This is a genomic window from Nocardiopsis sp. NPDC101807, assembly GCF_044766605.1.
Taxonomy (GTDB): domain Bacteria; phylum Actinomycetota; class Actinomycetes; order Streptosporangiales; family Streptosporangiaceae; genus Nocardiopsis; species Nocardiopsis tropica.
This window is the reverse complement of sequence record NZ_JBIWMK010000007.1, coordinates 439036-490757: the sequence shown is the minus strand read 5'-3', so window position 1 is coordinate 490757 and position 51722 is coordinate 439036. Positions and strand designations below refer to the sequence as shown.

General features: G+C 72.3%; 43 protein-coding genes, 1 tRNA gene and 1 pseudogene (1 of these 45 running past the window's edge). 32 read left to right on the top strand and 13 right to left on the bottom strand.

The window, feature by feature from the left end:
* Nucleotides 1-362: pseudogene (locus ACIRPH_RS23495) on the bottom strand (hypothetical protein); the annotation flags it as partial.
* Nucleotides 363-561: 199 nt separating this feature from the next.
* Nucleotides 562-1941, bottom strand: coding sequence for an LVIVD repeat-containing protein (locus tag ACIRPH_RS23490; protein ID WP_402917749.1), 1380 nt, complete (start codon nucleotides 1939-1941; stop codon nucleotides 562-564).
* A gap of 333 nt (nucleotides 1942-2274) precedes the next feature.
* Between ACIRPH_RS23490 and ACIRPH_RS23485 the strand changes: the two genes are divergently transcribed.
* Nucleotides 2275-2985, top strand: coding sequence for a DUF305 domain-containing protein (locus ACIRPH_RS23485; RefSeq protein WP_402917752.1), 711 nt, complete (start codon nucleotides 2275-2277; stop codon nucleotides 2983-2985).
* A 124-nt stretch (nucleotides 2986-3109) separates the two neighbouring features.
* Here the strand turns inward: ACIRPH_RS23485 and ACIRPH_RS23480 are convergent, their stop codons facing one another.
* Nucleotides 3110-3820 (bottom strand): DUF305 domain-containing protein, encoded by a 711-nt coding sequence (locus ACIRPH_RS23480; RefSeq protein ID WP_402917752.1) that lies wholly within the window; start codon nucleotides 3818-3820, stop codon nucleotides 3110-3112.
* Nucleotides 3821-4153: 333 nt separating this feature from the next.
* On the opposite strand from ACIRPH_RS23480, the gene ACIRPH_RS23475 reads away from it, so the two are divergent.
* Complete coding sequence (locus ACIRPH_RS23475) at nucleotides 4154-5533, top strand: LVIVD repeat-containing protein (protein WP_402917749.1); 1380 nt, start codon at nucleotides 4154-4156, stop codon at nucleotides 5531-5533.
* Between the two features lie 199 nt (nucleotides 5534-5732).
* Nucleotides 5733-7139: an LVIVD repeat-containing protein gene (locus ACIRPH_RS23470; RefSeq protein ID WP_402917746.1), complete on the top strand. Its 1407-nt coding sequence runs from the start codon at nucleotides 5733-5735 to the stop codon at nucleotides 7137-7139.
* 102 nt (nucleotides 7140-7241) lie between these two features.
* On the opposite strand, the gene ACIRPH_RS23465 is transcribed toward ACIRPH_RS23470, so the two are convergent.
* The gene (locus ACIRPH_RS23465) at nucleotides 7242-8516 is read right to left on the bottom strand and encodes a hypothetical protein (protein ID WP_402917743.1); all 1275 of its coding nucleotides are present in this window, start codon (nucleotides 8514-8516) and stop codon (nucleotides 7242-7244) included.
* A gap of 111 nt (nucleotides 8517-8627) precedes the next feature.
* On the opposite strand from ACIRPH_RS23465, the gene ACIRPH_RS23460 reads away from it, so the two are divergent.
* The 10 genes from ACIRPH_RS23460 (at nucleotide 8628) to ACIRPH_RS23415 (ending at nucleotide 19913) form a co-directional block, all read left to right on the top strand.
* A complete protein-coding gene (locus ACIRPH_RS23460) occupies nucleotides 8628-9980 on the top strand; it encodes a bifunctional folylpolyglutamate synthase/dihydrofolate synthase (protein WP_402917740.1) in 1353 nt (450 codons plus the stop codon).
* Between the two features lie 34 nt (nucleotides 9981-10014).
* Nucleotides 10015-10422, top strand: coding sequence for a DUF4233 domain-containing protein (locus tag ACIRPH_RS23455; protein ID WP_402917737.1), 408 nt, complete (start codon nucleotides 10015-10017; stop codon nucleotides 10420-10422).
* Nucleotides 10423-10580: 158 nt separating this feature from the next.
* Nucleotides 10581-10985 (top strand): nucleoside-diphosphate kinase, encoded by a 405-nt coding sequence (ndk, locus tag ACIRPH_RS23450; RefSeq protein WP_402917734.1) that lies wholly within the window; start codon nucleotides 10581-10583, stop codon nucleotides 10983-10985.
* 216 nt (nucleotides 10986-11201) lie between these two features.
* A complete protein-coding gene (locus tag ACIRPH_RS23445) occupies nucleotides 11202-12236 on the top strand; it encodes a rod shape-determining protein (protein ID WP_402917731.1) in 1035 nt (344 codons plus the stop codon).
* Between the two features lies 1 nt (nucleotide 12237).
* Nucleotides 12238-13158: a rod shape-determining protein MreC gene (mreC, locus tag ACIRPH_RS23440; RefSeq protein ID WP_402917728.1), complete on the top strand. Its 921-nt coding sequence runs from the start codon at nucleotides 12238-12240 to the stop codon at nucleotides 13156-13158.
* Nucleotides 13158-13718 carry a rod shape-determining protein MreD gene (mreD, locus tag ACIRPH_RS23435; RefSeq protein ID WP_402917725.1) on the top strand — a complete coding sequence of 187 codons (561 nt, stop codon included), beginning with the start codon at nucleotides 13158-13160 and terminating at the stop codon, nucleotides 13716-13718. Before mreC ends, mreD begins: the two co-directional genes overlap by 1 nt.
* A 3-nt stretch (nucleotides 13719-13721) precedes the next feature.
* Complete coding sequence (gene mrdA / locus ACIRPH_RS23430; protein WP_402917722.1) at nucleotides 13722-15851, top strand: penicillin-binding protein 2; 2130 nt, start codon at nucleotides 13722-13724, stop codon at nucleotides 15849-15851.
* A gap of 3 nt (nucleotides 15852-15854) precedes the next feature.
* The gene (rodA, locus tag ACIRPH_RS23425) at nucleotides 15855-17036 is read left to right on the top strand and encodes a rod shape-determining protein RodA (RefSeq protein ID WP_402917719.1); all 1182 of its coding nucleotides are present in this window, start codon (nucleotides 15855-15857) and stop codon (nucleotides 17034-17036) included.
* A gap of 267 nt (nucleotides 17037-17303) precedes the next feature.
* Entirely contained in the window at nucleotides 17304-19241 is a 1938-nt protein-coding gene (locus ACIRPH_RS23420) for a TIGR03960 family B12-binding radical SAM protein (protein WP_402917717.1), read from the top strand.
* A 123-nt stretch (nucleotides 19242-19364) separates the two neighbouring features.
* Nucleotides 19365-19913 carry a TetR/AcrR family transcriptional regulator gene (locus tag ACIRPH_RS23415; protein WP_402917714.1) on the top strand — a complete coding sequence of 183 codons (549 nt, stop codon included), beginning with the start codon at nucleotides 19365-19367 and terminating at the stop codon, nucleotides 19911-19913.
* A 363-nt stretch (nucleotides 19914-20276) separates the two neighbouring features.
* Here ACIRPH_RS23415 and ACIRPH_RS23410 read toward each other — a convergent pair whose 3' ends face one another.
* The gene (locus ACIRPH_RS23410; protein WP_330160396.1) at nucleotides 20277-20399 is read right to left on the bottom strand and encodes a hypothetical protein; all 123 of its coding nucleotides are present in this window, start codon (nucleotides 20397-20399) and stop codon (nucleotides 20277-20279) included.
* A 103-nt stretch (nucleotides 20400-20502) separates the two neighbouring features.
* On the opposite strand from ACIRPH_RS23410, the gene ACIRPH_RS23405 reads away from it, so the two are divergent.
* The 7 genes from ACIRPH_RS23405 to ACIRPH_RS23375 all read left to right on the top strand — a co-directional run bounded on the left by ACIRPH_RS23405 (nucleotide 20503) and on the right by ACIRPH_RS23375 (nucleotide 29177).
* Nucleotides 20503-21378, top strand: coding sequence for a TIGR03936 family radical SAM-associated protein (locus ACIRPH_RS23405; protein ID WP_402917844.1), 876 nt, complete (start codon nucleotides 20503-20505; stop codon nucleotides 21376-21378).
* Between the two features lie 60 nt (nucleotides 21379-21438).
* Nucleotides 21439-24492, top strand: a complete 3054-nt coding sequence (locus tag ACIRPH_RS23400; RefSeq protein WP_402917710.1) for a ribonuclease E/G — start codon at nucleotides 21439-21441, stop codon at nucleotides 24490-24492.
* A 356-nt stretch (nucleotides 24493-24848) separates the two neighbouring features.
* On the top strand, nucleotides 24849-25160 hold the full coding sequence (gene rplU / locus ACIRPH_RS23395) for a 50S ribosomal protein L21 (protein WP_330161927.1): 312 nt from the start codon (nucleotides 24849-24851) through the stop codon (nucleotides 25158-25160).
* 13 nt (nucleotides 25161-25173) lie between these two features.
* Nucleotides 25174-25434 (top strand): 50S ribosomal protein L27, encoded by a 261-nt coding sequence (gene rpmA / locus ACIRPH_RS23390; RefSeq protein WP_150253013.1) that lies wholly within the window; start codon nucleotides 25174-25176, stop codon nucleotides 25432-25434.
* 129 nt (nucleotides 25435-25563) lie between these two features.
* The gene (obgE, locus tag ACIRPH_RS23385; RefSeq protein WP_402917706.1) at nucleotides 25564-26928 is read left to right on the top strand and encodes a GTPase ObgE; all 1365 of its coding nucleotides are present in this window, start codon (nucleotides 25564-25566) and stop codon (nucleotides 26926-26928) included.
* Between the two features lie 87 nt (nucleotides 26929-27015).
* Entirely contained in the window at nucleotides 27016-28173 is a 1158-nt protein-coding gene (gene proB / locus ACIRPH_RS23380; protein WP_402917703.1) for a glutamate 5-kinase, read from the top strand.
* A 113-nt stretch (nucleotides 28174-28286) separates the two neighbouring features.
* Entirely contained in the window at nucleotides 28287-29177 is an 891-nt protein-coding gene (locus tag ACIRPH_RS23375) for an alpha/beta hydrolase fold domain-containing protein (protein ID WP_402917700.1), read from the top strand.
* Between the two features lie 88 nt (nucleotides 29178-29265).
* On the opposite strand, the gene ACIRPH_RS23370 is transcribed toward ACIRPH_RS23375, so the two are convergent.
* On the bottom strand, nucleotides 29266-30015 hold the full coding sequence (locus ACIRPH_RS23370; RefSeq protein ID WP_402917697.1) for an SDR family oxidoreductase: 750 nt from the start codon (nucleotides 30013-30015) through the stop codon (nucleotides 29266-29268).
* 194 nt (nucleotides 30016-30209) lie between these two features.
* On the opposite strand from ACIRPH_RS23370, the gene ACIRPH_RS23365 reads away from it, so the two are divergent.
* A complete protein-coding gene (locus tag ACIRPH_RS23365; protein ID WP_402917694.1) occupies nucleotides 30210-30656 on the top strand; it encodes a type II toxin-antitoxin system PemK/MazF family toxin in 447 nt (148 codons plus the stop codon).
* 199 nt (nucleotides 30657-30855) lie between these two features.
* Here ACIRPH_RS23365 and ACIRPH_RS23360 read toward each other — a convergent pair whose 3' ends face one another.
* From ACIRPH_RS23360 to ACIRPH_RS23350, 3 genes are all read right to left on the bottom strand, one after another.
* The gene (locus ACIRPH_RS23360; protein ID WP_267948614.1) at nucleotides 30856-31773 is read right to left on the bottom strand and encodes a cyclase family protein; all 918 of its coding nucleotides are present in this window, start codon (nucleotides 31771-31773) and stop codon (nucleotides 30856-30858) included.
* 522 nt (nucleotides 31774-32295) lie between these two features.
* Nucleotides 32296-33519, bottom strand: coding sequence for an AMP-dependent synthetase (locus tag ACIRPH_RS23355; protein WP_402917690.1), 1224 nt, complete (start codon nucleotides 33517-33519; stop codon nucleotides 32296-32298).
* 866 nt (nucleotides 33520-34385) lie between these two features.
* Nucleotides 34386-36068 (bottom strand): FAD-dependent monooxygenase, encoded by a 1683-nt coding sequence (locus ACIRPH_RS23350; RefSeq protein ID WP_402917687.1) that lies wholly within the window; start codon nucleotides 36066-36068, stop codon nucleotides 34386-34388.
* Between the two features lie 223 nt (nucleotides 36069-36291).
* Between ACIRPH_RS23350 and ACIRPH_RS23345 the strand changes: the two genes are divergently transcribed.
* The 4 genes from ACIRPH_RS23345 (at nucleotide 36292) to ACIRPH_RS23330 (ending at nucleotide 41019) form a co-directional block, all read left to right on the top strand.
* The gene (locus tag ACIRPH_RS23345; RefSeq protein ID WP_402917684.1) at nucleotides 36292-37764 is read left to right on the top strand and encodes an MFS transporter; all 1473 of its coding nucleotides are present in this window, start codon (nucleotides 36292-36294) and stop codon (nucleotides 37762-37764) included.
* A 157-nt stretch (nucleotides 37765-37921) separates the two neighbouring features.
* On the top strand, nucleotides 37922-39019 hold the full coding sequence (locus ACIRPH_RS23340; protein WP_402917681.1) for a ScbA/BarX family gamma-butyrolactone biosynthesis protein: 1098 nt from the start codon (nucleotides 37922-37924) through the stop codon (nucleotides 39017-39019).
* A gap of 37 nt (nucleotides 39020-39056) precedes the next feature.
* Nucleotides 39057-39773, top strand: a complete 717-nt coding sequence (locus ACIRPH_RS23335) for an HAD family hydrolase (protein WP_402917678.1) — start codon at nucleotides 39057-39059, stop codon at nucleotides 39771-39773.
* 190 nt (nucleotides 39774-39963) lie between these two features.
* Nucleotides 39964-41019, top strand: coding sequence for a 3-oxoacyl-ACP synthase III family protein (locus tag ACIRPH_RS23330; protein ID WP_402917675.1), 1056 nt, complete (start codon nucleotides 39964-39966; stop codon nucleotides 41017-41019).
* Nucleotides 41020-41372: 353 nt separating this feature from the next.
* Here the strand turns inward: ACIRPH_RS23330 and ACIRPH_RS23325 are convergent, their stop codons facing one another.
* The 3 genes from ACIRPH_RS23325 to ACIRPH_RS23315 form a co-directional block, all read right to left on the bottom strand.
* Entirely contained in the window at nucleotides 41373-41837 is a 465-nt protein-coding gene (locus tag ACIRPH_RS23325; RefSeq protein ID WP_267948621.1) for a MarR family winged helix-turn-helix transcriptional regulator, read from the bottom strand.
* Between the two features lie 111 nt (nucleotides 41838-41948).
* Entirely contained in the window at nucleotides 41949-42911 is a 963-nt protein-coding gene (locus tag ACIRPH_RS23320; RefSeq protein WP_402917672.1) for an aldo/keto reductase, read from the bottom strand.
* 107 nt (nucleotides 42912-43018) lie between these two features.
* Nucleotides 43019-44311, bottom strand: coding sequence for an AMP-dependent synthetase (locus tag ACIRPH_RS23315; RefSeq protein ID WP_402917669.1), 1293 nt, complete (start codon nucleotides 44309-44311; stop codon nucleotides 43019-43021).
* A gap of 547 nt (nucleotides 44312-44858) precedes the next feature.
* Here ACIRPH_RS23315 and ACIRPH_RS23310 point away from each other — a divergent pair.
* The 3 genes from ACIRPH_RS23310 (at nucleotide 44859) to ACIRPH_RS23300 (ending at nucleotide 48487) form a co-directional block, all read left to right on the top strand.
* Nucleotides 44859-46133: a glutamate-5-semialdehyde dehydrogenase gene (locus ACIRPH_RS23310; protein ID WP_402917666.1), complete on the top strand. Its 1275-nt coding sequence runs from the start codon at nucleotides 44859-44861 to the stop codon at nucleotides 46131-46133.
* Between the two features lie 265 nt (nucleotides 46134-46398).
* Nucleotides 46399-47370: a hypothetical protein gene (locus tag ACIRPH_RS23305; RefSeq protein ID WP_402917663.1), complete on the top strand. Its 972-nt coding sequence runs from the start codon at nucleotides 46399-46401 to the stop codon at nucleotides 47368-47370.
* Nucleotides 47371-47749: 379 nt separating this feature from the next.
* A complete protein-coding gene (locus ACIRPH_RS23300) occupies nucleotides 47750-48487 on the top strand; it encodes an alpha/beta hydrolase family protein (protein WP_402917660.1) in 738 nt (245 codons plus the stop codon).
* Nucleotides 48488-48597: 110 nt separating this feature from the next.
* On the opposite strand, the gene ACIRPH_RS23295 is transcribed toward ACIRPH_RS23300, so the two are convergent.
* A complete protein-coding gene (locus tag ACIRPH_RS23295; RefSeq protein ID WP_402917657.1) occupies nucleotides 48598-49662 on the bottom strand; it encodes a M48 family metallopeptidase in 1065 nt (354 codons plus the stop codon).
* Nucleotides 49663-49894: 232 nt separating this feature from the next.
* Between ACIRPH_RS23295 and nadD the strand changes: the two genes are divergently transcribed.
* The 4 genes from nadD to ACIRPH_RS23275 form a co-directional block, all read left to right on the top strand.
* A complete protein-coding gene (gene nadD / locus ACIRPH_RS23290) occupies nucleotides 49895-50548 on the top strand; it encodes a nicotinate-nucleotide adenylyltransferase (RefSeq protein WP_402917654.1) in 654 nt (217 codons plus the stop codon).
* A 17-nt stretch (nucleotides 50549-50565) separates the two neighbouring features.
* The gene (gene rsfS, locus ACIRPH_RS23285) at nucleotides 50566-50964 is read left to right on the top strand and encodes a ribosome silencing factor (RefSeq protein ID WP_402917651.1); all 399 of its coding nucleotides are present in this window, start codon (nucleotides 50566-50568) and stop codon (nucleotides 50962-50964) included.
* Nucleotides 50965-51001: 37 nt separating this feature from the next.
* A complete protein-coding gene (locus tag ACIRPH_RS23280) occupies nucleotides 51002-51625 on the top strand; it encodes a histidine phosphatase family protein (RefSeq protein WP_402917648.1) in 624 nt (207 codons plus the stop codon).
* 76 nt (nucleotides 51626-51701) lie between these two features.
* Nucleotides 51702-51722, top strand: a tRNA-Ala gene (locus ACIRPH_RS23275); it runs 52 nt beyond the window's last position.

Sequence of the window (51722 nt, the reverse complement as noted above, 5' to 3'; positions counted from 1 at the left end):
TCCCCGCTCACCGACACATCGCCCTGCCCACCGGGGCAGAGCACCTCGGACACGACCTGCGGGTCCTCGGGGTCGGAGATGTCGTAGACGACGAACCCGTTGTAGTTGCCGCCGACGGCGTAGTCACCGGTGAACGCCAGGTCCGAGTTGAAGTCGCTCATCGCCTCCGTCTTCGGGACGTTGGTCACATGAGTCACGTTGGAGCTGGTGTCGGCGTCGCTGACGAACGCGTCGTCGGCGGAGGCGGAGGCGGGACCGAGGAGTCCGGCCACGAGGGCGGCCGCTCCGGCCAGGGTGAGGCCGGTCAGCCCTCTTCGGGCCGAGGCGCGTCTGGGGCGGGGGGTCGGGGGGGATGACGCCATACGAACTCCTGATTCTGATTGGAGCGAAACAGGAAGAACGTACACAGTTCAACATCAACATGTATAGGGGGATACAAAAGAAACATGGTTGTTAACACGGTGTCGGCCTGACCCGATCTGTCTGCACAACGCGACTAGCCGTCGACGGCCGTGGAGCGCACCAGGAGGATCCGACGCGCCCCACAGCCGTCCGCGCCTGTCACCGCGGAGACGGAAAAGACGGTTGTGACTGCGGGTTGAACTCGTCCATCCGCACGTTCTCCGCCTCGGACAAACGCGGGTCCGTCAGTTTGAGCACGTCGAGGCCCCGCTGAATATCGGACGAGTAGACGTGGCCCCTGTAGTAGTACGCCGACCAGGAACCGGCGGTGCTCAGCGTGTCCGTCTTCCAGGGGCCGCGGTCGAAGTGGCCGATCTCCACGGGCCGGTCGGGATCGGTCAGGTCGATGACCGAGACGCCGCCCTGGTACCAGGACTGCACGAAGAAGTCCTGCCCGGGCACCGGGATGAGCGAGCCGTTGTGCGCCACACAGTTCTCGGTTTCGGTCTGATGGCGCGGCAATTTGTAGTAGCTCCTGAACCCGAGTTCGGGGGACGCGCCACCGAGGTCCAGCGAGTAGACGGCGTCGGCTCCCCGCTCCGGGCCGATCTCCTCCGTGCAGGTGGCCGCGGCTCCGCCGCCGAGCTCGTCGGTGAAGACCACGTTCCTGGCGTCGTTGGTGAACGTCGCCGAGTGCCAGAACGCGAAGTTCGGGTCCTGGACGCGGTCCACCACCCGCGGGTCGGCCGGGTCCGACGTGTCGAGCAGCAGGCCGTCGCCCAGGCAGGCCGCCGCGGCGATGTCCCGTTCCGGGTAGACGGTGATGTCGTGGCAGCCCGTGGTCCTGCGGTGCCCGCCGTCCGGGAACAGTTCGGGCCGGTTGACCACCGCGGCAGCGGCGGGGTCGGCCAGCGGCACCTCGATGATCGAGATCTTGTCGTGCGGAGGCAGGCAGTTGGGGAAGCGCTCGGAGGGCGAGTACGAGGACACGTAGACGTACTCGTGCTCACCGTCCTTGCCCGGCACCAGCGTGTTGGTGTGCGAACCGCAGTCGGTCGCCACGGCCGCCACGTACTGCGGGTTCGCCTTGTCCGAGATGTCGAAGATCCGGATGCCCTCGAAGCCCTCCGGGTCGGTCGTGGGCACCGAGGCCGCACCGCACTCCGTACCGGCGCGCGGATAGTCGACCGAGAAGTACAGCAGGTCCCCGCTCACCGACACATCGCCCTGCCCACCGGGGCAGAGCACCTCGGACACGACCTGCGGGTCCTCGGGGTCGGAGATGTCGTAGACGACGAAGCCGTCGTAGTTGCCGCCGACGGCGTAGTCACCGGTGAACGCCAGGTCCGAGTTGTAGGCGGCGTCGCTGTGCAGGCCCTCGGGCTTGGGCAGGTTGGCCAGATGGACCACCCCGCCTCCCGTGCTCACGCCATCGGCGGCGCGCGCCCCGGGGACGGCCAGGAGGCCGACGGCCACCAGGACCCCCGCCCCGACCGCCCCCCAGCGGACCCGGCCACCGCGTCCTCGTCCACGCACCACAGCCCACACCCCCAGGAATTACACAAAGCTGTCAATTGACTACTTTGTGTTGTACTCCCTGAAGTCATCACACTCCAGACGAAACGCCGAGACCGGACATCTACTGACCGAACCACAGGACGCCGCCCGCCAGGCCCCGCCCTGCGCGAACCGGACGCGGTGCGCCCCGGGGCGGACGCGTACCGAAGGAAACCCTGCCCTGTCGACACACCCCCGGGGCTGGACAAAACACCTGCCGAGTGAGTAGAACACCCGCAGGACGTCGCCTCAGGGGCACCCGGCCCCACGACACCGCGGATCCGTCCGCGCCACACCCCCATCGGAGGACACCTCGTGCGTCGCCTGGCACTCGCGACCGGAGCAGCTCTCGCGCTGCTCGGAGCCACAGCCTGCACCGGTGACGAGGACGGCCGGGAGTCGGCCAACGTCATCGCCCCCGGAGCGCCCGGCGAGTCCTCGTCGCCCGCGACCGCCGACCAGATCGCCGCCCTGGCCGAGGAGCAGGGGCACAACGAGGCCGACGTCACCTACCTGGTGATGATGATCGAGCACCACTCCCAGGCCCTGGAGATGACCGACCTGGTCCCGGAGCGCCACGAACGCGACGGCGTCGAGCGCATCGCCGACCGCATCGCCGCCGCCCAGGGGCCGGAGATCACCGCCATGGAGAGCTGGTTGGAGGAGAACGTCTTCGGCCCCGCCCGGGAGAACCCCGCGCACCAGAACTTCTGCGGCCTGGAGGGGGACGGCACCCACCACGGCGAGGACGCCGACGTACCCGCGTGCGAGCTGGACGTCGACCACGCCGACATGCCGGGCATGGCCTCGCCGGAGGAGCTGGAGCGGTTGGCGGAGGCCGAGGGCGACGCGTTCGACCGGCTCTTCGTGGAACTGATGACCACCCACCACGAGGGCGCGGTCACCATGGCCGAGGACGCGATGGCCGAGGGACGGGACCAGACCGTGCTCAGGATGGCCAACGACGTGATCGCGGAGCAGAACGCGGAGATCGGCCGTATGGCGGAGGTGCTGGAGGACGCGTGACGCGCGCCCTCCGGCGCCGGTGTCCGGCGGTCCGTCGGCCGACGCGAGAGGGGCGCCCCCGGCCGGGGGCGCCCCTCTCGCGTCGGCCGACGGACCGCCGGACACCGGCGCCGGAGGGCGCGCGTCACGCGTCCTCCAGCACCTCCGCCATACGGCCGATCTCCGCGTTCTGCTCCGCGATCACGTCGTTGGCCATCCTGAGCACGGTCTGGTCCCGTCCCTCGGCCATCGCGTCCTCGGCCATGGTGACCGCGCCCTCGTGGTGGGTGGTCATCAGTTCCACGAAGAGCCGGTCGAACGCGTCGCCCTCGGCCTCCGCCAACCGCTCCAGCTCCTCCGGCGAGGCCATGCCCGGCATGTCGGCGTGGTCGACGTCCAGCTCGCACGCGGGTACGTCGGCGTCCTCGCCGTGGTGGGTGCCGTCCCCCTCCAGGCCGCAGAAGTTCTGGTGCGCGGGGTTCTCCCGGGCGGGGCCGAAGACGTTCTCCTCCAACCAGCTCTCCATGGCGGTGATCTCCGGCCCCTGGGCGGCGGCGATGCGGTCGGCGATGCGCTCGACGCCGTCGCGTTCGTGGCGCTCCGGGACCAGGTCGGTCATCTCCAGGGCCTGGGAGTGGTGCTCGATCATCATCACCAGGTAGGTGACGTCGGCCTCGTTGTGCCCCTGCTCCTCGGCCAGGGCGGCGATCTGGTCGGCGGTCGCGGGCGACGAGGACTCGCCGGGCGCTCCGGGGGCGATGACGTTGGCCGACTCCCGGCCGTCCTCGTCACCGGTGCAGGCTGTGGCTCCGAGCAGCGCGAGAGCTGCTCCGGTCGCGAGTGCCAGGCGACGCACGAGGTGTCCTCCGATGGGGGTGTGGCGCGGACGGATCCGCGGTGTCGTGGGGCCGGGTGCCCCTGAGGCGACGTCCTGCGGGTGTTCTACTCACTCGGCAGGTGTTTTGTCCAGCCCCGGGGGTGTGTCGACAGGGCAGGGTTTCCTTCGGTACGCGTCCGCCCCGGGGCGCACCGCGTCCGGTTCGCGCAGGGCGGGGCCTGGCGGGCGGCGTCCTGTGGTTCGGTCAGTAGATGTCCGGTCTCGGCGTTTCGTCTGGAGTGTGATGACTTCAGGGAGTACAACACAAAGTAGTCAATTGACAGCTTTGTGTAATTCCTGGGGGTGTGGGCTGTGGTGCGTGGACGAGGACGCGGTGGCCGGGTCCGCTGGGGGGCGGTCGGGGCGGGGGTCCTGGTGGCCGTCGGCCTCCTGGCCGTCCCCGGGGCGCGCGCCGCCGATGGCGTGAGCACGGGAGGCGGGGTGGTCCATCTGGCCAACCTGCCCAAGCCCGAGGGCCTGCACAGCGACGCCGCCTACAACTCGGACCTGGCGTTCACCGGTGACTACGCCGTCGGCGGCAACTACGACGGCTTCGTCGTCTACGACATCTCCGACCCCGAGGACCCGCAGGTCGTGTCCGAGGTGCTCTGCCCCGGTGGGCAGGGCGATGTGTCGGTGAGCGGGGACCTGCTGTACTTCTCGGTCGACTATCCGCGCGCCGGTACGGAGTGCGGTGCGGCCTCGGTGCCCACGACCGACCCGGAGGGCTTCGAGGGCATCCGGATCTTCGACATCTCGGACAAGGCGAACCCGCAGTACGTGGCGGCCGTGGCGACCGACTGCGGTTCGCACACCAACACGCTGGTGCCGGGCAAGGACGGTGAGCACGAGTACGTCTACGTGTCCTCGTACTCGCCCTCCGAGCGCTTCCCCAACTGCCTGCCTCCGCACGACAAGATCTCGATCATCGAGGTGCCGCTGGCCGACCCCGCCGCTGCCGCGGTGGTCAACCGGCCCGAACTGTTCCCGGACGGCGGGCACCGCAGGACCACGGGCTGCCACGACATCACCGTCTACCCGGAACGGGACATCGCCGCGGCGGCCTGCCTGGGCGACGGCCTGCTGCTCGACACGTCGGACCCGGCCGACCCGCGGGTGGTGGACCGCGTCCAGGACCCGAACTTCGCGTTCTGGCACTCGGCGACGTTCACCAACGACGCCAGGAACGTGGTCTTCACCGACGAGCTCGGCGGCGGAGCCGCGGCCACCTGCACGGAGGAGATCGGCCCGGAGCGGGGAGCCGACGCCGTCTACTCGCTGGACCTCGGTGGCGCGTCCCCCGAACTCGGGTTCAGGAGCTACTACAAATTGCCGCGCCATCAGACCGAAACCGAGAACTGTGTGGCGCACAACGGCTCGCTCATCCCGGTGCCCGGGCAGGACTTCTTCGTGCAGTCCTGGTACCAGGGCGGCGTCTCGGTCATCGACCTGACCGATCCCGACCGGCCCGTGGAGATCGGCCACTTCGACCGCGGCCCCTGGAAGACGGACACGCTGAGCACCGCCGGTTCCTGGTCGGCGTACTACTACAGGGGCCACGTCTACTCGTCCGATATTCAGCGGGGCCTCGACGTGCTCAAACTGACGGACCCGCGTTTGTCCGAGGCGGAGAACGTGCGGATGGACGAGTTCAACCCGCAGTCACAACCGTCTTTTCCGTCTCCGCGGTGACAGGCGCGGACGGCTGTGGGGCGCGTCGGATCCTCCTGGTGCGCTCCACGGCCGTCGACGGCTAGTCGCGTTGTGCAGACAGATCGGGTCAGGCCGACACCGTGTTAACAACCATGTTTCTTTTGTATCCCCCTATACATGTTGATGTTGAACTGTGTACGTTCTTCCTGTTTCGCTCCAATCAGAATCAGGAGTTCGTATGGCGTCATCCCCCCCGACCCCCCGCCCCAGACGCGCCTCGGCCCGAAGAGGGCTGACCGGCCTCACCCTGGCCGGAGCGGCCGCCCTCGTGGCCGGACTCCTCGGTCCCGCCTCCGCCTCCGCCGACGACGCGTTCGTCAGCGACGCCGACACCAGCTCCAACGTGACTCATGTGACCAACGTCCCGAAGACGGAGGCGATGAGCGACTTCAACTCGGACCTGGCGTTCACCGGTGACTACGCCGTCGGCGGCAACTACAACGGGTTCGTCGTCTACGACATCTCCGACCCCGAGGACCCGCAGGTCGTGTCCGAGGTGCTCTGCCCCGGTGGGCAGGGCGATGTGTCGGTGAGCGGGGACCTGCTGTACTTCTCGGTCGACTATCCGCGCGCCGGTACGGAGTGCGGTGCGGCCTCGGTGCCCACGACCGACCCGGAGGGCTTCGAGGGCATCCGGATCTTCGACATCTCGGACAAGGCGAACCCGCAGTACGTGGCGGCCGTGGCGACCGACTGCGGTTCGCACACCAACACGCTGGTGCCGGGCAAGGACGGTGAGCACGAGTACGTCTACGTGTCGTCGTACTCGCCCTCCGAGCGCTTCCCCAACTGCCTGCCTCCGCACGACAAGATCTCGATCATCGAGGTCCCGGTGGACGACCCCGCCTCGGCCGAGCTCGTCGACGCCCCCGTGCTCTTCCCCGAGGGCGGCAACACCAACACCTCCGGCTGCCACGACATCACGGTCTACCCGACCAAGGACATCGCCGCGGGCGCGTGCATGGGCGACGGCATCCTGATGGACATCTCCGACCCGGCGGCCCCGGTCGTGACCGAGGTCGTGCAGGACACCAACTTCGCGTTCTGGCACTCGGCGACGTTCACCAACGACGGCAGGAACGTGGTCTTCACCGACGAGCTCGGCGGAGGCGGGGCCCCCACCTGCACCGAGGAGATCGGTCCGGAGCGCGGCGCCGACGCCGTCTACTCCCTCGACGGTGACGGAGCCGAGGCAGACCTGTCGTTCCAGAGCTACTTCAAGATCGACCGCCATCAGGGCGGGGAGGTCTGCGTCGCCCACAACGGCTCGCTCATCCCGGTGCCCGGGCAGGACTTCTTCGTGCAGTCCTGGTACACGGGCGGCGTCTCGGTCATCGACTTCAACGACCCGGCCGCCCCCGAGGAGATCGGCTACTTCGACATCGACTCCCGTGTCGAGGACGGCGTCCAGGACAACGACAGCTGGTCGGCGTACTACTACAACGGCTACGTCTACTCCTCCGACATCGAGCGGGGCATCGACGTGCTGAAGCTGGACGACCCGCGCCTGCGGGCCGCCGAGCGCGTGCGCATGGACGAGTTCAACCCGCAGTCCCAGCCCGAGTACAGGCCCGGGCGGGGCTGACCGGCCCGGACGGGGAGGAGGCTCCCCGGGCGGGGGCGGTGCCCGGCACCGCCCCCGTTCCGCGTCCGGGGGACCCGGCCCGGCCCGGCCCCCCCGGACGCGTCAGCCGAACAGCCGGTCGGTGGGGGCGTCCACCGCCTCCAGGACACGGCCGGTGAAGTACACCGTGCCCAGGGCCAGGACCCGGCGGCCGAGCGCGGCCAGGGCCGCCGCGGTCAGGTCCCCGGCGTCCATGCGGCCCCAGTGCGGGGGCAGGGCGTGCTCGAAGCGCAGGTGGGCCTCGGGCAGGCGCACGGCCGTCACGGGCAGGCCGTCCAGGACCTCCACGGCGCCCGAGACGTCCTTGTGGTCCGGCAGGCACAGCAACACGTGGTCCACCCCGCCCCACAGGCCGCGCGCGTGGGCCAGGGCCGCCGCGACGCCGACGCGGTCGATGGCCGAGTCCACCACCACCTCCGCGTCCGCGCCCTCCCCGCCGGGCGCCCTCCCCGCCGGGAGCGGCACCGTGTGCCGGGACAGCCGCCCCGGGAGGCGGACGGTCGCCAGGACGCCGTGCAGGGTCCTCCGGTCCGGTCCCGGGACCCCGAGGTGCTCCAGCATCCGCGCGGCGGCGGCCGTGCCCAGGACCCCGGAGGCCGCCGACAGGCCCGGCGGGCGCAGCGCGGGCGGCGGCTCCGTTCCCTCCGCCCCGGGGTCGACGACCTCGGCCCCCACCCTCCCACCGGTCGCGTCGGCCAACGCCGCGTCGATCTCGGCGGCCACCTCGGGGATCTGCGGGAGGCGCACCAGGGCGCGGGTCCGCTCCCCGGCCACCAGGGTCTTCTCCCGGGCGATCTCGACCACGTCGGCGCCGAGGACGCCCACGTGCTCGGCGAAGACCTTCCCGAGCGCGACGACCTCGGGGCCCGCCAGGCGCAGCTCGTCGCGGCGCCCGCCCATCCCGGCCTCGAGGACGCAGACGTCGGCGCCCACCTCCCGCGCGTGCAGGAGCCCGGCGACCAGGAACAGGCCGCTCGGCGCCAGGTAGCCCCCCGACCCCTCCACCGTCGGCAGGCCCAGGCGCGCGGCGTCGATCCGCGCGCCCAGGGCGTCCAGGACCGCGTCGTCCACCGACGTCCCGTCCACCCGCACGCGTTCGCGGTAGGAGCGGAAGCTCGGCCCCGTCACCAGGACGGTGCGCAGGCCGGCCGCCGACAGCGCGGCCGCCGCCGTCGTCGCGGTACTGCCCTTGCCCTTGGAGCCGACGACCCCGAGCACGGGGGCGCGGTCGGCGTCCAGGCCGAGGGCGGCCAGGAGCGCCGAGGCGCGTCCCAGGCTGCGTGTCTGTCCGGGGCGGCGTTCCGCCCACTCGGTGAAGAAGGGGTCAAGGCTCGGCATCCTCCAAGTATGGTCTGTGCGACATCGGCCGCCGGACCCCTCACCCGGAGTCCGGGCCCAGGTGGGGGCGCGTACACTGGCGCGGGTGTACACCCCGACCACTGAGACACCGTGAGCGGCGTGAGCGCCGAGCAGCGCTACGCCGAGGTGACCGCCGAGATCCTCTCCCGCGCACCCGAGTCCGACATCGATCCCCGCCTGGACCGCGTCCGCACCCTGCTGGATCTGCTGGGTGACCCCCATCGCAACTTCCGGGTCATCCACGTCACGGGCACGAACGGCAAGACGTCCACCGCGCGCATGATCGACGCGCTCATGCGCGCCAGGGGCCTGCGCGTGGGCCGTTACACCAGCCCGCACCTGCGCACCGTGCGCGAGCGCATCGTCGTCGACGGGGAGCCCGTCTCCCAGGAGCGGTTCGTCGAGACCTACGACGACATCCGCCCCTACATCGACATGGCCGACGAGATGAACGACGCGCCCCTGTCGTTCTTCGAGATCCTCACCGTGATGGCCTACGCGGCCTTCGCGGACAGCCCCGTGGACGTCGCCGTGGTCGAGGTGGGCATGGGCGGCCGCTGGGACGCCACCAACGTCGTCGACGGCGACGTGGCCGTGGTGACCCCGATCGGCATCGACCACACCGACTACCTGCCCGACACCCTGCACGGCATCGCCGAGGAGAAGGCCGGCATCATCAAGCCCGGCTCCGTGGCGGTCCTGGCCCAGCAGCCGGTGTCCGCGGCGGAGGTCCTCCTCCGCAACGCCGCCGAGGTGGGGGCCCAGGTGGCCCGGGAGGGGCTGGAGTTCGGCGTCACCTCCCGCGAGGTGGCCGTCGGCGGCCAGCAGCTCGCCCTCAAGGGCCTCACCCGGGGCTACGAGGACCTGTTCCTCCCGCTGTTCGGCGCCCACCAGGCGGGGAACGCGGCCGTGGCCGTCGCCGCCGTGGAGGCGTTCGCGTCCGCGGGGGAGGACGCAGAGGGACTCGACCCGGCGATGGTCGCCGAGGCCCTGGCCGGAGTGGACTCCCCGGGGCGCATGGAGGTCGTGCGCACCAGCCCGACCGTCATCGCCGACGCCGCACACAACCCCGCCGGGATGACCGCCACCGCGGCCGCCGTGGGGGAGGCCTTCAGCTTCTCCCGCCTGGTGGGCGTGGTCGCGATCATGGCCGACAAGGACGTCGAGGGGATCCTCGACCCCCTCGAACCACTGCTTGACGAGATCGTCGTCACCCGTAACTCCTCACCGCGTTCCCTCGGGCCGGAGCAGTTGGGCGCCCTCGCCCGACAGGTCTTCGGGGACGACCGTGTGCACGTGGTTCCCCGACTCGACGACGCCATCGACCGGGCCGTCGGCCTGGCCGAGGAGGGCGGAGAGCTCGGAGGTACCGGTGTGCTGGTCACCGGGTCGGTCGTCACCGCGGGTGACGCCGTCCACCTGCTGCGCGGCTCCGGCGAGTGACGGGCGGGGCGACACACTACGAAGGGAACCCGCTGTGCGCGTAGTCTGCGCCGTCGTCCTGCTGTTCGAGGCCATCGTGATCGGCCTCTTCATCCCCGTCGCCATCTCCCTGGAGGGGATGGAGCCGTCCACCGCCGCGAGCCTGTGGGGCGGCATGGCCGCCGTCGCCCTGGTGCTCTCCGGCCTCCAGAAGCGCAAGTGGGCGCACTACGCCGCCTGGGCGCTGCAGGCCGCGTTCCTGTTCACCTCCTTCCTGGTGTCCGGGGCGATGCTCATCGCGGTCGTGTTCGTGTCCCTGTGGGTGACCGGCGTGGTCATGGGCCGCCGCACCGACGAGATGAAGGCCGCGCACGCGGCCCGGGCCGAGGCCGAGGCGGCCGCCTCCGGGGACGGGGGCGGGGAGGGTTCCGCGACCACCGCGTCGCCGCGGCAAACGCGATAGTGTGACGCACGTCCGGACAGGCGGCCGGTCCCTTCGGGAGGGTTCTCCCCTCCGCGGCCCCGCTTCCGTGACCCACCACCCGAACCTCCGCGTGCGGCCTACGCCGTGGGCGATCGCCCACGCGCCACGCGGAGTCCCAGTGAGGAGTTGACACGCACGTGGAGCGCACTCTCGTTCTCATCAAGCCGGACGGCGTCCGCCGCAGCATCGTCGGCGAGGTCGTCTCGCGCATCGAGCGCAAGGGCCTGAAGCTCGTGGCGATGGAGCTGCGCACGCTCGACGCCGAGACCGCCCGGACCCACTACGAGGAGCACGCGGAGCGCCCGTTCTTCGACTCCCTCGTGGAGTTCATCACCGGCGGTCCCCTGGTCGCCATGGTGGTCGAGGGCGAGCGCGCCGTGGAGGCCTTCCGGGCCCTGGCCGGCGCCACCGACCCGGTGACCGCCGCGCCCGGCACCGTCCGCGGCGACTTCGCGCTGGAGGTCCAGCAGAACATCGTGCACGGCTCGGACTCCACCTACTCGGCGGAGCGCGAGATCAAGCTGTTCTTCCCCGACCTGTAGGGCCGGGCGGCCGCGGACCCTACGGCATGGGGTCCGCGGCCCGGTAGCCGACTTCTCATGGTTCGTCCGGTGACGAGGCATCAGTTCGGTGTGTTTGCGTAACGGAGTAAGTGCTGACCGTTACGATGCGGGGGACTGAATACCTATCGTGCCGGAACGACTACGTATGGTCGCCCCGTGCAACCACGTCCGACACGGCGCCTCTGAGGACGTTACATGCCGAACAACCTTGCTTTTCTCGGCCGGGACATGGCCGTCGACCTGGGAACCGCCAACACGCTCGTGTACGTGCGCGGACGCGGCATCGTTCTGAACGAACCATCGGTGGTCGCGCTCAACACGTCCACGGGGAAGATCGTCGCGGTCGGCATCGAGGCCAAGCAGATGATCGGCCGAACGCCGAACAACATCACCGCCATCCGCCCCCTCAAGGACGGCGTCATCGCCGACTTCGAGATCACCGAGCGGATGCTGCGCTACTTCATCCAGAAGATCCACCGGCGACGCCACTTCGCCAAACCGCGCATCATCGTCGCGGTCCCCAGCGGCATCACCTCGGTCGAGCACCGCGCCGTCAAGGAGGCGGGCTACCAGGCGGGCGCCCGCAGGGTCTACATCATCGAGGAGCCCATGGCCGCCGCCATCGGCGCCGGGCTCCCCGTGCACGAGCCCACGGGCAACATGGTCGTGGACATCGGCGGCGGCACCACCGAGGTGGCCGTCATCTCCATGGGCGGCATCGTCACCTCGCAGTCCATCCGCGTCGGCGGGGACGAGCTGGACCAGGCGATCATGACCTTCGTCAAGAAGGAGTACTCCCTGATGATCGGGGAGCGCACCGCCGAGGAGCTCAAGATGGCCATCGGCTCCGCCTACCCGACGGGACCCGAGGAGCTCCACGCAGAGGTGCGCGGACGCGACCTCGTCAGCGGGCTCCCCAAGACCGTGGTGCTCTCCGAGGGCGACGTCCGCCAGGCCATCGAGGAGCCCGTCACCGCCATCGTCGACGCGGTCCGCACCAGCCTCGACAAGTGCCCGCCGGAGCTGTCCGGCGACATCATGGACCGGGGCGTGGCCGTGACCGGGGGCGGAGCACTGCTGCGCGGCCTGGACGACCGGCTCCTGCACGAGACGGGCATGCCCATCCACGTCGCCGAGAACGCGCTGGACTCCGTCGCGGTCGGGTCCGGCACCTGCGTCGAGAACTACGAGAGGCTGCACCAGGTCCTCGTCCCGGAACGGCGGCGATGACATGCTCCGCGACTCACCGAGGTCCCGGCTGGTCCTCGCCCTGCTGGTCGCGGCGGCCGTGGTCCTGCTCGTCCTGGACTCCCGGCCCGGCGCCGACCCCGTCACCTCCGTGGCCCGGGCAGGAGGCGAACTCGTGTTCGCCCCCGCCGCGGCCGGGGTCGGCTGGGCGGCCGCGCCCGCGGTCACCCTCTACGACGGCCTGCGCGAGGGGCCCGGGGCCGCCGCGCGCGTCGCCGAACTGGAGGAGGCCAACGCCGCCCTGGAGGCCGAACTCCAGGCCGCCCGCATCGACCGCAACCGGTCCGACCAGCTCGACGACCTCCTGCACCTGTCCGGCCTCGGCGCCTACGAGGTGGTCCCCGCCCAGGCGGTCACCCGGTCCACCGCACGCGGTTACGCGCACACGGTCACCATCGACACCGGCACGGAGTCCGGGGTCCGCCCGGACATGACCGTCGTCAACGGATCCGGCCTGGTGGGGCGCGTGGTCGAGGCCGGCCCCCGCACCGCCACCGTCATGCTCGCCACCGACGTCAAGTCGGCCGTCGGGGCCCGACTGGAGTCCACCCGCAAGATCGGCGTGGTCAACGGCGGCTCCGTCCCCGGCGGTCCCGAGGCCGACCTCACCCTGGAGCTGTTCGACATGGAGGCGCCGGTGGAGGCCGGCGACCGGATCGTGACGCTCGGGTCCCACGAGGGCGCGCCCTTCGTCCCCGGAGTGCCCATCGGCACCGTCGACGAGGTGCAGGTCGCGCCGGGAGCGCTCAGCCGTATCGCCCGCCTCACCCCGGCCGTGGACTTCGCGTCCCTGGACGTGGTGGGCGTCGTCGTGGCGGGTCCCGACGACGACCCGCGGGACTCGGTGCTGCCGCCCAAGCCGAAGAAGCCCGAGAAGTCCGAGAAGCCCGAGGGAGAGCAGTGATGAGGTCCGCAGCGACCCTGGTCATGGTGGCCGCCGCCGTCCTCGCGCAGGCCACGATCGTCAACCGGCTCCCGTTCTCGTGGGGCCCCGGCCCCGACCTGGTGGTCGCGGCCGTCGTCGCGGTCGCCCTGACCACCGGCCCGGCCGCCGCGGCCGCGTGCGGTTTCGGCGCGGGCCTGGCCATGGACCTGCTGCCGCCCGCGGAGCACGCCGTCGGCCGCTACGCCCTCGTGCTGTGCCTGGCCGCCTACCTGGTCGCCCTGCTGCGCCGCAACACCGGGGCCCCGGGCGCCGTGGGCTCGCGCACCTCCGGCTGGGCGGCCGTCGGCGCCACCGCGGTCACCGCGCTGGGGGTGGGGGCCGGGTACGCGGCCGTCGGCCTCCTCATGGGCGACCAGCACATGACCCCGGCGGCCGTCGGGACCGGCGTCGGGGTGGGCGCGGCCCTCACGGTGCTCGTCGCACCGCTGGTCGTCCTCCCCGTCCTGTGGGTGCGCGAGACACTCGCGGACAGCGAGTTCGCCACCGTCCAGGGCCCCATGGCCCCGGGAGGGTGGTGAGCCGTGCGCAAGCCGCCGTTCGACCCGACGCTCCCGGGGCCCAGGCTCGGCCGCGCCGGCCTGATCACCGCCCAGGTCCTGGTCCTGGTCCTGTTCGCCGTGCTGACCGCGCGCCTGTGGTACCTCCAGGTGCCCATGTCCGACCACTACCGCGACCTCGCGGTGGCCAACCACCACCAGCAGCTGATCGTCCCCGCGACGCGGGGACAGATCCTCGACGCCACCGGCAAGCCCCTGGTCAACAACCGGACCGAGCTGGTGGTCTCCGCCGACTACCACGAGCTCATGGGCATGGAGGACTCCGGCGAGAAGATCCTGACCGACCTGTCCGGGGTCCTCGACGTCCCGGTGCACGAGCTCCAGCAGCGCATGCGCCTGTGCGGCCCCGAGGTGGAGCGCCCCTGCTGGCCGGGCTCGCCCTACCAGCCGGTCACGCTCGCCGAGGACGTGGAGCCCTCGGTCGCCCTCCAGATCATGGAGAGCGCCGACGACTTCCCCGGCGTCACCGCCCAGGCGCACGCCGTCCGCGAGTACCCCTACGGCGCCCACGCCGGACAGATCCTCGGCTACCTGCAACCCGTCACCCAGGAGGAGCTGGACGCCCGGGAGGAGCTGCGGACGCAGTTCACCGGTATCGACCAGGTGGGGCGCGACGGCCTGGAAGCGGTCTACGACGCCGAGCTGCGGGGGACCGCGGGCCTGCGCACCCTGGGGGTGAACAACCACGGCGAGGTGATGGACGTGATCTCCGACCGCCTGCCCGTGGCCGGCTCGCACCTGGTCACCCACCTCGACGTCGGCGTGCAGAAGATCGCCGAGGAGGCGCTGAAGGAGGGGATGGAGGCCGCACGGCCCAGGTACAGGGCGGACTCCGGCGCCGCGATCGTCATGGACGTGCGCAACGGCGGCATCGTCGCGATGGCCAGCCTCCCGACCTACGACCCGGGCGTCTGGCAGGGCGGCATCGACCAGGAGACCTTCGACGAGATGCTCAGCGAGGAGGCGGGCGAGCCCATGCTCTCCCGCGCCGTGCAGGGCCAGTACCCGCCCGGGTCCACGTTCAAGGTCTCGTCCCTGTCGGCCGCGGTGGAGAACGGCTTCTCGCTGCGGAGCACCTACGCCTGCCCCGGGTCGGTCAACATCGCCGGCCAGAACTACCAGAACTACGCGGGCGGCGGCCACGGGGCGCTGTCGCTGCACCAGGCCATCGTGGTCTCCTGCAACACCATCTTCTACAACTTCGGCTACCAGCTGTGGCTCAAGGACGGCGGGCTCAGGCCCGAGGGCGAGCCGACCGAGGCCATGGCCACCATGGCGCGGGGCTACGGCTTCGGGGCGCCGACCGGCATCGACCTGCCGTACGAGACCGGCGGCCGCATCCCCGACCGCGAGTGGAAGCGCACCTTCTGGGCGCAGACCCGGGAGAACAACTGCTACCGGGGAGAGCACGGCTACCCGGAGGTCGCCGAGACCAACCCGTCGCACGCCTCCTACCTCAAGCGGCTCGCCCACGAGCAGTGCGTCGAGGGCTTCGAGTGGCGTGCGGGCGAGGCGGTGAACTTCGCGATCGGCCAGGGCGACGTCCTGGTCAGCCCGTTGCAGCTGACCCGGGCCTACGCCGCCATCGCGAACGGGGGCACGCTGTACGAGCCCCGCGTGGCCAAGGCGCTGGTCGCCGCGGACGGCAGCTCCGTCGAGGAGATCGACCCCGTCGTGGCCGGCCGGGTCCCGGTCAAGGACGAGACGATCGAGTACCTCCAGAAGGCGCTCACCGAGGTCACCAAGTCCGGTACCGGCCGCGGAGCCTTCGCGGACTTTCCGCAGGACGACGTGTCCATCGCGGGCAAGACCGGCAGCGCCGACGCGCAGGAGCGCCAGGTGTCGTCCTGGTTCGCCTCCTACGCGCCGGCCGACGACCCCCAGTTCGCGGTGGTCGTCTTCGTCTCCCAGGGCGGAACGGGCGGTGAGACGTCCGCGCCCATCGCCCGCAAGATCTACGAGGGCATCTACGGGTTCTCCGGGAAGAAGGACGACGACTCCGGCGGCGGCGAGCCCGCGCTCCCGGGCGGCAAGCCCTACTCGGAGCTGCCCGTGGTGCGTTCCGACGGTTCCATCGAAGTGTTGGATCGGTAGGCCATGAGTACACACACGGGCGCGCTGTCGGGCCGCCGGACCGGTCTGGGCCCCGGCGCCGTCACGGCGGCCGGGGCGGTGCGCCGCCTGGACTGGGTCCTGATCGTTTCGGTGGCGGTGCTCTGCGCCATCGGCTCACTGCTGGTGTGGTCGGCGACCCTGCCCGGCGACGGCGGGGACCCGATGGACTCCACCGGCCACCTCCGCCGCCACCTGGCCCACCTGGCGGTGGCGTGGGTGGCGTGCCTGGTCGTCGCGTCGGTGGACTTCCGGACCGTGCGGGCGTACGCGCCCATCGTCTACGTGGCCACGGCGGTCGCCCTGGTCCTCGTGCTCACCCCGCTGGGGGCGGTGATCAACGGGTCGCGCGGGTGGATCGTGGTCGGGGCGTTCCAGTTCCAGCCGAGCGAGCTGGCCAAGGTCGGGCTCATCCTGGTCCTGGCCACCCTCCTGGGCGAGCCGCGCGACGGCGAGAGCAGGCCGATGACGAGGGACGTCCTGTTCTGCCTGCTGGTCCTGGCGGTGCCGCTGGCCCTGGTGATGCTCCAGCCCGACCTGGGCACGACGCTGGTCCTCGGGGCGATCTTCCTGGGGATGCTCACGCTCTCGGGCGCGCCGTTCGTCTGGGTGGCCGGCATGCTCGCGTGCGGCGTCGCCGCGGTGTTCTGCGTGTTCTGGTTCGACCTCCTGGAGCCCTACCAGCTGGACCGCCTCGCGACCCTGGTGGACCCGTCCGCGGACCCGCAGGGCGCCGGGTACAACTCCAACCAGGCGCTCATCGCGGTCGGCTCGGGCGGGTTCAACGGGACCGGACTGTTCCAGGGGGAGCAGACGCACGGCAGGTTCGTGCCGGAGCAGCACACCGACTTCATCTTCACGGTCGCCGGGGAGGAGCTGGGGTTCGCGGGGGCGGCCCTGGTGATCGCGCTGTTCGCCGTGGTCATCTGGCGGATCCTGCGGATCGCCCTGGGGTGCGACCAGCCCTACCCCCGCCTGCTGTGCGTGGGGGTGGCGGCGTGGTTCGGCTTCCAGACCTTCATCAACATCGGCATGGGGCTGGGGGTCATGCCCGTGACCGGCCTGCCGCTGCCGTTCGTGTCCTACGGCGGCACCGCGATCATGGCGAACATGCTGGGGCTGGGCCTGGTGCTGGGGATCAACTCCCGGGACCGGGGGTTCGAGTAGCGCTCGCCCTGCCCGCGTCCGGGGCCCCGGGGAGGACCCGTCCTCCCCGGGGCCCCGGACGTTGCGGCCGGCGCGCTCCACGGGCTTCCCGGCAGGGCGCCGCGGGGGACGCCGACCGGCCTGTGGACAACCCGGGCCGGAGCCCGCCGGGCCGGTAGCCTGGGAACCTCCGGGCGGTCGCGCTCCAGCCGCTTCGCCGCCCGCTCCCGCCCCGGCGGGGGACAACACGCGTTCTGACACGATGTCCGCCGAACGAAGGCCCGCACCATGTCCGTCGAAAGCCTGTTTCCGCGCCTGGAACCCCTCCTGACCAAGGTGGGCAAGCCCATCCAGTACGTCGGGGGCGAACTCAACTCCGTGGTCAAGGAGTGGGACGGGGCCAGGGTCCGCTGGGCCCTCATGTATCCGGACGCCTACGAGGTGGGCGTGCCCAACCAGGGCGTGCAGATCCTGTACGAGGTCCTCAACGAGCGCGAGGGGGTGCTGGCCGAGCGCGCCTACGCGGTGTGGCCGGACCTGGAGGAGCTGATGCGCGAGCACGGCGTCCCGCACTTCACCGTGGACGCCCACCGGCCGCTGGCCGCCTTCGACGTGCTCGGGATCAGCTTCGCCAGCGAGATGGGCTACACCAACATGCTCACCGCGCTGGACCTGGCCGGGATCCCGCTGCGCTCCCACGACCGCACCGACGACCACCCGATCGTGCTCGCCGGGGGGCACGCGGCGTTCAACCCCGAGCCGATCGCCGACTTCCTGGACGCGGTGGTCCTGGGCGACGGGGAGGAGATCAGCCTCGCCGTCACCGAGACCGTCCGCGCCTTCAAGGACGAGGGGCGGCCGGGCGGGCGCGACGGGCTGCTGCTGCGCCTGGCCGCGACCGGCGGCGTGTACGTACCGCGCTTCTTCGACGTGGCCTACCACGAGGACGGGCGGATCGCCTCGTACACGCCCAACCGGCCCGGGGTCCCCGGCACGGTCCAGAAGCACACCGTGATGGACCTGGACGGGTGGCCCTACCCCAAGAGGCCGATCGTGCCCACGGCCGAGTCCGTGCACGAGCGGTACAGCGTGGAGATCTTCCGCGGCTGCACGCGGGGCTGCAGGTTCTGCCAGGCCGGGATGATCACGCGTCCGGTGCGCGAGCGCAACCGGGAGACCGTCACGAGCATGGTCGAGGAGGGGGTCGCCGCGTCCGGGTTCCAGGAGGTGGGGCTCCTGTCGCTCTCCAGCGCCGACCACAGCGAGATCGGCGACATCGCCAAGGGGCTCGCGGACCGGTACGAGGGCACCAACACGGGCCTGTCCCTGCCCTCCACGAGGGTCGACGCGTTCAACATCGACCTCGCCAACGAGCTGACCCGCAACGGGCGCAGGTCGGGGCTGACCTTCGCGCCCGAGGGCGGCAGCGAGCGGATGCGTCGGGTCATCAACAAGATGGTCACCGAGGAGGACCTGATCCGGACCGTCACCGCCGCGTACGCGGCCGGGTGGCGGCAGGTGAAGCTGTACTTCATGTGCGGTCTGCCCACCGAGGAGGACGAGGACGTCCTCGCCATCGCCGGCCTCGCGGCGGAGGTCGTCCGGACCGGGCGGGAGGTGACCGGGCGCAAGGACATCCGGTGCACGGTCTCCATCGGCGGGTTCGTGCCCAAGCCGCAGACGCCCTTCCAGTGGGCCGCCCAGACGCCGCACGAGGTCGTGGACGCACGGCTGCGCAAGCTGCGCGACGCGCTGAGGGGCGACCGCAGGTACGGCAAGTCGATCGGCCTGCGCTACCACGAGGGCCGCCCCTCCGTGGTGGAGGGCCTGCTGTCCCGGGGCGACCGCCGGGTGGGCCGGGTCATCGAGGAGGTGTGGCGCTCCGGGGGCCGGTTCGACGGCTGGAGCGAGCACTTCTCGTACGAGCGCTGGGAGCGGGCGGCCGGAACCGGCCTGGCCGGCCTCCCTGTGGACCTCGACTGGTTCACGACCCGGGAGCGCGACGAGGAGGAGGTTCTGCCCTGGGACCACCTGGACGCGGGCCTCGACCGGTCGTGGCTGTGGCAGGACTGGCAGGACTCGCTGCACGGCGAGGAGTCGCTGGAGGTCGACGACTGCCGCTGGAACCCCTGCTACGACTGTGGGGTCTGTCCGAGTATGGGCACCGAGATCCAGATCAACGCGCCGGCCGAGGGGCGGCCGATGCTCCCGCTGACCGTCAAGTAGCCGCGCCCCGCCGCCGGCCGGGAGGACCCGGCTAGAGTCGGGGCGACCGTCCCGGTCGCCGTGGCGGCGTCGGGGCGGGCATCCCGTTGGTCGACGGCCCGTGCGCGGGCCCTGGGGGCGACAGTGCGAGCCGACGCGAGACGCAACCGCGAGAAGGTCCTGCGCGCGGCCTTCGAGGCCTTCGCCTCCGAGGGGCTGTCCGTCACCGTCCACGAGATCGCCCGGCGCGCCGGCGTGGGGGCCGGAACCGTCAGCAGGCACTTCCCCACCAAGGAGTCCCTCTACGGGGCCATCGTGCTCAGCCGGATGGAGCGCCTCGTGGGCGCGGCGAGGGTCTTCGCGGAGGAGGAGGCGCCGGGCGACGCCCTCGCCTCCTTCTTCGCCTTCGTGGTCGACGAGGGGGCGCTCGACCACGGGCTCGGCGAGGCGCTCCGCGGCGGCGGGTTCGACGTCGCCGCCGCGGTCCGCGGCACCGGCCACGACGTGGTGGCGGCGCTCGGCGAGCTCCTCTCCGCGGCGCAGGCGGCGGGGGAGGTCCGCGACGACGTGGACGCCGCCGACGTCAAGGCGCTGATGGAGGGGTGCATGACCCGGGAGCGAGGGGGGACCGACGAGGCCGCGCGGCGCCGCACCGTCGCCGTGGTCATGGCGGGGCTGCGTCCGCCCGCCTGACCGCCGCACCGGGCACGCCCCCGGGAACGGAGGAACCCCTGCTCCGCCGGGGAACGGCGAAGAGCCGGGGTGCTCATGGCGCGGAAGGGGCGGGGTCGCTCACAGTGGCGTCAGGGCTACAGGAGTAGGATTCGCGCTCCGGGCGCTTTCTCGACCCTGTGGAGGGGAGTGGCCCGGGGAGAAGGTGTACGGCCCGGCGCCCCGCTCGCGCCGGGCCGTACGAGTAATAAGACTCGCGGGGTGCGCGGGGGGTTGCCATCTCCAGAAGATTTTCTTCGGATTTTTTTTCGGCGGCTCCGTGTTCAGGCGGTGAACACCGGTTCAGTGTCCGCTCCGAGACCTCGGGGACTTTTCGACCGCAGGTCAGTGGGGGAGATACCGGTATGCGTAGTCCTGCTGGCGCATGTGCACCACGGCGCACCGTACGCTGAACAGGACGAGGAACAGCCCCTTCGAGGTCGCTCCGCCGACCACACCTGGGGGCATGAGGAAAGGAGTTGAGCTGCCCCCCGCACCCGAGGGCACCACCTCACCCTCCACCGCCAAGCCGGGACAGCGGCTTCGCGTCCGCTACGCCAAACGCGGGCGCATGAGGTTCGCGAGTCACCGCGACATCGCCCGGGCGTTGGAACGGGCCCTGCGCAGGGCCTCCGTGCCCATGGCGTTCTCCGCCGGCTTCTCGCCTCACCCCAAGGTCTCCTACACGGGAGCGGCCCCCACCGGGGTCGCCAGCGAGGCGGAGTACCTTGAACTCGTCCTGGCCGAGGCACGCGAGCCCGAACGGGTCCGAGCCGACATCGACGCCGCCATGCCCGAGGGCATCGACGTGGTCGAGGTCGTCGAGGCCCGGCAGGCCGGGCTCGCGGATCGGCTCCAGGCCTCCGCTTGGCAGGTGGAGATGGACGGCGTCGACCCCGATGACGCCGCCAGGGCGGTGGCCGCGTACGCGGCCGCCGACAGTGTCGAGGTGGAGCGGATGACGAAGAAGGGTCGTCGCCGCTTCGACACACGACCGGCAGTGGTTCGTATCGACGTGTGCAGCGGATCCCACGGGCGCGTCCCAGGGGAACACGACACGGCATATGCCATACTTCGGATGGTTGTACGGCACACGACACCTGCTGTCCGACCAGACGACGTGCTGACCGGACTCCTCCGCGTGGCCGACCTCGCGCCGCCGTCATCACCCTTGATGACCCGGCTGGCGCAGGGGCCGCTGGACGAGGCGACAGGCGCGATCGCGGACCCGCTCACCGAGGACCGGCCCGAAGCTCTCACGAGCCCCGGACCCGCGAACGACAACGCGGACGAGCGGCGCGACGACGCACCACGGCCGTCAACGCCCATGGACGGGACCGCGCGGATGTGCGGCCCCGAAGCGGGGAACATGGGCGAAACCACAGGACTTCGCCCCGACGGCACCCCGGTGCCGCCGGCGGTGACACAGCGACGACAGTTCTCGTGAGCCGCGCCCGCGACCGAAAGGCCGCAGCGCGCCCGAGGACTTTGACGGGAGACCGCCCGGATGCTCGACAACGAGCCCAACGACGGTGCCGAGAGCACCGCGGGTACAACTGAAGCAAGCGCTCGCAAGGCGGCGCCCCCCGGCGGGGGAGGTGAGGTGCGCGTGACCGCGCCGGCGCCGGTGCGCGGCGTCCGACGCGCGGCCGGACCGCCCCCGGAGCCGGACGACGTCTTCACCCCGCCCTCGATGCCCGTCACCTCGCTCGCCGGTTCCGGCGAGGGGGGCACGGTCAAGACGGCGGTGTCCACCACCGCCCGCAGGCGCACCGTGCGCGCCGCGGGCCGTCCCGACGAGGACCCGGCCCCGCGCCGCAGCCGCACCCGCGCCACCGGGGACACGGAGCCCACGACCGCGGGGACCGCGGCCGAGGACTCCGCCGACCGCGACGACAAGACCGCTGAGGCCCCTGCCGCCGCCGGGCCCGCCCGCACCCGCGGCCGGTCCCGTTCGCGCACGCGCGCCTCCGAGGCCGCCGAGGCGCCCGAGGCGGTCCCCGCCGAGGAGGACGAGGAGACCGCAGAGCAGGGTGGCGGGAGCGTCTTCCAGGCGCCCGCCATGCTGTTCCAGCCGCCGGTGGCCAGTGCCTCCCCGGCGCCCGTCGCCGTCCCCCCCGCGGACGTGGCCGAGGACGAGGAAGAGGACGACGAGGAGGCCGAGGACACGGCCGACCGGTCCTCCGACGCCGAGGAGACCGGAGACCCCTCCGACGACCGTCCGAGCCGGCGTCGCCGCCGCCGGGGCGGCCGCGGACGCGGCCGGTCCCGCTCCGGCGACGAGGCCGAGGGCGAGGCCCCCGAGCCCGCCGCGGAGAAGCCCGAGCGGCGCAGGAGCCGCGCGGCCGAGGTCGAGGCCGCCGACACCGCCGAGGACGACAACGACGCCGAGTCCGACGAGGACGCGGGGGAGGACGGCGAACGCGGAAGCAGCCGCCGTCGCCGCCGCCGCCGGCGCCGGTCCGGCGGGGGCTCGGGCGGCGAGACCACCGCCGACGACCCGCCCAACACCGTGGTCCGGGTGCGCGAGCCGCGCGCGGAGAAGCCGATCGAGGACGAGGTCCAGTCCGTCCGCGGCTCCACGCGGCTGGAGGCCAAGAAGCAGCGCCGCCGCGAGGGCCGCGAACAGGGCCGCCGCCGCGCCCCGATCGTCACCGAGTCGGAGTTCCTGGCCCGCCGCGAGGCGGTCAAGCGCGACCTCGTCGTCCGCCGTACCGGCGACCGCACCCAGATCGCCGTCCTGGAGGACGACATCCTGGTCGAGCACTACGTCGACCGGGCCACCCACCGCTCCTACGTCGGCAACGTCTACCTGGGCCGCGTCCAGAACGTGCTGCCGTCCATGGAGGCCGCGTTCGTCGACATCGGCAAGGGCCGCAACGCCGTCCTCTACGCGGGCGAGGTCAACTGGGACTCGTTCGGCCTGGACGGCCAGCCCAAGCGCATCGAGTCGGTGCTCAAGTCCGGCCAGTCGGTCCTGGTGCAGGTCACCAAGGACCCGGTCGGCCACAAGGGCGCCCGCCTGACCAGCCAGATCAGCCTGCCCGGCCGCTACCTCGTGTACGTGCCCGGCGGTTCCATGACGGGCATCAGCCGCAAGCTCCCCGACAAGGAGCGCGCCCGCCTCAAGCAGATCCTCAAGAAGGTCATGCCGTCCGGAGCCGGGGTGATCGTGCGCACCGCGGCCGAGGGGGCCAGCGAGGAGGAGCTGGAGCGCGACATCACGCGCCTGGCCAAGCAGTGGGACTCGATCAAGCGCAAGTCCAAGTCGGCCAACGCGCCGTCGCTGCTCAACAGCGAGCCGGACCTCACCGTCCGTGTCGTGCGCGACGTCTTCAACGAGGACTTCTCCAGCCTGGTCGTCTCCGGGGAGGAGGCCTGGACCACCGTCCACGAGTACGTGGACTACGTGGCGCCCAACCTCGCCGAACGGCTCTCGCACTGGTCCGAGGACCGCGACGTCTTCTCCGCCTACCGCATCGACGAGCAGATCAACAAGGCCCTCGAGCGCAAGGTCTGGCTGCCCAGCGGCGGTTCCCTGGTCATCGACCGGACCGAGGCCATGACCGTGGTCGACGTCAACACCGGCAAGTTCACCGGCCAGGGCGGCAACCTGGAGGAGACGGTCACCAAGAACAACCTGGAGGCGGCGGAGGAGATCGTCCGCCAGCTCCGGTTGCGCGACATCGGCGGCATCATCGTCATCGACTTCATCGACATGGTGCTGGAGTCCAACCGCGACCTGGTGCTGCGCCGCATGCTGGAGTGCCTGTCGCGCGACCGCACCAAGCACCAGGTGGCGGAGGTCACCTCGCTCGGCCTGGTGCAGATGACCCGCAAGCGGGTCGGCCAGGGACTCCTGGAGGCGTTCTCGCACACGTGCGAGCACTGCAGCGGGCGCGGTCTGGTGCTGTCCGGCGACCTCCTGGAGAAGGGCGCAGGCGCGGGCGGCAACGGCGGCGGGCGCAAGAAGAAGAAGGGCAAGGCCGACGCCGACCAGCCCGCCGAGAAGGCGGAGAAGGCGGAGAAGCCCTCCGACGGGGGCGAGGGCGACGACGCGGCCGCGCAGGCCGCGCCGGAGCAGGAGCCCGAGCGGCCGGCCGACGTCCCGGAGGCCGAGGCCGACAAGCCCGAGCAGGCCGAGAAGCAGGAGCAGGCCGAGCCCGCCAAGAAGACCCGCAAGCGCGCCACCCGCTCCCGCAAGGCCGCGGACGCCGCGGACGCGGAGCAGGCGGACGCCGGTACGGCGGCCCGGGACGAGGACGGGGCGGACTCCGCGCCCGCCCCCGCCGCGGACGCCGAGCCCGAGAAGGCCCCGGCGAAGAGGACCCGCACCCGGCGCACCGGAACCAAGGCCGCCCGCGCGGCGGCCGACAAGGGTGAGGCCGCGGTGCAGGACGGCGGTGGGGCGGACGCAGCAGGCGACGCCGACGCCGCCGTCGGCGAGACGCCCGCCCCGGCGGAGAGCGGCGACGAGGAGGCCGCGGAGCGGCCCAAGCGGCGCCGCACCCGGCGGGCCAAGACGGCGGCGGCCCCGCCGTCGGCCGTGGACGCGGGCTGACCGAGGCGGTACGTGCCGGCCGTGGTCCGGGCGGGGGAGACCCCGCCCGAACCACGGCGCGTGTGCAGGCCTGTAGCGGGCCGATGGTAATCTGATGGACGGTGCGTCGGCGCGTTCCACCACAATCGCGCGCCCCGACACCGAAGTGCTCTCCACGCAGGGTTTGTTTCCCTCAGATCCCCGCGCCCCGCTACAGGCGATCAGTGGATCGTGGAACGAGGCTTCTCCCCAACCACATGGGGGCGATCCTCCCGGCTGGCCTGGGCACAGGTACAGCCGGACCCGGACCCCGGAACTCACGTCTCGGGGATGGTCCCGAGCATTATTCGTTGAGCGAGCAGGAAGAGAGTTACCCGGTGTACGCGATCGTGCGAGCGGGCGGCCGACAGGAGAAGGTGTCTGTCGATGACGTCCTGAACATCGACAAGGTCTCCGAGGAGACCGGCGCCACCATCACGTGGCAGCCCATCCTGGTCGTTGACGACGGCAACGTCATCAGCGACGCGGACAAGCTGAGCGGCTACTCGGTCACCGCCGAGATCCTCGGCGAGACCAAGGGCCCCAAGATCAACATCCTGAAGTACAAGAACAAGACCGGTTACAAGAAGCGCCAGGGGCACCGCCAGAAGCACACCCAGGTGCGCGTCACCGGCATCGCGGCGAAGTAGGAGGCCTGGAGAAATGGCACATAAGAAGGGCGCTTCGTCCAGCCGTAACGGTCGTGACTCGAATGCCCAGCGCCTCGGCGTGAAGCGTTTCGGCGGTCAGTCCGTCTCGGCCGGCGAGATCCTCATCCGTCAGCGCGGCACCAAGTTCCACCCCGGCGCCAACGTCGGCCGCGGTGGCGACGACACGCTGTTCGCTCTGGTCGCCGGGCAGGTCAAGTTCGGCAACTTCCGCGGCCGCAAGGCCGTGAACATCGTCCCTGTCGCCGCCGAGTAGGTTCGCGCACGGACGTTGTGGTTTCGAGGCGGGCCAGGGAACACTGGCCCGCCTCTCGCGTTGTCACTGGGTGACACGCGTGTTCCACCAGGTCACCCGTACGGGGACCGACAAGCAACGGGGAGAGCTATGCCTGACTTCGTCGACGAGGCGGTCTTGCACGTCAAGGCCGGGAACGGCGGGCATGGCTGCGCCTCCGTGCACCGTGAGAAGTTCAAACCTCTGGGCGGCCCGGACGGCGGCAACGGCGGCCGGGGCGGCGACATCGTTCTGGAGGTCGACGCGCAGACCGCCACCCTGCTGGACTACCAGCGCCGCCCGCACCGCAACGCCCAGAACGGCACGCCCGGCCAGGGCGGCCACCGGGCCGGGGCCAACGGGGACGACCTGGTCCTCACCGTTCCCGACGGCACGGTGGTCACCCGCGCGGACGGTGAGTTCGTCGCCGACCTCGTGGGACACGGCACCCGCCTGGTCCTCGCCCAGGGGGGCCACGGCGGCCTGGGCAACGCCTCGCTGGCCTCCAAGAAGCGCAAGGCGCCCGGCTTCGCCCTCAAGGGCGAGGAGGGCGAGGCCTTCGACGTGCGCCTGGAGATGAAGACCATCGCCGACGTCGGCCTGGTGGGCTTCCCCAGTGCCGGCAAGTCGTCGCTGATCGCCGCCATGTCGGCGGCCCGGCCCAAGATCGCCGACTACCCCTTCACCACGCTGGTCCCCAACCTGGGAGTGGTGGAGGCCGGCGCGACCCAGTACGTGATCGCCGACGTGCCCGGACTCATCCCCGGGGCGAGCGACGGCAAGGGCCTGGGCCTGGAGTTCCTGCGCCACATCGAGCGGTGCTCGACCCTCCTGCACGTCCTGGACTGCGCCACCTACGAGCCGGGCCGCGACCCCGTGAGCGACCTCGACGCCCTGGAGGAGGAGCTGTCCGCCTACGGAGAGCGCGCCGGGGTGGACCTGTCCGACCGGCCGCGCATCGTCGCCCTGAACAAGGTCGACGTGCCCGAGGCCCGGGAGCTCGCCGAACTCGTCACCCCGATGCTCGTCGAGCGCGGGTACAAGGTGATGGAGGTCTCCGCCGCCTCCCGCGAGGGCCTGCGCGAGCTGTCCTTCGCCCTGGGCGAGCAGGTCGCGGCCGCGCGCGCGGCGGCCCCCGCCGCCGAGCCCACCCGGATCGTGATCCGTCCCAAGATGATCGGGGACACCCCCTTCGAGGTGGTGCCGCTGGGCGGTAACGCCTTCCAGGTGCGCGGGGACAAGCCCGCCCGGTGGGTGGCCCAGACGGACTTCAGCAACGACGAGGCGGTCGGCTACCTGGCCGAGCGGCTCAACCGCCTCGGCATCGAGGAGCAGCTGGCCAAGGCCGGGGCCACCGAGGGCGCCGAGGTGCACATCGGCACAGAGGAGGACTCCGTGGTCTTCGACTGGGACCCGTCCATGGACGCCGAGGTCGTCCCGTCCGGCCCGCGCGGAAGCGACGCCCGGCTGGGCTGACCCGCGCGGGGACCGACGGCCCGGCCGAACAGGAACGTGCGCGGCGCCCGATCCGGGCGCCGCGCCCTGGATGGAAAGCCCCACACGGTGCACAGCGCAGAACTCGAGAAGTCCGACCGGGCGGAGGCCGCCGGGCGGGCGGCGGTGGCCTCGGCCCGCAGGGTCGTGGTGAAGGTGGGGTCGTCGTCCCTGACGACCCCGGAGGGCCGGATCGACTCCGGGCGCATCCGCGACCTGGTCGAGGTGCTGGCGGCCCGGCGCGCCCTCGGCCAGGAGGTGATCCTGGTCTCCTCCGGCGCGGTCGCGGCCGGGATGACACCCCTCGGCATGGCCCGCCGCCCCCGCGACCTCGCCTCCCAGCAGGCCGCGGCGAGCGTGGGCCAGGGACTGCTGCTCGCCGCGTACACGGCCGAGCTGGCCGGACACGGGCTCAACGCCGCCCAGGTCCTGCTCACGGTCGAGGACATGATGCGCAGGGTCCAGCACCGCAACGCGCAGCGCACGCTGCGCCGACTGCTGGACATCGGAGCGGTCCCCATCGTCAACGAGAACGACACGGTGGCCACCCACGAACTGCGGTTCGGCGACAACGACCGGCTCGCGGCCCTGGTCGCGCACCTGATGCGCGCCGACGCGCTGGTCCTGCTCTCGGACGTGGACGCCCTGTACGACGGGAACCCGTCCGATCCGGGTGCGTCCGTGGTCAGCCTGGTGCGCGGCCCCGAGGACCTGGACGGCATCGACATCGGCAGCTCCGGCAGGCGCGGCGTGGGCACGGGCGGGATGGTGACCAAGGTCGCCTCCGCGCGGATCGCCACGGAGGCCGGCGTGCACACGATGCTGACCTCCGCGGCCAACGCGAGGGCCGCCCTGGCGGGCGACAGGGTCGGCACCCTGTTCGCCGCGGGGGGCGGGCGCCGCCCCTCGGCCCGCCAGCTGTGGCTGGCGCACGCGACCGCCGGACGGGGCAGCCTGGTGCTGGACCCGGGCGCGGTCGCGGCGGTCGTGCGGGAGAAGGCGTCGCTGCTCCCGGCCGGGGTGGTGCGGGTGAGGGGGGAGTTCAGCGCGGGCGACCCCGTCGACCTGTGCGACGAGCAGGGCGCCGTGGTCGCGCGCGGGCTGGTCAACTACGACGCGGCCGAGGTGCCCGACCTGATGGGCAGGTCCACGCGCTGGCTCGCCCGTGAGCTGGGGCCCTCCTACGAGCGGGAGCTCGTGCACCGGGACGACCTCGTCGTCCTCTAGGGGGTGCGGCGGGAGGGCCCGTGCCGGAGGGCCCTCCCGTGCCGCCCGAACGTTCTGTGGGACCCGTGTGGCAAGGTCGGGGGACATCCCCGAGGAGAGAAGCGAAGACATCCATGCCTAGCCTGGTGGCGAGAATGCTCGCGGTGGCGTTCCGGGTGGCGCGCAAGCGTCCGATGGAGACCGTGGAGGGCGCACGGGAGCGCATCGAGGAGGCCAAGGACGACCCCGAGCCGCCGCACTGGGTCGCCAAGCGGCACGAGATCACCCTGCGCGAGGTGGGGGGCTTCCGGAGTTACACCGTCCTGCCCCGCGAACGGGAGGACGAACCGGACAAGGCCGTCCTGTACCTGCACGGGGGCTCGTACATCAGCGAGATCTCCCCGTGGCACTGGGTGCTGATCTCCCGCATGGCCGACACGGGGTGCCGGGTCGAGGTGCCCGTCTACGGGTTGGCGCCGGAGCACACCTACCGCGAGGCCTTCGGGTTCCTCCACGGGGTCTACCGCGAACTCCTGGAGCACGCCGACCCGGGGCGGACCGTCTTCGCGGGCGACTCCGCGGGCGCCGGGCTGGCGCTGGCCCTCGCCCAGACACTGCCCGGGGAGGACCTGCCCCGGCCGGCCCGGCTGATCCTCGTCTCGCCGTGGGCGGACCTGACGATGTCCAACCCCGACATCGCCGAGGTGGAGGGGCGGGACCCGTGGCTCAGCCCGGTCGGCCTCAGGGAGGCCGCCAAGGCGTGGGCGGGCGGCGACGACCTCTCCGCGCCCAGGCTCAGCCCCATCAACGGGGAGCTGGCCGGCCTTCCCCCCGTCGACCTCTACATCGGCACCCGTGACGTGTTCCTGCCCGACACCCGCCGACTGCGCGACCTCGTCACCGAGGCGGGCGGCGAGGTGGAGCTGTACGAGGAGGAGGGCGCCTTCCACGTGTACCCGCTGGTCCCGGTGCCCGAGGGCAGCCGGGCGCGTGCGGCGATCATCGGTACCGTCCAGGACCTGTGAGACCGTCCGCGGGCGGACACCCCGCGGCCGCCGCCTGTGGGGAGGCGGCCGCGCGCGGGCCGCCGGCCCCCGGCCCCGCGGGGACCGTTCAGGCCAGCCTGCTGACGACCGAGAGCGGCAGCACCCGCATCGCGAGGCCGAGGGGGACCCAGGGCCAGGCGGGCACGTACGCCTTCGCCCGCCGCCGCTCGATGGCGGCCACCATGGAGCGGACGCCTGGCACGGTGTCCACCATGAACCGCGTCCTCTGCTCCACGCGCTCGTTCATGCCGGTGCGGATGTAGCCGGGGTGGACGACGGACACGTCCAGGCCGGGCACACGCTCCGCCCGCAGGCCCTCGGTGATGGCGGAGACCCCCGCCTTGGTGGCGGCGTACACGGTCATGGACCTGCGCATGCCGCGCAGGGCCGACATGGACGAGATGAGCACCAGGTGGCCGTGCCCCTGCGCGCGGAAGATCCCCATGGCCGCCTCGGTCTGGGCGAGGGCGCCCATGAAGTTGGTCTCCGCCGTCCGGCGGTTGGCCTCGTGGCGCCCCGTCCCGAGGGCCGCGCCCTTGCCGAGGCCGGCGTTGACGATCACGCGGTCCATGCCGCCGCAGGCGTCGGCCAGGTCGCCGAACACCGAGAGGACGGCGTCGGCGTCGGTGACGTCGAGGGCACGCAGTTCGACCCGGCGTCCGGGGTGGACCGCGGTGATCTCCTCGCGCAGCGCCTCCAGCCGGTCGACGCGTCGCGCGCACAGCGCCAGGTCGTAACCGAGGGCGGCGAACTGCCGGGCCATCTCGGCTCCCAGGCCGGCGCTGGCGCCGCTGATCAGGATCGTTCCCTTGCTCATGCCTGCTTCTCCGTGGTGTTCGTCGTTCCGGTACCCCGTGCCCGGCGGGGTGTCGCCGGACGCCGTGGGGGCCAGGGGCGGGGTCCGCCGCGTCGACACTACGGTCCCGTCGGGCGGCGTCCGACGGCGCGGGCGCGGGAGCGCCGCGGCGGACCCGGACGACACGCCCTTCGCGAGGTCCTAGGATGCGGGGCGTGAGCGAACGAACGATGCGACGCGGCGACGACCACCCCCACCGGGGCGAGGTCCGCGAGATCCCCACCTCAGAGAACGCCACCCGGCTGGCGTACGCCCCCGAGCGCGACGGCCTCGCCGACGCGGGCGAGATCGTGTGGACGTGGGTGCCCTACGAGGAGGACCCGAAGCAGGGCAAGGACCGTCCGCTGCTGGTCGTCGGCCGCAGGGGCAGGCGCCTGCACGGCCTGATGCTGTCCTCGCAGCGCCCCGAGGAGTGGGAGCGCCAGGACTGGCTGCCGATCGGGTCGGGGCCCTGGGACCGCGAGGGGCGCGAGTCGTTCCTCCGCGCGGACCGGCTCTTCGAGTTCGACGAGGACGACATCCGGCGCGAGGCCGCGGTCATGGACGAGGAGATGTTCTGGCTGGTCGCGGACGTCCTGCGCAGCCGCTACGGCTGGACCTGACCCGCGGGGCGGCCCGGGGCCGGGCCGCCCGCACCGGCGGCGTGCGGGGCTCCTCGGCCCCGGGGCGGGCGCGGCCCGTGGAGGCCCGGCCCCGGCGCGCGGGGGCCGGGCCGGAACGCGCGGGGAGGCGGGGCGTCCCGGGGCCGGCGCGGGGGAGCGGGGCCGGGACCCGCGCAGGGCCCCGGCGCGGACCGTCGCGTCAGGTGAGGGCCAGCAGGCGGACGGGGCCGCCCGAACCGCCCCTGATGTTGGCGACGCCCACGACCGCCATCGCCCCGTTCTCCGGGGCGGTCTCCAGGTGGGCGACCATTTCCACGGCGTACTTGTTCTCGCCGAGCAGGAACACGTGCCCCTCGGGGTTGGACGCGGAGTCGGGCCCGTAGTCGAAGCTCGGGGTGTCCACGGCGACCCCGGCGATGTCCCGCTCGGACAGCAGCCAGGCGAGCGCCTCGAGCTCGAACCCGGGGAAGTGGGCGATGCCGTCGCTGCCGCGGTTGAGCATCGCCTCCTCGCTCTGCAGGACCCGCGCGCTCCAGCCGGAGTCCATGGCGACCAGGGCCCCCTGGGGGATGCGTCCGTGGCGCCGCTCCCAGCGGCGCAGGTCGGCCACGCCGACCTGCGCGTCGAAGTCCCGCGCGGCGCGGTCGGAGATGCGGATGACGACGAGGGGGCAGACCAGGTCGCGCGGGTCCACCTCGTGCGTGTGCAGGGCGTCAGGGCTGTCGTTGAAGTGCCACGGCGCGTCGAAGTGCGTTCCGGTGTGCTCGTCGATCTCCAGCTTGAGCGCGTTGAACCCGTCCTCGGCGATGGACGCGAACTGGAAGATGTTGGGGTCGAGGATGTAGGGCCGGTAGATCGGGAAGTCGTTGTGGAGGACGTGGGTGAGGTCGGTGACCCTCAGCCGTGACGGGCTGATGTCCGCGATGGTCTGGGCGTGGGCGGACTCCACCGGTCCCCCGAGGGCCCCGATCCCCGTCAGGACCGCGCCGACGGCGGCCGATCCGGTCAGCATGCGGCGCCGGTTCACCCCGCTGCTCACCAGGCGTGCCGACGGGTCCGGGCGCTCGGCCGTGATCGTGCCCCCGGGCGTTTCCGGGGTGTGTCCCGAGGCGGTCATGAAAGTCTTTCGGGCCTTGTGGATCACGTGGGGTCCGCACATCGCAGTGTTCCTCTTCCAGGTCTGGCTGATCGAGCTAGGAGGAGTATACGATCTCTTATGCGAAAGTGAAGGCTGATTTGCATAAGATGTCTTTTATTTCCTGTGGAGTGTGCTCCGCGAGGGGCTGTGCCGCGGCGGCGCCGATGCGGGGGGTGATCCGGCGGACACGCAGACGGAGGGCCGCCGGGCCGGTGGAGCCCCGTCCGGGAGCGGCGGGCCTCCCCGGAGGGGCGGGCGGGAAGGCGGGAGCCGTGCGGGCGCGGATCCCGCGCGGTTTTCTCCGGACTTTCACGCTCCCGTTCCGAAAAACACCTCTCACCGTGCGGTCCGAACCGCGGCGTCCGCCCCTTGCACTCAAATGAGGGAATTCCCCTCGCGGGGGCGCCGCGGGGCCCCGGGGTATTTCACGGGTTTTTCACCCGGCCCGCGTCCGGAATTCCCGCCCGGTCGCGTCAGCCGGGGCGGGCTGCCCGGCGCGGGTCACGCGGAGTGACGGCTCCGGTCCGCGGAACGGACGACCGTCGCCGGGGCCGAGCCGTCCGAGGACTGGTCCAGCAGCCTCCGCGAGACGGTCACCTCGAAGGTCTCGGGGGACTCCGCGAGGACCTCGGACAGGGCCAGGCAGCCGGACACCACGTGGTGCCGTATCCACTCGACGGTGTACAGGTCCGCCTCCGTCCCCGGGCGGAGCCTGACGCGCAGGCGGAGCCGTTCGTCCTTGGTGTGGGGGGAGGTCAGGACCACCTGGGCGGCCTCCACCGAGTCGAGCTGGAGGGCGAGCGACGCCAGGTCAGCGGGGTCCACCAGACTGCTGAGCGGCCCGTAGGGGGCGTCGATGCGGCTGTGGGTCCGCAGGGCCCGGCCGGGGCGGCCGCAGGGGCACGACGTCCACTCGGCCCCGGTGCCGGTGTCGTAGCGCAGCAGGGGGACGACCGACTTCCTGTGCGTGACGGTCACGAGCATGCGCCCGCCCACGATCTCCGTGTGCTGGTAGGGGAGCGGGTGGAAGGTGTCGACCGCGCAGTCGGGGCCGCTGTGGCCGATGATCCAGGTCTCCGCGGACCCGAACAGCGACCACGTGCGCAGGTGTGGGAAGTACGTGCGGATCAGCGAACGCGTCTCCGCGTCCATCGCCGGCCCGCTCCAGAGCACCTTGCTCAGGAAGTCCAGGCGCCGGCCCGAGGCGGCGCAGAAGCGGAGGATGCGCTGGACCGTGTCCAGGGTGGTGGCGACGGCGGTCACGCCGTGCTGCTCGAAGAGGTCGAGGCACGGCTCGATCATCTGGTCCGTCGGGGCGTCGAGCGACAGCGTGGGAATGCCGGCGCGCGCGGCGAGCGCGTTGTGGAGGTCGTGCGACGCGCGCATGTGGAACGGGGTGCTCAGGCTCGCGAGCAGGTCGCCGGGGGCGAAGGGGCGAAGGTGGGGGAAGATCTCGTCCACGTGCAGGTCGGAGGGGAGGGCTCCCATGCGGCTCGTGGACGTCGTGCCGCCCATGAGGTGGAGCGAGGCGCGGGAGAGCTCGGCCGGGTTCTCCCTCATCATCGCGTCGACGGCCTCGCCGAGCTCCTCGCGGGTGAGGGGCGGCAGGTCGACCAGGCGGGGCCGCCTGCCCAGGCCGAGGTAGCGGCCGTACTTGTGCCGCATGGACGGGATCCTCGTGAGGCGCTGCAGCGCCTGGGCCAGGGGGAGTGGCCCCTCAACCATTCCTCCGATATTCATCGTCATTCTCGTGCTCGCATCTCTGGGTGTTAGGGATTGCGTTCAGCCCGCCGGGGACAGCTGCGGTGACGTTAATGAATCTGAAATTCTTGTTAAGTCTTCTCGGGGGAATGCCTACGATGTCGGCATGACTGGTTGGTGGCCGTTCGGACAGTAAAGCAGATTCCTTCACGGCGGAACATGGCGAAGATTTCCGCCGATAGTGAGCGCGCGATCACCGCAGGTCATGTTCACTTGTTGGAAGATGTCTCGGAGCGTGTTCCCTCCGTGGCCGGATGTGGTCGGGTGATCTTGCTCACCGCGATTGGTCGGAAGGGGAACACCTGTGCGGAGCCGCAGCGGCTCGCGGAGGGCCGGCGGACGCCCTCCGGGCCCACGTGGAGAGGGTCCGGGCGCGGTGCGCCGACGGGGGCCGGGACGCCTTTCCGGGAGCGGGGGGCCGCGCGTCCGGTCGGGAGGGGCGGCGGGCCGGTTCCGCGCGTGCGCCGGCCGGCCTCCGGTGCGGAGCGGACGGGTCGGCGCGTCCGGACCCGGAGGGGACGGGGCCGCAGGGGGAGGGGCCGCAGGGGGGAGGGGGCCGCGCCCCCGTCGGCGCACCGCCCGGGGGCGTCGCCGGTCCCCGGTGGCGCGGGCGGCGGACGGGGCCGCCCGCGCGGTCCGGGGGAACCCGGCGGGCCGGGGCGCGCTCTCCGCGCCCGCGGAGGGGACGAGCCGTTCCGGGGCCGGCCGTCCCCGCCGCGCCGGGCGCAGGCGGGGAGCCGCTGCCGGGGGCGCGCGGCGGAATCCTCGGCGCCGCCGGTGTGCGCGGCCGGCCGGGGGGTGACCGGCCGACCGCGCGGGAGGGGGGTTTCTCAGACGAGGCTCGGCGCGGCCCGTCCGGCGTCCTCGGACGTGCCGAGGCGGCCGCGGGCCCGGCCCAGGTGCGCGGCCAGTTCCACGCGCAGCCGGGCGTGGTCCCCGGCGTGGCCGTGGGCGGCGACGTAGCCGTCCGGGCGGATGAGGTGGTACCCCGGGGCCGAGCACAGGCGGTGCTCCGAGGCCTGCGCGGCCGGCAGCGTCACCGTCCGCACCTGCGGCCGGTCGGAGGCGAGCGCGGAGAACGACTCCCCGGGGCGGGCCTGGGCCCGGCCCGGGGTGACGGCGAGCGTCCATCCGGGCAGCTCCGGCCCGTCACCGGCGGCCCCGTGCCCCGCCTCCGTGTTCCGCGGCGCGGTGACCCCCAGGGACACCGCGAGGGAGCGGGGGAGGGCGTGCCCGGTGCGGACGGCGCCCGCCAGCCGCCCGGTGAGCCGGCACAGGGACGGCCAGGCGGGGTCCTGGGTGAGCCGCGCGGGCGTGTACCGGAACCGGTATCCGGCCATGACGGGCAGGTATCCGCGCTCCATGACCGGCTCCAGGAGCCGGAAGGCCGCGTCCCGGCCCGCGGTCTGCAGGGGGTGCTGGAGCATCCACCCGCGCGTCTGGATGTCGGTGTCCCGCACGACCTGGCGCGCCACGTCCTTGCGCTCCGGGCCGTAGGTCCCGAGCAGTTCGGGCGCCGCCTCGCCCCCGACCACCGCGGCCAGCTTCCAGGCGAGGTTCTGCGCGTCCTGCATCCCGGTGTTGAGCCCCTGGCCCCCGGCGGGGCTGTGCACGTGCGCGGCGTCGCCCGCGAGGAAGACCCGGCCCCGCTGGAAGTCGTCCGCGTGCCTGCGGTGCACGCGGAACACGGACTCCCACACGGGGTCGACCAGCCGCACGCCGCCCGGCCCCTGCTCGTCGGTGATCCGCTGGAGCAGGTCGACGCCGGCCTTCTCCCCGGGCGGGAGGCTCGCGAAGAACCGGAAGACGCCGTCGGGCAGGGCGACGATCACCAGGGCGCCCTGGGGCGACTGGTAGTAGAGAGCCTCGTCGGTCGGCAGCTCGCCCTCGATGCGGCAGTCCACGAGGGCGAACGCCGACTCGTAGGTGCTGCCGACGAAACCGGTGCCGATCTGGGCGCGCACCGCGCTGCCCGCGCCGTCCGCGCCGATGACGAAGGGCGCGTGGTAGCGCTCGACGGTCCCGTCGGAGTGTTCGAGGATCGCCGTCACCCCCTCGGTCGCGGTGATGTCGCCGGAGAAGTCCAGCCCGTCGAGGGCGAGCAGGCGCACCCCCCGTTCGATGCGCCCGCCCAGGGCGTGCAGCCGCTCGGTGAGCACGCGCTCGGTCTCGTTCTGGGGCAGGCACACGGGGGCCAGGTGCTCGGGGAAGGCGAACGAGGCCAGGGGCTCGCCCGAGGAGAAGTAGCGGAACCTGCGGATGTCGATGCCGGCGCGCCGGGTCGACTCCAGGGCCCCCAGGTCGTCCAGCAGGTCGAGGGTGCGGGGCCAGAGCAGCAGCGCCTTGGGGAAGGGGGACGCGGTCTCGGCGCGGTCGATGAGCCGGACACGTGTTCCTCGTCTCAGAAGCTCGCACGCGGCGGTCAGACCGACGGGTCCGGCGCCGACGACGAGCACGTCGGCGGGTGAGGCGGCTGTGCGGCTGGAAGGTGTGTCGTCACTGGTCAACGGCATCTCGGGGAGCTCCGATCGATCCTGTTGCGGTGGTACGTCCCGGGTCCGCCCACCGCGTACCCGGCCAGGTCTATAAGATTGACGATGAGCATAAGATACCTTATGTTCATCCACGAATGGATAGCCATAAGAATCCGAATCATGAGGTGTGGGAATGGCGATAGACGCAACGGATCGGCCGGGCGCACAGCTCGCTCCCGCCCCGTTGACCAGAGGACAGGCGGTGGCCACACTCGTCGCCGTCGCCCTGTCCAGCGTGATGCTGCCGCTCGCCGTCACCGCTCCGGCCGTGGCGCTCACCCAGCTCGCGGCCGACCTGAACGCCACCGTCGGTGAGGCCCAGTGGGTCCAGAACGCCTACAACGTGACCTTCGCGGCGTTCATGCTCGCCGCGGGCGGGCTCGCCGACCGGTTCGGCAGGCGCCGGGTCCTCGTCATCGGCCTCGTCGTCTTCACCGCCATGGCCACGGTGATCGGCCTCTCCTCCAACATCGTCGTCATCGACATCGCCAGGGCGATCCAGGGCATCGGCGCCGCGGGCATCATGACCAGCGGTTCGGCGATCCTCGCCGACTCCTTCCGGGGCGTGGCCAGGGCCAGGGCCTTCGGCCTCCTGGGCACCTCGTTCGGCTTCGGCCTGGCCATGGGCCCGTTCGTCGCCGGCCTGATGGTCAACTTCGCGGACTGGCGCATGGTGTTCCTGATGAACATCGCGTTCGCCGCCGTCGTCCTGCTCCTGGTGCGCTCGATCCGGGAGTCGAGCGACCCCAACTCCACCTCGGTGGACTGGGGCGGCGTCATGACCTTCAGCACCAGCCTGTTCCTGCTCTCCCTGGCCTTCGTCCAGGGGGCCGAGGCGGGCTGGCTCAGCCTGAGCGCGATCGGTTCCGCCGTCGGGTTCGTCGTCTTCCTCGCGGCCTTCGTCGTGGTGGAGTCGCGGGTCCGGCGCCCGATGTTCGACCTCTCGCTGTTCAAGCGGCCCACGTTCGTCGTGGTGGTCTGCCAGCCCTTCACCATCACCTTCGGCTTCGTGGTCCTGCTCGTCTACCTGCCGCCCTTCTTCCAGGGCGTGGGAGGGTACGGCGCGGCCGAGGCCGGAGCCCTGCTCCTCCCCCTGACCCTGCCCGTGCTCGCCCTGCCGATGCTGGCCGGGCAGCTGGCCGCCAGGCTCCCCCTGAGGGTCATGCTCGCCACCAGCTCCCTGCTCATCGCGGGCGGTTCACTGTGGCTGATGACCCTCCAGCCGGGTCAGCACTGGACGGCGCTGGCCGCGCCCCTGGCGCTGTTCGGCACGGGCGTGGGGAGCGCCTTCGGCGTCATGGACAACGCCGCGCTCAGCTCCGTGGAGGTCGAGCGGGCCGGAATGGCCTCGGGCATCTTCAACACCATGCGCATCACCGGGGAGAGCGTGGCGATCGCCGGTGCCGGATCGGTGCTGGCGACCCTCTCGCTGAGCACCCTCGACCTCTCCTTCGCCAGCCCCGAACAGGAGCGGACCCTGGCGGGCGAGGCCACCCAGGGCCGGCTCGAGACGGCCCTGGGCCAGTTCGCCGCCGGCGACCGCCAGACCGCCCTGGACGCGGTGTCGACCAGCCTCACCTCGGCGATGCACACCACGTTCCTCGGACTGGCGCTCCTCGCCCTGGCCGGCGCGGTGGTCACCTTCCTCGTCGTGAAGGAACGCGAACTCCGCTAGCCGGCCCCGGACCGCCCCCCGGGCGGTCCCCCAGACCCCCGCCGGATCCCACCGCCGGACCCCGCCCCGTCCGCCGACGCACCCCCGGGAGGCGCTTCCCGCTCCGCGGCCTCCCCGCCAGATCAGGTCCCCGAGCCCGAGGAATGCGAGACAGACCATGCAGATGCCCGTGCGCCACCTCCTCAACGGCGACACCGACACCGCGACGGCCCACCCGGACGGTCCGAACCTGGACTACGAGCGGACCCTCGACCGCACCGTCGTCCACCGGGAGTCGCTGGCGGAGGTCTTCGTCACCGACACCCAGCCCCTGGGCGGCGACGCCCACGCGGCCGCCGCCCAGCTCCCCCGGTCGCACGCCTACTACGGCGACCACCTGCTCCGCCCCCGCCTCCACGACCCGGTGCTGCTGCTCGAGGCGTGCCGGCAGGTGGGCCTGGCCATCGCCCACACCCACTACGGGGTCCCCTTCGACCACAAGTTCGTGCTCACCACCCTGGGCATCAGCATCACGCGCCCCGAGAGGATGACGGTGGGGACCGCCCCGTGCGCCCTCCGGATGCTCTGCTCGGTCGAGGACAAGAGGGTCAAGGAAGGCCGCGTCGTCGGCTACGACGCCAGGTTCCGCCTCTTCGTCGACGGCACCGAGGTCGGCAACGCCGTCGTCGGCCTGCGCTTCAAGTCCCTGGCGAGCTACGGGGCGCTGCGCCTGAGCAACCGCTCGGGAGCCCCGGTCCCCTCCACGGAGACCTTCGACTTCACCGTCACCGGGGAGGTCCCCGCCCCCTACCTCGTCGGCCGGTCCAACGGCGACAACGTGGTCCTGACCGGGCTCGCTGGGGACGGGGACGCGGTGTCGGCCTCCCTGCGCGTGCTCCCGCAGCACCCGAGCCTGTTCGACCACGCCCAGGACCACCTGCCCGGCATGGTCCTGATCGAGGCCGCGCGCCAGCTGGCCCTGAACACGCTCCTGGAGGTCCAGGGGACCTCGCCCGCCAAGGCCTACCCGGCCGAGATCACCGCCACCTTCACCAGCTTCGGCGAACTGGAGCCCCGGACCGAGGTGCGGGCCCGTACCGCTCCCGCGGCGGCGGAGGAGGGCGAAGGGGTCTACTACACGCAGGGCGGGATCGTGGAGTTCCTCGCGCCCACCGGCGGCCCGGAGCGGTCCCCGGCCCCCGTCGAGGTGGACGTGCTCCAGCGGGGCGCGTCGATCTGCCGGATCGACGTCGGCCTGGTCCGCATCCCGGCATGACGCGGACCCCACGGACCCCCTACAGGCAGGAGACCCCATGACCACCCCGAGCGAAGAATCCGGCACCCGGGGACGCGGCATCGCGTTCTTCGACGTGGACGAGACGCTCATCGGACCGAAGAGCATGTTCTCGTTCCTGGAGTTCCACCTCGGGGACGGCTCCAGGGAGCCCGGCTCCTACGAGCGGGCCGTCGCCCACCTGCGGGCGGCGGCGGCCAGGGGCGTGCCCCGCCAGGACGTGAACCGCCTCTACTACCGCCTCATGGCGGGGGAGTCCGCCGAAGGGCTGAGCGCCGCCGGACGGACGTGGTTCTCCGAGGCCGCGAGGGATCCGGGCTTCTGGCACACCCCGGTGCTGGAGCGGCTGCGCCGCCACAGGGCCGGGGGCGACTTGGTCGTCCTGCTGTCGGGCTCCTTCTTCGCCTGCCTGGACCCGATCGCCGAGGCGGCCGGGGCCCACTGGGCGCTGGGCACGAGGCCCGTCGTGCGCGACGGGCTCCTGACGGGCGAGGTCCTCGTCCCGATGATCGGCGCGACGAAGGGCGTCGCGGCCAGGGCGGCCGCGGCGGTGAGGGGCGTCCCCCTGTCCGCCTGCACCGCCTACGGGGACCACTCCAGCGACCTGGCGCTGCTCTCGTCCGTCGGCCACCCGGTGGTCGTCGGCGAGGACCCCGTGCTCGCCGCGCACGCCGAGGCCCACGGGTGGGAGCGCGTCACCGCCGGCTCCGGCCACCCGGCCCCCGCCTCCGGGTGAGAGGGGCCCCTGCCCTCCCGCCGGTGAACGCGCGAAACCCGCGGACCGCGTCCGGCACACGCCGTCCGGGGCAGGGGCCGTCGCTCCCCCCGGAGCCCCCGCGGCCCCGGGCGGCTCCGGACAGCGCCGCCGCCCGGAGCGGCGGCGGCCCCGAACCCCTCCCGCAGTCCAGCAAGAAGGAGACAGCACGATGACCATCGCCATCCTCGGCACGGGCTCGTACCTGCCGGCCGAAGTGGTCGGCAACGACCCGATCGCCCACTCCGCCGGCGTCACCGACGAGTGGATCCGCCGCAAGACCGGGATCCGTGAGCGCAGACGCGCGGCACCGGACCAGGCCACCTCCGACCTCGCGGCCGAGGCCGGCCGCCGGGCCCTGGCCCAGGCGGGCGTCCCCGCGGACCGCCTGGCCTACGTCATCGTCGCCACGTCCACCCCGGACCACCCCCAGCCCGCCACGGCGAGCATCACCCAGCACCTGCTGGGCGCGTCCTCCGCGGCGGCGTTCGACGTCAACGCCGTGTGCAGCGGGTTCGTCTACGCGCTCTCCGTGGCCGAGCACCTGCTGCGACCCCACGGCGAGGCCTACGCGCTGGTCATCGGCGCGGACATCTACTCCCGCATCCTCGACTACGGCGACCGCAAGACGGCGGTCCTGTTCGGCGACGGCGCGGGGGCGGTGCTCCTGGGGCCCGCCCGGGACAGCGGCGGGGTCGTCGGGACCCAGTTGCTCACGGACGGGGACCACCACCACCTGATCAAGGTCCCGGCGGGCGGGTCGAGGCTGCCCGCCTCCCCGGCGACCCTGGAACAGGGCGGGCACTTCTTCACGATGGAGGGGCGCGGCGTGCGGGAGTACGTCACCAGGCGCCTGCCCGAGGCGATCCACCGGATGCTCGACGGGATGGGCGTGGGCCGGGAGGAGATCCGCCACTTCGTGCCCCACCAGGCCAACGGCGCCATGCTCGCCGACGTCTGGCCGTCCCTGGGCCTGGACCGTGCCCGCCTCCACCTCACGGTGGAGACCCAGGGCAACACCGGGTCGGGGTCGGTGCCCGTCGCCCTCGACACCGTGCACCGGGCGGGCCTGCTCGAACGGGACGACCTCGTCCTGCTCGCGGGGTTCGGCGGCGGCATGAGCGTGGGGCTGGCACTCGTGAGGTGGAGCCCCGTGGCCGCGCAGGCGTCCTCCGTCCTGGCTCCGGCCCGTTCCGGAGGGGCGGTCCCGGTGCACGTCCCGGCGTGACGCCTTCGCCCCTGAGGGCGGAGACGGAGCCGTGCGACCCGCCGGTGGGGACCGGTCGGCCTCCCGCACCCGGACGGGTGCGGGAGGCCGCTGCCGTGGGCGGCCGAGCCCGGGGCCCGGGCCGCGGGACCTGCGGCCGTACCGCGTCGCCTGTCCGGAGACGTCTCGGGCCGCGCGCCGTCGGGGCGGGTGTCAGGGGCGGGGGGCTTCCGGGGCGCCTGCCCCCGCCGCGCCGGCCCACCGGGCCCTCCCGGGGAGCGGGCGGGGGGCCGCTCCGAGCCCGGGGCCGACGGCCCCCGCACGCCCGGCCGGCGCCGGAGGGGGCGTTCCGGGGGCGCCGGCGGGGACCGGCCTCACTCCTCGCCCAGGTCCGCCAGCTCGGTACGGCTCTCCGCCGAGACCTCCGCGCACCGGCTGAGGAAGCGGACGAACTCGCCCTCCTCCTCGCGGCTGAAGGCCTCGCTCAGACGCATCTCCACCCGGATCGCGACCTCGTCCGCCTTGGCGAGCAGCTCCCGCCCGCTGGGCGAGAGCCGCGTCTCCAGGATGTGGGAGTGCAGCGGGTGGGGCTTGCGCTCGATGAGTTCGCGCCTGCTCAGCGTCGCGAGCACGGAGGACATCGTCTGGGGGGTCACCAGGCACCGGCGGGCCAGGATCGCGCCTGAGGCCCCCGGCTCCTCGGAGAGTACGAGGAGCACCGTGTACTGGGGGACCGAGAGGTTGAACTGCCGCAGAACGGCGTGCTTCGCAGAGATCAGCTCCTGCTCGGCGCGCTTCAGGTGATGACCGATCCGCTGGTCCATGGGAAGCTGGGTCATCTGGGAATCGTATCTCAGGGCGCTCGTCCCTCCGTGCTCGTCGGCCGCTCGTCAGGTCGGCCTCGGGGCGGCGCCGGGAGCGGCTCAGGGCCGCCCCCGGCTCGGGGAGGATCAGTACCGCGCGCCCGCGGTGGCGTCGGCGATGGTGTCGAGTTCGGCGATGTCCTCCGGGGAGAGCGCCAGGTCCGCGCCGCCGACGTTCTCGTCCAGGCGCTCGCGCCTCTTGGTCCCCGGGATGGGGACGACGGGCAGCCCCCAGCGCCCGGCCTGTGCGTGGACCCAGGCCAGGGCGACCTGTCCCGGCGTCGCGCCGTGCGCGTCGGCCACGCGCCGCACGATGGCGAGCAGCTCCTGGTTGCGCACGGCGTTCTCGCCGGAGAAGCGCGGCTTGCCGCGGCGGAAGTCGTCGGCGGGCAGCTCGTCCACCGGGGGCAGCGCCCCGGTGAGGAAGCCCCTGCCCAGGGGGGAGTAGGGGACGAAGCCCACGCCGAGCCGCGCGCACTCGCCGATCACGGACTCCTCCACGTCGCGGCTCCAGAGCGACCACTCCGTCTGCACCGCGGCGATCGGGTGCACGGCGTGGGCGGCGCGCAGCTCCTCGGCGCTCACCTCGGACAGCCCCAGGTGGCGCACCTTGCCCTGGGCGACCAGCTCGGCCATGGCCCCGACCGTCTCCTCGACGGGGACGGAGGCGTCGCGCCGGTGCATGTAGTAGAGGTCGATCGTCTCGATGCCGAGGCGCGAGAGGCTGGCGTCGCACGCCGCGCGGACGTATTCGGGGTCCCCGCGGTGGCTGCGCGCGCCGGTGGCCCTGTCGCGGACGATCCCGAACTTGGTGGCGAGGACGACCTCCTCCCGCCGCTCCCGGACGACCTTGCCCACCAGCTCCTCGTTGGCGCCGTGTCCGTACATGTCCGCGGTGTCCAGGAAGTTGAGGCCCAGGTCGAGGGCGTGGTGCAGGGTGGCGAGGGAGTCGGCCTCGTCCCCCGGGCCGTAGAACTCGCTCATCCCCATGCAGCCCAGTCCCTGGGCGGAGACGGTGGGTCCGTCGGTGGTCAGCGGAACAGTCCGCATGCGCACTCCTGTGGTCGGTGCTGGTGCTCGACGCGACTCAGGGACGGTGCCACTCGGGGATGCGACCGGGGTGCCGCGGACGGGGCGTGCGACCTGTCCTCCTGAATCTATGTCGAGAAGGTATCATAAGAACCCTGATCATAAATCGATATCGATGGGTTTTGGAGGCGTCCCCCCTCGCGCACCAGGAAGTCGGGGGCCGTGCCGTCCGGGCGTTCCCGCAGCATGTGCCGGGCGACGATGACCTCGAAGGACTCGGGCGCCTCCTCCGTGGCCTCGGAGAGACCCAGGGACTCGGACAGCACGTGCTGCCGGATCCACTCGCCGGTGTAGAGGTCGGGCTGGGTCTCCTGGCGCAGGCGGACGCGCAGGTGGAGCCGCTCGTCCTCGGTGTGGGGGTCGACGAGGACGACCTGGGCCGCCTCGACCGAGTCGAGCCGCAGGGCCAGCGGCACGAGGTCCGGGGGGGAGACCATGCGGCTGAGCGGTCCCATCGGGGCGTCTATGCGGCTGTGGGTGCGCACCGCCGGGCCCGGCAGTCCGCAGGGGCAGGACGCCCACTCGGCCTCCACGCCGGTCTCGTAGCGCAGCAGCGGGACGACCGCCTTCTCGTGGGTGACGGTCACCAGCATCCTCCCGTCCACGATCTCCGTGAACTGGTGGGGGAGCGGGTGGAGGGTGTCGTTGGCGCAGTCCGGACCGCTGTGCCCGATGATCCAGGTCTCCGCCGAGCCGAAGAGCGACCACGTGCGCAGGTGGGGGAAGTACGTCCGTATCAGCGAGCGGGTGGCCGCGTCCATGGCCGGTCCGCTCCACAGCACCTTGCGCAGGAAGCCCAGGTCCCGCCCGGACGCGGCGCAGTAGCGCAACAGGCTCCGGAAGGTGTCGAGCGTGGTGCCCAGCGCGTTGACCCCGTGGCGCTCGAACAGCTCGAGGTAGGCGTCGATCATCTGGTCGGTCGGCGCGTCCATGGAGAGGGTGGGCACCCCGGCCCTGGCGGCGAGTCCGTTGTGCAGGTCCTGACAGGCCCGCATGTGGAAGGGGGTGCCGAGGGTGGTGAACAGGTCGCCCGGCTCGAACGGGCGCACGTGCGGCGCGATCTCGTCCAGGTACAGGTCCGCCGGCACCGCCCCCATGCGCATGGTCGAGCGCGTGCCGCCCATGACGTGCAGGGAGGCCCGGGTGAGGGCGGCCGGGTCGGTGCGCACCAGGGAGTCGATCGCCCTGCCCAGTTCGTCCCTGCCCAGGGTGGGGAGGTCGAACAGGTCCGGCGCGGAGCCTTCCGAGGTGTGGCCGAGGTACTTCTCCCGCAGCGCCGGGATCCTGGACAGCTTGTCCAGCGCCCGCGCCGGGGACGGAGCCTCGCCGTGAGACGTCCGTGAACCGAAATTCGTCGTCATTCTCGCACTCGCGTTCCTGGTGTATTCGGGTGCGGCCGAACATGTGCGTCCGTGCGGCGGCGGTGCCGTTGAAGAACCCGAAGAAGTGAGAAGTGTTCTGGATTTGTCGTCCAGTCGCCGGCGGTGCGGGGCACGGCCACCTTCGCAGGGCATCCAGTCAGGAGAATGCGACGATATCCCGGGCGTGCCCGCGACCCCTGTGACCGGGCGGACACCATTCGTCATCGTGCGTCGTCGGGGCCGTTTCCGGAGTCGGGCGATTACTCTCCAGTACGAGGTGACCTTCGTCACTCGCCCCTCCCGCGGGCCTCACCGTCGGTGACCGGCGCGGGGACCGGGGCCGGGCCCCGCACCGGACAAGCCGAGGTGGCGGACCGGACCGGGCGCGCGCGGTCCGCACGGCCGACTGCGGCCTGTGGACGGCCCGTCGCCGGGCGGGCCCGCGCTATACGCTGGAGAGGTTCACCCCGGACGGCGCCCCACGCTCCCTTCGACACGGCATGGCGGGGCGCGCCCCGGGCTGGTCTCCCAACCAAGAGAGAGCACCATGAGTGACATCGAGCGCGAGGTCCACGCGGCAGCCGAGCGGGCCGGGGACGCGGCGGCCGAGCTGGCCCCGCTCAGCCGCGAGGTCAAGGACGCCGCCTTGGTGGCGATCGCCGACGCGCTGGTCAAACGGGCAGGCGAGATCACGGCGGCCAACGCCGAGGACGTCGAGCGGGCGCGCCGGGACGGCACCTCCCCCGCCATGGTCGACCGGCTCACCCTCACCCCGGAGCGGATCGAGGCGATCGCCGACGCCGTCCGCGAGATCGTCGAGCTCCCCGACCCGGTGGGCGAGTCCGTGCGGGGCGGGGTGCTGCCCAACGGCCTCGACCTGCGCCAGATCAGGGTTCCGCTCGGTGTCGTCGGCATCATCTACGAGGGCCGCCCCAACGTCACCGTGGACGCCGCGGCCCTGTGCCTCAAGAGCGGCAACGCCGCGCTGCTGAGGGGCTCGTCCTCCGCCTACGCCTCCAACACCGCCATCGTCGGCGTCCTGCGCGACGCCCTGGCGGGGACGGGGGTCCCGCAGGACGCCGTCCAGATGGTGCCCGGCCGCACCCGCGAGTCCTCCACCGCGCTCATGCGGGCGCGCGGGCTGGTGGACGTGCTCATCCCGCGCGGCGGCGGCTCCCTGATCCAGGCCGTGGTCCGCGACTCCACCGTTCCCGTGATCGAGACCGGCGAGGGCCTGTGCCACGTCTACGTGGACGCCGACGCGGACCTCGCCAAGGCGGTGGCCATCGTCACCAACGCCAAGGCGCAGCGCTGCTCGGTGTGCAACTCCGCCGAGACCCTCCTGGTGCACGAGGCCGTGGCCGACGCCTTCCTGCCCCGCGTGCTGGACGCCCTGGGCGGGGCCGGGGTCACCGTGCACGGCGACCGGCGTGTGCTGGAGGCCGCGGCGGCCCACGGCTCCGGCGCGGACGTGGTCGAGGCCACGGAGGAGGACTGGGCCACCGAGTACCTGTCCATGGACCTCGCCGTGCGCGTCGTGCCCACCATCGACGAGGCGATCGCGCACATCCGCCGGTACTCCACCCGGCACACCGAGGCGATCGTCACCGACTCGCTGAAGGCCTCCCGGTACTTCGTGTCCCGGGTCGACTCCGCCGCGGTCATGGTCAACGCCTCCACGCGGTTCACGGACGGCGGGGAGTTCGGCTTCGGCGCCGAGATCGGCATCTCCACGCAGAAGCTGCACGCCAGAGGGCCCATGGGCCTGACCGAGATGACCTCCACCAAGTACGTGGTCACCGGTGACGGCCACGTGAAGTAGCCGGGGGGACTCCGAGGGGCCGTCCGGCGAACCGGGCGGCCCTTTCCGTGTTCGCGCGCAAACCATGCGTAACCGCATGTGGCTCCGGGCCCATTGGCATCGGGAATGTTTTCCCGCTGGAAACCTGGACAGAAGCGAATCTTCTCAAAGGAAGTATTCCCAAAGCGACGGCAGGTCGGTAATTTCACTGTGGTGTCTCACGGCGCTCTCCCCGCTCTCCTCACGGAGCGCCGCCCCCACGGTCACGACGAAAGGAATCCCCCGCATGAAGCTCCGGAGCAAGGTCGCGGTCCTCGCCACGACAGCCCTGGCCGTCGGCGGCGTCACCCTGATGGCCTCCCCGGCCCAGGCTGACCTGATCACGCTCTGCTCGGGTCACGGCGGCGCGGTCACCCTGCCGACGGACCTCGCGGTCCCGGCCGGCAAGAGCTGCTTCCTGGACGGCACCGTCATCCAGGGCGACATCACCGTCCGGCAGGGCGCCAACCTCCACATCGTCGGCGGAGAGGTCGAAGGAGAGGTGATCGTCCAGAAGGACGCCTACTTCGACGCCTCCGACACCACCGTCGGAGACCGCGTGGTCAACCGCGGTTCCTTCGGCACCTACCTGGAGGAGAGCTCCACCGGCGCCGCCCTGCGCACCGTTCCGGTCGAGGGCGGCAACACCGACGGCTTCGCCTTCGTCGTCGACTCCTCCGTGAAGAGCGTCAACGCCGAGGTCGGGGCCGTCTACGTCTCCGGTTCCCGGATCGGCGGCGCGGTCACGGCCGACGGCGTCGAGTACGCCGACATCTACGACTCCGTGGTGCGCGGGGCGCTGACCGTCACCGGCCCGACCGCCGGCGGCATCCTCTGCGACAGCGAGGTCATCGGCGCGGCCACCTACGCCGGCGGGACCGGCCCCGTCGCGGTCGGCGCCGGTGAGACCGGGGGCTTCTGCTCCTCGGTCAACTACATCGACGGCGACCTGAGCGTCACCGGTGTGGGCGGCGGCGTCTACGTCGACAACAACATCGTCGGCGGCGACCTGGTCACCTCCGACAACTCCCCGACCGCCCAGGTCGGCGACAACAACCGCGTCCGCGGCGGCATCGTCACGGAGGAGGTCGCCCTGCGCAGCCTCGCCGCCGCCGTGACCGAGGAGTTCGAGGCGCACGAGGAGAACCTGGTCGAGGAGGTCGAGACGGCCCGCGCCGACACGATCGACGAGGCCATGGCTGCGGGACCCGCGTTCTAACGCGGCGTCAGCCACGCAGGCACCGCGACAGCGCCGACGGTCCGGGACCGCCGGCGCTGTCCCGTGTCCGGGACCCGTGCGGGGAGCGCGCGTCGACGCGCGACCGCCGCACGGGGAGGGAGGCGCGGCGCCGCCCCTCGCCCGGGGCGGGCGGGACGGCCCCCGGCCGCGCCTCGCACTGCTGCGCGCCCCGGACGCCAGGCGCCGCACGGCACCGCCGCCGGAGAGCCGGGACCGGCGGCCGGCGGGCGCGGACGGCGGCACGGGCCCGTAGCCGTGCCGCACACGCGGCGGCCCCGGGGCGCGGATGCGCCGGGCGGGGCGCGACGCCCGTTTGCTAGCGTCCGGGAGCGACCACCCCGACGACGAGGAGCAGCGCGTGCCCACCACCGTGTCCTACGGCGACCACCCCAGCCTGATCGTCCACCGCTGGGAGCCGGAGGGGGCCGACGGGCCCGCGCCCGTCGCCGTGCTGCTGCACGGCGGCTGGTGGCGCGACAGGCACGACGCCGCACTGATGGATCCGCTGGCTCGCGACCTCGCCTCCGCCGGATGGGCGGTGTGGAACGTCGAGTACCGGCGTACCGGGGACGACGGCGGCGGCTGGCCGCAGACCCTCGACGACGTCGGCGACGCCCTGGCGTACCTCGCCGACGCGGCCGCACGCGAGCCCGAGCGGTACGACCTCGGACGCGTGGTGTGCGTGGGGCACTCCGCCGGAGCACATCTCGCCCTGCTCAACGGCCTCGCGGAGGGTGGGACCCCGGTGACCTCGGTGGTCGCCCTGGCCCCCGTCACCGACCTGGAGCGGTGCGCCCTGGCGGGGCTCGGCGAGGGCGCCGTCATCCCGTTCCTCGGGCCGGACCCCACCGCGGAGCTCTACCGGATCAGCTCGCCGGTACGGCGCCCGCTGACCGGCCTGCCGCAGCTGGTGGTGCACGGTGACGCGGACCAGCGCGTCCCCGTCGAGCACAGCCGCGACTACGCGGACGCGGTGCGCGGGGCCGGCGGCGCCGTGGAGTACCACGAGGTGGCAGGGGCCGACCACTTCGCCGTCGTCGACCCGCGGGGGTCCGCCTGGGAGGCGGTCCGCGCGTACCTGGCGCGGACGGGCTGACCCGGTCCGGCGGGCGGTCCGCCGCCCGCGTCCGCGGGAGGGGACGACCCTGGACGGACCGCCCCGCCCCGTCCGTCGCCCCGCGCGGGTCCCGGGCGCGGGGCACGGGGTCAGGCGGACCCGTTCGTCCCGCTCGCGCCCTGGTCGGACCGGGAGGAGCCGTTGCGCCACCGGTCGGCGACGTTGTCGAAGATCTTGCCGCCCGCGCTGGCCGCGCTTCCGGCCACGTCGCGCAGGGTGCCCAGGAGCGGGTCCCCCGAGCGCTCCCACGACTCCTTGTAGGACTTGGCGGCGCTGCGGGCCTCCGCGCCGACCCTCGCCTCGCGGTCGGAGGCGCGACGGGGGTAGTCGCCGCCGATGATCCGCTGGTAGGAGCCCTCCTCGATCCACCGGTGCAGCTCGGCCAGGCGGACCACCGCGAACGGGTGGGTCTGCCCCATCAGGCTGATCAGCTTGAGGAAGCTGTCGCGGGCGTCGCCGCCGGACTCGTACTCGCGCGCCTGCTCCAGGAACGCGTCGGGGTTCATCTCGACCAGGGTGGAACCGCCCGCGAGCTTCATCAGCGCGCGCTTGCCGGCCTCGGGGTTCTGCGAGGCCAGGATGCCCGCGCGGTCGCAGGAGAGCTCGGACTTGCGGTACCACTCCTCCAGCGCGGCGACGATCGCCTGGAGGCCGATGTAGCCCAGGGGCACCCACGCCACGCGGGTCGCCAGCCGGATCAGGGCCAGCAGCATGGTGCGGTACACGGCGTGGCCGCTGAGGATGTGCCCGACCTCGTGGCCGATGACGAAGCGCTGCTCCTCGTCGTCCAGCAGGTCGAACAGGCCCGTGGTCATCACGATGAAGGGCCGCTGGCTGCCGATCGCCATGGCGTTGGGCTTGGGGTTCATCTGGATGTAGAGCTCGGGGACCTCGTCCATGTCCAGGACGTAGGCGGCGTCGCGGACGTAGTCGTGGACGTGGGGGAACTGGGTGGGGCCGACCCGGACGGCGCTGGACAGGAACATCAGTCTGAGGGCGCGTTCGTTGAACAGCCCGGACATGCGCTTGAACACCTCGTCGAACCCGCGCAGCGAGCGCAGCGCCACCAGGGCCCCACGGTCGGCGGGGTGCTCGTAGGCGCGGGGTGAGATCTCGGAGAGCCGGACGCGGACGCGGTCTGGTGTGTTGGCCATATCGGCATGCTATGCGGCCGGATGGCGCTTGGCCACGGTTTCGGCCTTCGAGATATGACGCGATTGCCGGGGTGTCCCGACACGCCCGGGAAGCAGGCCGAGGAGGTCGCGGTTGTTCTGTTGAAGGGAACAAAACGGGAGGAAAAGACCGCCGAAGGTGCCCGTCGTCGGCTACCCTCGGTTGGCCGATCCCGGCAACACGACCCACGTCCACGGCGAAACGGAGCGCACAGTGGCGCACGAGGCTCCAGGCGTCCTCCCAGGTGACGGTTTCCCTCCACGGCGGAGCGGCACCGGCCCCACCAAGGTCGGCATCATGGGCGGCACCTTCGACCCCATCCACCACGGGCACCTCGTGGCCGCCAGTGAGGTCGCCCACCTCTTCGGTCTCGACGAGGTGGTCTTCGTGCCCACGGGGCAGCCCTGGCAGAAGGACCCGGCCAAGGTGACCCCCTCCGAGGACCGCTACCTGATGACGGTCATCGCGACCGCGGAGAACCCCCAGTTCCGCGTGGACCGTGTCGAGATCGACCGCTCGGGGCCCACCTACACCCTCGACACCCTCCGCGAGATGCGCTGCAAGTACGGCCCCGAGGTGGAGCTGTACTTCATCACCGGGGCCGACGCGCTGGGCGCCATTCTCAGCTGGCACAACGTCGACGAACTTTTCGATCTCGCGCATTTCGTAGGCTGTAACCGTCCCGGTCACCATCTCAGTGACTCAGGACTGCCCGAGGGCAAGGTCTCCCTGGTGGAGGTCCCCGCGCTGGCGATCTCCTCGACCGAGTGCCGGGAGCGGGTCCGCAAGGGCGAACCCATCTGGTATCTGGTCCCCGACGGCATTGTTCGCTACATCCACAAGACCGGGCTCTACCGGGACAGCTGAAAGGCAGCGAGTACAACGTGACAGCCACCGACAGGGCTCTTGAGCTCGTCAAGGTGGCGGCCGAGGCCGCCTCCGACAAGCTCGCCCAGGAGATCATCGCCTACGACGTCAGCGAGCAGCTGGTCATCACCGAGGCGTTCGTGCTCTGCTCGGCCCCCAACGACCGCCAGGTGCGCTCGATCGTCGACGAGGTCGAGGACCAGCTCCGCCTGAAGGGCGGCGTCAAGCCGCTCCGGCGCGAGGGCGAGCGGGACGGCCGCTGGGTGCTCCTGGACTACGCCGACATCGTCGTGCACGTCCAGCACGAGGAGGAGCGCGGCTACTACGGCCTCGAACGGCTGTGGAAGGACTGCCCCGAGATCGAGCTCCCCGAGGGGGCGCGCGGAGCCGAGCGCACCGTCCTCGACGAGCAGTAACCCTTTCGGACCCACCCCGAGCGGAGAGAAACACCCTGTGAGCGACACCCCTCGCGTGCTGTTCTGGCGGCACGGACGCACGGCCTGGAACGTGGAGAACCGCTTCCAGGGGCAGACCGACATCGAACTCGACCAGGTCGGCCACGCCCAGGCCCGGCGGGCGGGCGGCCTGCTCGCCTCGCTCGGCCCCGACGTCATCGTCGCCTCCGACCTGAAGAGGGCCGCCGACACGGCCGGGTACCTCAGCCGCGCCACAGGGGTGCCCATCGAGTTCGACAAGGGCCTGCGCGAGCGGTTCGGGGGGTCCTGGGAGGGACATACGGGGGCGGAGCTGTCCGCGCGCTGGCCCTCCGAACACGCCCGGATGGCCATCCCCGACGGGGAGCCCATCTCCGAGGTCGGCGACCGCATGCGGGCGGCCGTCGACCGGGGACTGGCCAGAACCCCGGCCGGAGGACTGCTCGCGGTGGTCAGCCACGGTGCGGCCGTACGCATCGGGATCGCCCGCATGCTCGGCATCCCCGACGAGCAGCGCGAGATCCTGGGCCCCCTCAGCAACTGCTCCTGGTCGGTGCTCCAGGAGCGCCGGGGGCAGTGGCGGCTCATGGAGCACAACGCGGCCAGCCTGCCCGAACCCGTGGTCCTCAGCGACGACGCCTGAAACCGTTTCGACGTTCTCGCCGGATTCCGCTATGGTTCTGGGAGTCGCGAGGGCGAAAGCCCCCCGACTCCCACACGGGGCTATGGCGCAGTTGGTA

Bases quoted from the DNA above. Each gene is read 5' to 3' on its own strand.
- ACIRPH_RS23340 (WP_402917681.1), top strand. From the start codon at position 37,922: ATGCAGATGCCCGTGCGCCACCTCCTCAACGGCGACACCGACACCGCG.
- ACIRPH_RS23315 (WP_402917669.1), bottom strand. From the start codon at position 44,311: ATGACGACGAATTTCGGTTCACGGACGTCTCACGGCGAGGCTCCGTCC.
- ACIRPH_RS23295 (WP_402917657.1), bottom strand. From the start codon at position 49,662: ATGGCCAACACACCAGACCGCGTCCGCGTCCGGCTCTCCGAGATCTCA.
- ACIRPH_RS23330 (WP_402917675.1), top strand. From the start codon at position 39,964: ATGACCATCGCCATCCTCGGCACGGGCTCGTACCTGCCGGCCGAAGTG.
- mreC (WP_402917728.1), top strand. From the start codon at position 12,238: ATGCTCCGCGACTCACCGAGGTCCCGGCTGGTCCTCGCCCTGCTGGTC.
- ACIRPH_RS23375 (WP_402917700.1), top strand. From the start codon at position 28,287: ATGCCTAGCCTGGTGGCGAGAATGCTCGCGGTGGCGTTCCGGGTGGCG.
- ACIRPH_RS23335 (WP_402917678.1), top strand. From the start codon at position 39,057: ATGACCACCCCGAGCGAAGAATCCGGCACCCGGGGACGCGGCATCGCG.
- ACIRPH_RS23445 (WP_402917731.1), top strand. From the start codon at position 11,202: ATGCCGAACAACCTTGCTTTTCTCGGCCGGGACATGGCCGTCGACCTG.
- ACIRPH_RS23310 (WP_402917666.1), top strand. From the start codon at position 44,859: ATGAGTGACATCGAGCGCGAGGTCCACGCGGCAGCCGAGCGGGCCGGG.
- ACIRPH_RS23410 (WP_330160396.1), bottom strand. From the start codon at position 20,399: ATGCCCCCAGGTGTGGTCGGCGGAGCGACCTCGAAGGGGCTGTTCCTC.
- ACIRPH_RS23305 (WP_402917663.1), top strand. From the start codon at position 46,399: ATGAAGCTCCGGAGCAAGGTCGCGGTCCTCGCCACGACAGCCCTGGCC.
- ACIRPH_RS23355 (WP_402917690.1), bottom strand. From the start codon at position 33,519: ATGGTTGAGGGGCCACTCCCCCTGGCCCAGGCGCTGCAGCGCCTCACG.
- ACIRPH_RS23325 (WP_267948621.1), bottom strand. From the start codon at position 41,837: ATGACCCAGCTTCCCATGGACCAGCGGATCGGTCATCACCTGAAGCGC.
- ACIRPH_RS23320 (WP_402917672.1), bottom strand. From the start codon at position 42,911: ATGCGGACTGTTCCGCTGACCACCGACGGACCCACCGTCTCCGCCCAG.
- ACIRPH_RS23420 (WP_402917717.1), top strand. From the start codon at position 17,304: ATGTCCGTCGAAAGCCTGTTTCCGCGCCTGGAACCCCTCCTGACCAAG.
- ACIRPH_RS23350 (WP_402917687.1), bottom strand. From the start codon at position 36,068: ATGCCGTTGACCAGTGACGACACACCTTCCAGCCGCACAGCCGCCTCA.
- rpmA (WP_150253013.1), top strand. From the start codon at position 25,174: ATGGCACATAAGAAGGGCGCTTCGTCCAGCCGTAACGGTCGTGACTCG.
- ACIRPH_RS23470 (WP_402917746.1), top strand. From the start codon at position 5,733: ATGGCGTCATCCCCCCCGACCCCCCGCCCCAGACGCGCCTCGGCCCGA.
- ACIRPH_RS23370 (WP_402917697.1), bottom strand. From the start codon at position 30,015: ATGAGCAAGGGAACGATCCTGATCAGCGGCGCCAGCGCCGGCCTGGGA.
- ACIRPH_RS23405 (WP_402917844.1), top strand. From the start codon at position 20,503: ATGAGGTTCGCGAGTCACCGCGACATCGCCCGGGCGTTGGAACGGGCC.
- obgE (WP_402917706.1), top strand. From the start codon at position 25,564: ATGCCTGACTTCGTCGACGAGGCGGTCTTGCACGTCAAGGCCGGGAAC.
- ACIRPH_RS23465 (WP_402917743.1), bottom strand. From the start codon at position 8,516: ATGCCGAGCCTTGACCCCTTCTTCACCGAGTGGGCGGAACGCCGCCCC.
- rodA (WP_402917719.1), top strand. From the start codon at position 15,855: ATGAGTACACACACGGGCGCGCTGTCGGGCCGCCGGACCGGTCTGGGC.
- mreD (WP_402917725.1), top strand. From the start codon at position 13,158: ATGAGGTCCGCAGCGACCCTGGTCATGGTGGCCGCCGCCGTCCTCGCG.
- ACIRPH_RS23400 (WP_402917710.1), top strand. From the start codon at position 21,439: ATGCTCGACAACGAGCCCAACGACGGTGCCGAGAGCACCGCGGGTACA.
- ACIRPH_RS23360 (WP_267948614.1), bottom strand. From the start codon at position 31,773: ATGACCGCCTCGGGACACACCCCGGAAACGCCCGGGGGCACGATCACG.